This window comes from Telluria sp. RB2R28, from assembly GCF_059685835.1.
The window spans coordinates 1,658,848-1,716,518 of sequence record NZ_JCASIK010000001.1 but is presented as its reverse complement, the minus strand read 5'-3'; the positions used below and the strand labels follow the sequence as shown (position 1 = coordinate 1,716,518).

Sequence of the window (57,671 nt, the reverse complement as noted above, 5' to 3'; positions counted from 1 at the left end):
TCGTTTCCACGAACCGTCACCCTGCGAAGCCCGGCGCCGGATGCCAATCCGACAGCGGCCTCTGCCTCTGTAGACATGTGCCTGCCTGGAAGGCTACTATCGACCCAGGCGTGCGCCGCGCTGGCGCAGCCTGCGCAGTGTCGCTCTGCCTCTGGCCCGCTGTGTTTGCTCATTGCTGACTGGCAAGAGTGTGGCAAAATAGAGGCTCGCCTTACTTCGCCGAATCGTCATGGTCACCCCATCCGTCCAGACCAACGCAGCGCGCAATGCCGCCGCCCAGCAGGCAACGCTTGCCGAGCTGGTCGCCATCGCCTGCCGCCAGGCCGGGACAGACCTGGGCGACGTCGTCCGCCGCATCGTGTCGGTGCTGCTCGACCTTACTGCAGCCGGCCCGGATCCCCGCGTCGTCATGCGTCGGGTCAAATCCGGCAATCTCCTCAAGAGCAACGATTACGCGTTCGTCCACCTGGCCACCAGCGCTCTTGAAACGGCGCTGGAGGCCGAGATCGCATTGCTGGCGCCGGGCGCCTCGGCTGCGCAGGCCGCCCCCGTGGCGCTGAGCCTCGTGCCGCTCGAGCAGATCGACCAGCAGATGGCGCTGGATGCCGTCAGCCGCCCGTTCGACCTGCAGTACTCGGAGCAGCTGGCCACCCTCGGCGTGCGCCTCGGCCTGCTGCTGGGGCGCGACCTCGTGCGCGCTGCCCATAACCCGTTTCGCCCCGCCGTGTTCCTGGGCGCGCTGCACGCGGCGTGGTGCGAGTTCGAGCCCGACCCGGAAGCGCACGGCTTGCTGGCGCCACTGCTGCGCCCGGGCCTGATGATCGATCTTGGCCCGCTCTACGAAGCGTTGACCGAGGCGCTCAAGGCCGCGCGCAAGGGCAGGGGCGACGACACGCGCTTTGCCAAGACCGATGACCGCGCCGCGCGCCGCGCCGAACGTGCACGGCGCGAAGCGTCGCTGTCGGACCAGCTGCGCCAGCTGTTCGACCCGGCGCTGGCCGTGCCGGAGATTCCGAACCTGCCGCAGGGCAGCGGTGGCTGGCGGCCCAGCACCGCGTCGGGCTTTGCGGTCGCGCCACCGGAACGGGGGGCGGATGGGGCGCCGGCAGCGGCCACGCCGGTCAGCACGGAGGCCGGCGCGCAATCCGGTGCCCTAGCCGGTGCACACGCCGGTGTCCATGCTGCCTTCCACCCAGGCGCACCAGGCCACGCCATGGCGACGACCGCCCACGGATTCACCTATGGCGCCGCCAGCGGATCATCTGCGCCCGGCGCGCTGCCACTGATCGACCTGCTCGGCCGCCTCGGCACCGGCGCCGCCATTCCCGGCATGCCGGATCTGCCCCCGTTTCTCGTCAACGCCGGTGCCCCAGGGGCCACCAGCGCGGGGCACGGCAGTAACAGCAGCGTCGCGCACGGTGCCTTCTACCTCCCGCGCCTGCGCGCCAGCCTGCCGCCCGGCGCACTCTCGCGCGGCGACGCCACCACGCTCGATCTGCTGGCGCGCGTGTTCGAAGGCGTGCTGCAGGACGATGGCGTCGCGCCCGAAACACGTGAGCTGCTGGCGTTCCTGCAGGTGCCGGTACTCAAGGCGGCCCTGCGCGACCGCAGCTTCTTCTACGAGGAAGCGCATCCCGCGCGGCGCCTGCTCGACCTGCTCTCGCAGACGGGCTGGGAGCAGCCGGCCGACCAGGACGATCCCGTCTACCGCGCCATGCGCCGCAGCGTCGAGCGGGTGCGCGATGCCGAGCAGCCTGCGTTCGAGGCCGCCGTGGCCGAACTCGAAGCCGGCCTGGCCGCGCGCGAGGCCGCCGAGCAGGCGGCCATTGCCGGTCCGATCGCCAACGCCACGCGTCAGGAAAAGCGGGTCGCCGCCGAGCGCTCAGCGCAGCGCGCGGTAGCCCGGCGCCTGGCCGGCGAGCAGCTCGTGCCGGCCGTGGCGGGCTTTCTCGAACAGCGCTGGAGCGCCGCGCTGGCGCTGGCCTACACGATCGAAGATACCCGTCCCGGCGCGATAGAAAACGCCACGCGCACGATGGAAGACCTGATCTGGAGCGTCAAGCCCAAAGCGACGCAAGAGCAGCGCAAGACCCTGATCGCGCGCCTGCCGGCGCTGCTGGCAAGCCTGAACAAATGGCTCGACGCCACGCGCTGGCAGGACGCCGAGCGGCTGCAGTTCTTTGCCGAGCTGGCCGAATGTCACGCCTCGATCGTACGCGCGCCGATCGAGCTGGCGCCCGAACGCCAGCTCGAACTGGCGGTGGAAGCGGCGCAGCAGGATGCGCTGCGCCGCGTGGCGCAGGAGCAGGCGCAGGCCGACGACGAAGCGCACGCCAGCCAGGGTCCGGAAGCCGATACCCTGGCGGGCCTCGAGCGCGGCATGCGCCTCGAGCTGGCCGAGGGCGATCGCGTCCGCAAGGTCCGCCTGGCCTGGGTCAGTCCGCTGCGCACGCTGTATATCTTCTCCGGCGCCGCGCGCCAGGAAGCGTTCTCGTTGCCGGCCGGGCGCCTGGCGGATCTGCTGCGCGCCGGCGCAATCCGTGTCGTGCTGGCCGAAGGGGTCGTCGGCCGGATCCTTGGCGCCGCCGTCGGCAGCGAGGCAGTCAACGATGCAGGCCCGCCGACAGGCCATCGCGCCGCCGAGTAAGCGCTCGTTTGTCGTCCTCCCGGTCATGGCCTTCGCCATCCCGGCGATGGTATGATGACCGCTTCTTCGCTACCTTCTTCTCCCACGCAACGTGCGCCTCTCTTCCATCAAATTGTCGGGATTCAAATCGTTCGTCGATCCCACCAATTTTCAGGTGCCCGGCCAGCTGGTCGGCGTGGTCGGCCCCAATGGCTGCGGCAAGTCGAACATCATCGACGCCGTACGCTGGGTGCTGGGTGAATCCAAGGCCTCCGAGCTGCGCGGCGAGTCGATGCAGGACGTGATCTTCAACGGCTCCACGCACAGGAAGCCCGCCGGGCGCTCGTCGGTCGAACTGGTGTTCGACAACAATGCCGGCAAGGCTGCCGGCCAGTGGGGCCAGTACGCCGAGATCGCGGTCAAGCGCACGCTTACGCGCGACGGCACCTCAACCTACTACATCAACGGCCAGCCGGTGCGTCGGCGCGACATCCAGGACATCTTTCTGGGCACGGGCCTGGGCCCGCGCGCCTATGCCATCATCGGCCAGGGCATGATTTCGCGGATCATCGAATCGCGCCCCGAAGAACTGCGCGTGTTCCTCGAAGAAGCCGCCGGCGTCTCCAAGTACAAGGAGCGCCGCCGCGAAACTGAAAACCGCCTGTCCGATACGCGCGAGAACCTGCTGCGGGTCGAAGACATCCTGCGCGAACTGAACGCCAACCTGGAGAAGCTGGAAGCTCAGGCGGCCGTCGCGCGGCGCTTCCAGCAGATGCAGTCCGACCAGGAGGAAAAGCAGAAGCTCCTCTGGCTGCTGCGCAAGAACGACGCCAACGCCGAGCAGGTCCGTTTTTTCCGCGAGATCGAAGACGCGCAGACCGGACTCGAAGCCCAGACCGCGCAACTGCGCGGCGTGGAGCTCGACCTCGAGCACCTGCGCCAGGCGCACTTCGCTGCGGGCGACCGCCTGCACACGGCCCAAGGTGCGCTCTATAGCGTGAACGCGGAGATCGGCAGTCTCGAAGCGCAGATCAAGTTCGTCGTCGAATCGCGCACGCGCCTGCAAAACCAGATCGCCACGCTGAGCGCCCAGCGCGACGGCTGGTCGACCCAGGCCGAAGAACACCGCGAAGGCCAGGAAGAAGCAGAGATGCAGCTCGAAGAACTGGCCGCGCGCGCGGAAGGCGCCCAGATCGCGGTCGAAGTGCATGGAGAGCGCCTGCCCGAACTCGAAGCGGCCTGGCGCGCCGGCCAGGATGCGGCCAATGCGGCGCGTGCGCGCATCATGGCGGTCCAGCAGCGTATCGAGCTGGCAGCCGCCCACGGGCGCAACGCCGGCGGTATCCTGGCCAATCTGGTCGTGCGGCGCGAGCGCCTGCAGCAAGAGCGCAACACGCTGAACCTGCCCGACAGCGCCACGCTCGACAACCTGCGTCTGCAGCTCGAAGAAAAGCAGCTGGCGCTTGAAGAACAGACGCAGGCACTGGACGACGCCACCGCGCGCCAGGACACCGTCGAAGCCGACCGCCGCCTGGCCAACGGCGACGTCCAGCGCGAGAGCGCCGCCAACACGCAGCTCGAAGCACGCCTGGCCGCGCTGCGCCAGATGCAGGACCGCGTGCAAACCAAAGGCAAGGTCCAGCCCTGGTTGCAGAAGCACGCGCTGGCCGACTTGCCGCGCCTGTGGCAGCAGCTCGATGTCGAGGCGGGCTGGGAAACGGCGCTCGAAGCCGTGCTGCGCGAACGCGCCGGCGCGCTCGACGTGTCGGACCTCGACGCCACCAAGGTCTTTTTCAACGATCCGCCACCCGCGCGCCTGGCGCTGTACGCGCCGCAGCCGGGTGCTGCGCGTGACCCGGCGCCGGCCGGCCTAACGCCGTTCGCGAGCCTCTTGCGCATCAACGACGCCGGCGTGCGCGGTGTGCTCGATGACTGGCTGCATGGCGTGTATATCGCGCAGGATGCGTCGGAAGCGTTTGACGCGCGCGCCCGCCTGCCGCATGGCGCCAGCTTCGTCACGCGCCAGGGCCACGTGATTACCCGTTCGAGCGTGCGCTTCCATGCGCCCGACGCCGAGCAGGATGGCATGCTGGCGCGCCAGCACGAGATCGACAACACCGACAAGCAGGTGCGCGCGCAGGCGCTGCTGGCGAATGAGGCGCGTGAGCGCGCCGCCCGCGCCGACGCCGCCGTTCTCGATCTGGCGCGCCGTGTGCAGGATGCGCGCGCCCGCGTCGCGACCCTGCAGCGCGAGGTGCACGCGCTGCAGATCGAGGTGCTCAAGCAAAGCGAGATCGAAGCCCGCTTCAACCAGCGCAGTGGCCAGATCGCGGCCGACCTGACCGAGATTGCGGCGCAGGAAGCCGAGCAGCGCCAGGCGCAGGCGGAAGCGGAGCAAACCTTCGAAGAACTCGAGATGCAACTGGCCGAACTGCAGGAAGCGAGCGAAGACGACCAGGCCGCGTTCCAGGACCAGGAGCAGGCGCTGGCCCGCGCGCGCGAACACCTGCGCGACCTGGAGCGCGGCGCGCAGGAAGCGCAGTTCGCCGAGCGCGCCCAGCGCAGCCGCATCGACGAATTGCGCCGCACGATCGCCACCGCCGCCACGCAGGCCGAGCAGGTTGGCGCGAGCCTGGCGCAGGCGCGCCTGGAACTGGCAGCACTCGAAAGCGGCAGCGCCCACGAAGGCCTGCAAGTGCTGCTCGATCAGCGCACGACGCAGGAAGCGGCATTATCAAGCGCCCGCCATGAACTCGACCAGGTCGCGCAGCAGCTGCGCACGGCCGAAGAATCGCGCATGCAGACCGAACGCAGCCTGCAGCCGCAACGTGACCGCATCACCGAGCTGCAACTGAAGGAGCAGGCGGCGCGTCTGAACCAGGAGCAGTTCGCCGAAGCGCTGGCCGCCACCGGCACCGATGAAGCCGAGTTGCAGGCCAAGCTCGTCCCCGACCTCAAGCCGCAATACCTGCAGGGCGAAGTCACGCGCCTGACCAATGCCATTGCCGGCCTGGGCGCTGTCAACCTGGCGGCGGTGGACGAACTGGCGCAGGCGAGCGAGCGCAAGCACTTCCTCGATTCGCAGAACGCCGACCTGAGTGAAGCCATCGCCACGCTGGAAGACGCGATCGGGCGCATCGACCGCGAAACGCGCGACCTGCTGCAGGACACGTTCGACCGCGTGAACGGCCATTTCTCGGAGCTGTTCCCGATCCTGTTCGGCGGCGGCAATGCGCGCCTGGTGATGACGGGCGACGAGATCCTCGACGCCGGCGTGCAGGTGATGGCGCAACCGCCGGGCAAGAAGAACGCCACGATCCACCTGCTGTCGGGTGGCGAGAAAGCCCTGACCGCCACGGCGCTCGTGTTTTCGATGTTCCGCCTGAACCCGGCGCCATTCTGCCTGCTCGACGAAGTCGATGCGCCGCTGGACGACGCCAACACCGAGCGGTTCTGCCGCATGGTCAAGCGCATGTCGGAGCACACGCAGTTCCTGTTCATCTCGCATAACAAGATCGCGATGGAGATGGCCAGCCAGCTGATCGGCGTGACGATGCAGGAGCAGGGCGTCTCGCGCATCGTCGCGGTGGACATGGAAGCGGCCGCGGATCTCGTCGCCGCGTGAGCGTGCGGCCTTCGCGTGCGGCCCGGCCCGTGTCAGAATGCTAATAAATGACATTCACGTGGGGGAGTTGGTATCATTGCATGCCTTCGCGTGGGGACTGCCCGCACACGTGGCATTTCGATTGAATCACCCAGTTCGCGGCAAGACCAGGACCGTGTGTCCGGCGCGACTTTCGCTATTGAGGCACAAGCAGCATGACTGATCTCCAAATGAGCCTGATCGCAGCCGGCGGCGTGTTCGTCGTCGGTGTCGTCACTTACAACAAATGGCAGGAGTACAAGGCCAGGAAAAGCGTCGAGCGCGCGTTCGCATCGGACCACGACGACGTCTTGATGCGCACCGGCGAAGGTGCGCCGGCGGCCGAACGCAGCGAGCCGATGTTCGACCTCGGTGTGCCGTCGGCGACACTGCCAGCTACCCCGCCAGCGGCCCCTGTCCCCGGCGCCGCCGCGCCCGTGAAGGACACCGAATTTACCTACACGCGCGTAAACGAGCCGACGCTCGATGCGGACGCGTTTACGGTCGCCGACACCAAGCCCGAGCCACAGCTCGATGCGCCGGTACTGGGCGACACGCCGACGCCGGCGCCGGTTGCCGCGCCAGCAACTGAAGAAACGCCTGTGCCTGTAAAGACGCCGGCACCTGCACCGGTACCAACGCCGGCTGCACCAGTTGCCCCAACCGCACCAGCCGCACCCGTCGCGCCGCCGTCCTACCGCGCTGCCGGCGCCACCGCCGCGCAGGACGCCGTGGCCGCATCGCTCCCGGGCACGCGCCCTGGCATGCCGCCGGCCGAACTGGCCGAATGCCTGGTCGATCCGCTGATCGACTGCATGATCCCGCTGGCGCTGGAAGCGCCGGTCCGTGGCGACAAGATCCTGCCGACGCTGCACGGCCTGCGCCGTGTGGGCAACAAGCCGATCCACTACATCGGCTTTGCCGTCAGCGGCGAGTGGGAGCCGATCGTGCACGGCGGCGTGTACACCAAGCTGCAGGCGGGTGTGCAGATGGCCACGCGCACCACGGCCCTGAACGAACTCGAATACTCCGAACTCGTCACGCGCCTGCGCGCGGTGGGCGACGACATCGGCGCCGAGCCGCACGTGCCGGACATGATCGAAGTGATGAGCGAAGCACGTACGCTGCACCGTTTTGTCGCCGGTCACGACGCGCAGCTGAGCGTCAACCTGGCCGCCAACGGCGCGCCATGGGCGATGTCCACGCTGATCGGCGCGCTCGAGAACGCGGGCTTCGACGTGCGTCCAGATGGCCGCTTTGCGATGCCGGACCGTGACGGCGCTGGCAACAGCGTGCTGTTTACGCTCTCGACCAACGTCACGCTGGGCGCCGACACCACGTCGCGCCTGACACTGCTGCTGGACGTGCCGTGCGTGTCGCCGGCGCGCGATCCTTTCGGCCGCATGGTCGATACCGCGCGCGCACTCACGCAGCGCCTGGACGCGACCATCGTCGACGATGGCAACCAGCCGCTCGAAGCCGAAGCGCTCGACGACATCAAGGGCCAGGTGGTCGAGTTCTACGCCGAGATGGACGCCGCCGACATCGCCGCCGGCTCGACCCGGGCACTGCGCCTGTTCTGCTGAGGACCGTCCCGTGACCGAGCAACTTGATGCCCCGGCCCGGATGGCCTGGCTGGTCGCGGAACTGAACCGCGCCAGCTACAACTACCACGTGCTCGACGCCCCGACGATTCCGGACGCCGAGTACGATCGCCTGTACCACGAGCTGGCCGCGCTCGAGACGCTGCATCCGCAAGCGATCGCGCCCGATTCGCCGACCCAGCGCGTGGGCGACGCCCCGATCTCCGAATTCAACCAGGTCACGCATGCGGTGCCGATGCTGTCGCTGAATAACGGGTTCGCCGACGACGATGTCGACAACTTCGACCGCCGCGTGCGCGAGGGGCTCGAGACGCGCGAAGTCGCCTACAACGCCGAACTCAAATTCGACGGCCTGGCCATCAGCCTGCGCTACGAAAACGGCCGCTTCGTGCAGGCCGCCACGCGCGGCGATGGCTACACGGGCGAAGACGTCACTGCGAATATCCGCACCGTGCGCGTGATCCCGATGCGCCTGCATGGCGACGCCGTGCCGGCCGTGCTCGAAGTGCGTGGTGAAGTGCTGATGTTCAAGCGCGATTTCGAGAGTCTGAACGAGCGCCAGCGCGCCGCCGGCCACAAGGAATTCGCCAACCCCCGCAACGCCGCCGCCGGCAGCCTGCGCCAGCTGGATGCGCGCATCACCAGTGCGCGCCGGCTGCGCTTTTTCGCCTATGGTGTCGGCCAGCTCGAGGGCGCGCCAGCGGCGCTGCCCGCATCGCATTCGGCCATGCTCGACTGGCTCGATGCGCTCGGCCTGCCGGTGGCGAAGGAGCGCCAGGTGGTCACAGGGCGCGACGGCTTGCTGGGGTTCTACCGCGACATCGGCGAGCGCCGCGCGTCGCTCCCGTACGAGATCGACGGCGTCGTCTACAAGGTCGACCGGCTGGAGGACCAGCGCACGCTGGGCTTCGTCTCGCGCGCGCCGCGGTTCGCGCTGGCGCATAAATTCCCGGCCGAAGAAGCCTTGACCACGGTCCAGGCGATCGAAGTCCAGGTCGGCCGCACCGGCGCCATCACGCCGGTCGCGCGCCTGGTTCCCGTATCGGTTGGCGGCGTGACCGTCACCAACGCCACGCTGCACAACGAAGACGAAGTGCGGCGCAAGGACGTGCGGGTGGGCGACACGGTCATCGTGCGCCGCGCCGGTGACGTCATTCCCGAGGTGCTGGGCGTCGTGCTCGAACGCCGTTTGATGCCTGAACCTCCGGTGTACACCTTGCCGGCGACCTGCCCGGTGTGCGGCTCGCACGTCGTGCGCGAAGAAGGCGAGATCGTCGCGCGCTGCTCCGGCGGCCTGACCTGCGCCGCGCAGCGCAAGGAGGCAATCCGCCACTTCGCGGGCCGCCGCATGATGGACATCGAAGGGCTGGGCGACCGCTATATCGACAGCCTGGTCGAAGCGAACCTGGTCACCGGTGTGGCCGACCTGTACAAGCTGACGCAGGACGACCTGCTCAAGATGAAGCGCCTGGCCGATGAGGCCGAGGCTGCGACACCGGAAACCGTCCGGCAGGGCAAGGTGCCGACCAAGTGGGCCGACAATCTGCTCGCGGCGATTGCCGCCAGCAAGGCGCCGCCGCTCGAACGCCTGCTGTTCGCACTGGGCATCCGCCATGTGGGCGAGTCCACCGCCAAGACACTGGCCGAGTATCTGGGCAGCCTGGCGCTGGTGCGCCGCGCCCCGGCCGCGCTGCTGCGCGTGCTGCCCGATATCGGCGGCACGGTGGCGCAGTCGATCGCCGACTTCTTCGCCGAGGAAAAAAACCAGATTGCGCTCGATGCCTTGCTCGCGGCCGGCGTGGCGCCCAAGGGCGAGCATCCGCCCAAGGCGCAGCTGCGCGAGAAGCTCGACGAGATCAAGCTGCTGGCTGCGCTGGACATCCCGAAACTGACCGAGCCACGTGCGCGCCAGATCATTGCCGCGGGCCAGACGCTCGACGCCATCGCGGCGCGTACCGACTTCGGCATCTTCGGCTTGCCGGCCACGGTGGCGAGCGCACTCGAAGAATGGCTGGCCAACGCGGCCAACCGCGACCTGCTGACGGCGCTGGCGGCCATGCGGCGCGAACTGCTCGATGCGGTGCCCGAAGCAGCGCCAGCGCCGGAAGGCCCATTGACCGGCAAAACGTTCGTGCTGACCGGGACGCTGCCGACGATGAGCCGCGACGCGGCTGGCGCGCTGATCGAAGCGGCCGGCGGCAAGATCGCCGGCTCGGTGTCGAAGAAGACTTCGTACGTGGTGGCCGGTGCCGAGGCAGGCAGCAAGCTGGCCAAGGCCGAAGAACTGGGCGTCGCGATCCTGGACGAAGCGGCGCTGCTGGCGCTGCTCGAACAATCATCCCAACCTGACTGATTACGATGACCCTGATCCGCAAAGCCGTATTTCCTGTCGCCGGTCTTGGCAGCCGCTTCCTGCCCGCGACCAAGGCGCAGCCGAAGGAAATGCTGCCGATCGTCGACAAGCCGCTGATCCAGTACGCGGTCGAAGAGGCAGTCGCCGCCGGCATCACGGAGCTCATCTTCATCACGGGCCGCAACAAGCGCGCGATCGAAGACCATTTCGATACCGCCTACGAACTCGAGGCCGAGCTGGAAGCGGCCGGCAAGCAGAAGCTGCTCGAGACGGTGCGCAATGTCATTCCGAAGAACGTCAACTGCATCTACATCCGCCAGTCCTCGCCTCTGGGCCTGGGCCACGCGGTGCTGTGCGCGCGCCCGGTGGTGGGCAACGATCCGTTCGCCGTCCTGCTGGCCGACGACTTCATGGACACCGCCGAGGGCCACAAGCCGGTGCTGGCGCAGATGACCGACCTCTATACGTATGAGCGCAGCAGCATCCTGGCGGTGCAGGATGTGCCGCGCGAGCAGACGCGCCAGTACGGGATCGTCAGCGCCTCGCCGTACCGCCCGAACCTCGAACTGGTGTCCGGCATCATCGAGAAACCGCAGCCAGCCGATGCGCCGTCGACGCTGGCCGTCGTTGGCCGCTACGTGCTGTCGCCATCGATCTTCGGCTACCTCGAGACGATCGGCAAAGGCGCCGGCGGCGAAATCCAGCTCACCGACGGCATCGCCGCGCTGATGCAGGCCGAGCGCGTGCTGGCCTACCGCTACGCCGGCCAGCGCTACGACTGCGGCTCGAAACTTGGCTACCTGCAGGCGATGACGGCCATGGGCCTGAAACACCCCGAGACCGCCGAAGGCTTTCGCGCGTCGCTGACCGCGCTGCTGGCCGGGGAGGGGGTGCCATGACCGTACGAACCATCCTGCGCATGGGCGACCCGCGCCTGCTGCGCGTTGCCCCGCCGGTCACGCACTTTGATACGCCCGAACTGCACACGCTGGTGGCCGACATGTTCGAGACCATGCATGCGGCCAAGGGCGTGGGCCTGGCCGCGCCGCAGATCGGCATCGACCTGCAACTGGTGGTCTTCGGCTTCGCCAGCAACCAGCGCTATCCGGACGCGCCGCCGGTGCCGGAAACCGTGTTGATCAATCCCGTGCTCACGCCGATTGGCGAGGCGATGGAAGAGGGCGTTGAAGGCTGCCTGTCGATACCCGGCCTGCGCGGCAGCGTGCCGCGCTACACGCGCCTGCATTACGAAGGCTTCGACCAGTTTGGCAAGCGCATTGCCGTCGACGCCGAAGGATTCCATGCGCGCGTGGTGCAGCATGAAGTGGATCACCTGCTGGGCATCCTGTACCCGTCGCGTATTCGCGACTTCAACCGCTTCGGTTTCACCGACGTGATGTTCCCTGACCTTGAGACGAAAGCGAACGCTTGATGCGCACTCTTTATTTGCTGGCGCTCCTGGGCGCGGCGCCGCTGGCGCATGGCGCCGACTTCTTCACGAAGATCGACCCGGCCCCGACAAGCCAATTGTGGATCGACACCGGCTTTTACACGGCCCACTTCGACGGCGACAAGGACCTGAACAACAACAACAAGGGCCTGGCGCTCGAGTACCGCTTCAGCGGCACCCTGGCCGCCACCGGCGGGCGCTTCTACAACAGCGACCGCGCCTGGTCGAACTACGCCGGCGTGATCTGGCAGCCGTATGCAGTCGGGCCGGTGCGCGTGGGTCTGGCTCTGGCGGCGTTCGACGGCTACCCGAAAACGCGTGACGGCGGCTGGTTTCCAGGCGTGATTCCCACGCTGACCTATGAGTACCAGCGCGTGGGCGTGAATGTCGGGATCATCCCGAACTACAAGGACCGCCTGTACGGCGGGATCTCTTTCCAGCTCAAGTTCAAGCTGTTCCAACGTTAAATGCAAAAGCGGGGGTCAGGTCTGACATTCGGACACGATCTCGACAGTCAGGTAGCCGGAACTAGCCGGCACGGGGCGATGCTAGTACCAGGCAAGTCGCTAAACCAAGTGGCTAAGGCCGAGGCCGTGTCTGAATGTCAGACCTGACCCCGGCTGTGCCATTCACGCGTTCAATGCCAGAGCGGTCAGCTTTCCTTCGGATACGGACTCGGTCCGCCATCCGCGATGAACGCGTCGATCCGCTGCTGCAGCACCGGCAGCGGCACCGAGCCCATATGCAGCACGGTGTCGTGGAAGTTGCGGATATCGAACTTCGGCCCCAGCGCCTTTTCGGCACGGGCGCGGGCTTCCTGGATCGCCATCTGGCCCAGGTAGTACGACAGCGCCTGGCCCGGCCACGAGATGTAGCGATCCACTTCGGTCTCGACTTCGTGCTTCGACAGCGCCGTGTTCTCCATCAGGTAGGCCTGCGCCTGTTCGCGCGTCCAGCCCTTGGCGTGCACGCCCGTATCGACCACGAGGCGTGACGCGCGCCAGGCCTGGTAGCTGAGCATCCCGAAGACTTCATATGGTGTCTCGTAGATGCCCATCTCGGCCCCCAGGCGCTCGGTGTACAGTGCCCAGCCTTCGCCGTAGGCCGAGATGTACGCGCGCCGGAACGGCGGCACGCCTTTCTGTTCCTGCGCCAGCGGAATCTGGAATGCGTGGCCGGGTGCCGATTCGTGCAGCGTCAGCGCCGGCAGGCTGTAGAGCGGGCGCGCCGGCAGGTTGTACGTGTTCACCCAGTACATGCCCGGACCGCCGCGGCCGGCGGTCCAGAACGGCGCCTGGTCGTCCGGCACCGGCACGATCGCAAAGCGCCGGCGTGGCAGGTGGCCGAAATACTGGTCGGCCTTGGCGTCGAAGCGCTTGGCGGTCCACGCCGCACTCTTGAGCAGCTCGGCCGGCGTCTTCGCGTAGAACTGCGGATCGGTGCGCAGAAACTGCAGGAAGGCCTGCAGGTCGCCCTTGAAGCCGACCTGCTGCATGATGACGTGCATCTCGGCGCGGATCTTGGCCATCTCGGCCAGACCGATCGCATGGATCTGGTCGGCCGTCAGGCTGGTCGTCGTGAATTCGACGATCTTCGACTGGTAGTAGTCCTCCCCGCCCGGCATGGCCTGGGCGGCCAGCGTGGTGCGGGCTTTTGGGACGTATTCGTCGCGGAAGAAGGCGAGCGTCTTCGCGTGGGCCGGCTGCACCTTGCCGGCGATGATGGCGACGGCCTGGCGGCGCAGCGCTTCCTGCTCGGCAGCGGGCATGGTCGACGGCATCTCTTTGAACGGGCCGTAGAACACGGTGTCCTGCGGCGACTTGGCCTCGGTCACCGACAGCAGCGTGCTTTCGCGGCCGGCCAGCGTGACCTTCGGCGGCGTGAAGCCGCGCGCCAGGCCGGCGCGCATATTGCCGATCTCCTCGTCGAAATAGGCCGGAATGCCTTCAAGCTGGTCCAGGTAATTGCGGTAGGCCTGCGTGGTGGTGAGAGGGCGGCGCGCGCTGTAGGTGACGCCGGTCCAGAATGCGCTGTCGGCATTGACCGGCTGCTCGAACTCGCGAAACACCTGGGCATCGTGCAGCGAGGCGATCTGCGCGCGGTACACGGCGAAGTTGATGCGCTCGGCCGGCGACAGGCTGGCAGGCTTGATCGCATCGAGCTGTTTCAGGATGCCGGCCCAGTACACACGGCGCGCCTCCTGCGCTGGCGCGTCGACCCGGGGGAAGCCGCGGCTGGCGTCCGGCGCGTCCTCATCGCGTTCGAGCTTTTCCGCGACGCGCCACTTCCATTCCCGCGTGTAGATGTTCTTGAAGCGCGCATCGGCTGGCGTTGCCTGCGCAGGCTTGCCCGCTGCAGGCACAGCTGCTATCGCTGCTGCTGGCGCCATGGCCAATCCCATTACCACGAAGGCCGTCGAGATGACGGCGCTGAGCTTCTTCTTTTCCATTGAATCCCAATCCATGAGTGTGCATGATGCTCGGGAGCATGTTCGCCCGGCGCATGCCATCTTAGCGGGGATTGCCGGGAATGCCTACTGCATGTAAACACCTTCTTCATAGCGTACTGACGCCTTGTCGATGGCCTGCAGAGGCATATTTCTGCGCACGATTTACTTCGGCCTTTCAAAAGAAACAGTGAAAAGCCACGATATAATGTTGCCAACCTAATGCCGGGCAAGCGCACGACGCATGCGTACGACGACTCCGCACCGCAGCGTGCATGGACCTTTCATGATAATAACGGCCGCAATTGCTTTTCGATCCAGACATGATGACGAGTAAGGGTGATCCCGGCCGCTCTGTCGAGCACCTGTTACTCATTCAGTCCTGGCGGCGTCTCGCCGACCAGCTGGGGCCACTCATTGGCGACAGCGGTTTCTGCGCGCTGTATGGCCGGGCCCTGCGCCTTGTCGGCCCCGATTACACATGGCTGGCCATGACTGCGCCATGCAAGACCCGCGCCGCCCAGATCGACGCGCTGGACGACATGCTCGCCAGCGTCGCACCCGACCTCGCACAAGTGGCCCATGCGGCCCTGCTCCAGAAATTTACCGACCTGCTGGCGTCGCTGATCGGGCACGCACTTGCGCGGCGCCTGCTCGACGCCGCAGCGGTAGATGGAGAAGAGAAGAAAGTACAGGATCACAACTAATGAGCGACAAAGTATCACTTGGGAAATTGAGCACTGGTGTGCAAGGGCTCGATGTCCTGCTCGGTGGTGGACTGAGCGAGTTTTCGTTCAACCTGATCGCCGGGCCACCGGGTTCAGGCAAGACCACGCTGGCGCACCAGATCATGTTCTCCCTCGCGACCACCGAGCGGCGCGCCCTGTTTTTCACCGTGCTGGGCGAGCCGCCGCTGAAGATGCTGCGCTACCAGCAGCAGTACAGTTTCTTCGACATGCAGAAGGTCGGCACTGCGGTGCGTTACGTGAACCTGGCCGAAGACCTTCGCGCTGGCGACTTCAGCACCGTGCTGGCGCGCATGATGAAAGAGGTCGAGGACTTCGCGCCGAGCCTCGTGTTCGTCGATTCGTTCCGCTCGGTCGCGCAGACGGCGCGCAGCGGCAATGAGGGCGTGGCCGACCTGCAGCACTTCATCCAGGATCTCGGCACGCGCATGACGAGCTGGCAAGCGACCACGTTCCTGATCGGCGAATATGCCAACAGCGATGCCGAGGCCAGTCCGATCATGACGGTGGCCGACGGCATGATCTCGCTGACGCCCGTCCATGACGACAATTCGGTGGTGCGCAAGATGCGCGTGGTGAAGATGCGTGGCCAGGCCCACATGAATGGCTCGCACACTTTCCGCATCACCGACGATGGTATCCGTGTCTATCCGCGCATGCTGCCGCCACTGGCACACGACCACCACGGTGGTGCGCCGACCGACCGCGATCCCCGGCGCATCCCCACCGGCACGACTGATCTGGACGTGCTGCTGTACGGGGGGCTGCCACAGGGGCATTCGCTGCTGGTGACGGGACCGAGCGGTTGCGGCAAGACCATTCTGGCCACGCGCTTCCTGCAAGAGGGTGTGCGCCGTGGCGAAAAGGGCGTGGCCCTGTCGTTCGAGAAAGGCACGTCGCGCCTGCGCAATGCCGAACTGGCCGAAATGGTGGCGTCCGGCGACGTGGAGGTGCTGGAAAGCCGCATGATCGACCTGACGGTCGATGAAGTACTCGAGGCGCTGACCGAGGCGATCGACCGCACCGGCGCGCGCCGGGTGGTGGTCGATTCGCTGTCCGAGCTGTCGCTGTATCTGGCGCCGGAAGGGCGCAACCAGTTGCGCTCCACGGTGTTCCAGATGCTCACGTCACTGGCCAAGCGCAACGTCACGGTACTGGTCACGATGGGGATGGACGACGACTTCACGCATCTGCGCTTTAGCCAGTCCGAAATCGCCTATCTGACCGATGCGGTCGTCCTGATGCGTTTTGGCGAGAGTGCCGGCCAGCTGCGCCGGTTCATTTCGGTGGTCAAGGTGCGCGGCAGCGGCCACAGTCACGACCTGCGCGAGTTCCATATCAACGACGCCGGCATCAACATCGATCCGATCAGCTCCGCCCACGAAGGCGTGCTGCATGGGTTGCCCACCTCGCGCGGCGCGGCCTGAATGACTTCCGTGCCGGCGCTACAGGCCAACGAGCCAGCCACGCGTGACAGCCGCCTCGCGCAGCTCGAAAGCGAGAACGCGCGGCTGCGGCGCGAGCTCGATGCCAGCACGACGCTGGCTCTGAGCCTGCGCGAAGCCAACGAACACCTGGTGCTGGCCGCGGTCGATGCGCAAACATCGCGCGATGACGCCGAAGACACCAACCGGCGCCAGAACGAGTTCCTGGCCATGCTGGCGCACGAACTGCGCAATCCGCTGGTGCCGATCAGTGTGTCGGCCGGCTTGCTCGAACGCGGCCCGGTGGCAACCTTGCCGCTGGCGCGCCTCACGGCCGTGATCCAGCGCCAGGTCGACCACATGGCGCGCCTGCTCGACGACCTGCTCGACGCCGCGCGACTGAGCAGCGGCAAGATCACGCTGGCGATCGAGCCGCTGCGCCTGGCCGAAGTGCTCGAACACGCCGCCGAGACGATCCTGCCGCGCGTGCGCGAGCGCCGTCAGCGCCTGACGATCGCCCACGACCGACGCGATCCCGTCGTCGACGGCGACCGCGTGCGCCTGACGCAGGTCTTCACCAATCTGCTCAACAACGCCTCGAAGTACACGCAGGATGGCGGCCAGGTGACTGTCAGCGTGGGTTGCGACGACGGCATCGCGGTCACGATCGCTGACAACGGCGCCGGCATGTCGGCTGAAACCATCGGGCGCGCGTTCGAGCTGTTCACGCAGGGACCGCGCACGCTGGCACGCTCCGAGGGCGGACTGGGCGTGGGCCTGAACGTCGTGCGCAATCTGGTGAGCATGCATGGCGGCAGCGTGACTGCCGGCAGCGGCGGCCCGGGGCAGGGCAGCACCTTCATCGTGAGGCTGCCGCAATCGTCGCTTGATGCCCCGCGTACCCCCACCGCTGGGCCAGTGCATACGGCCAGTAACATGCGCCGCATCCTGGTCATCGAAGACAATGGCGACGCCGCTGACGTGCTGCGCATGCTGCTCGAACTCGAGGGCCACCAGGTCGAGATCGCGGCCGAGGGGCATGCCGGCCTGGCACTCGCACTCGAAGGACGTTTCGACGCCATCGTCTGCGACATCGGCCTGCCCGGCATCGATGGCCTGGAGCTGATGACGCGCCTGCGCGCCGCACAACCGAACCCACGGCCGCTGACGGTCGCGCTGTCGGGCTATGGCCAACCGAGCGACCGCGCGAGCGCACTGGCCGCCGGATTCGATCGCTACCTGGTCAAGCCGGTGTCTCCGGCCACGCTCGTCGAGGCGCTGGCTGGCGTGTCGGCCGCCTCGGGGTACGTAGCCTAAACCCTCCCTGCGTCACGGCACAAGTCACGTTGGGGTTCCGCACGCTTGACATGTAAAACGATCGTTGTACACTCAGCCCATGGACAAAAAAACTGATATGGCAGCATCCGCAGCGCAGCTGTTTGCGCGCGAAGGCTTGCGCGGCATTGGCGTCGATCACATTGGCGCCAGCGTCGGCGCCTCCACCCGTACGCTGTACAAGCACTTCGGTTCGCGTGACGGGTTGGTCATCGCAGCGCTCGAATCGCGGCATGCGGCGTTCATGGCTGTCTTGCACCGTGACGATGGCGAGGTCGGCACTGTCGAATCGCTGTTCGATACGCTTGAACAATGGTCGGCCGAGTTTGGTGCATCCGGCTGCCTGCTGCTGCGTGCCGGTAGTGAATACCGGGGGGCGAACGATGACATCGTGGCCCTGGTGCGCCGGCAGAAAGAGGTATTCTTCAAGGAGGTCGCCAGGCGCGTCAGTCACGCGCTGGGGCATGACGATCCGTTGTTGTCTTCCCAGATCTGGATCCTGTTCGAAGGTGCCACCGCCATCGCCAGTCTGGATAACACGGCGGTAATCGGCGCTGCCAGGGCTGCTGCCGCCGCCCTGATGGCCCATGCAGGCAAGCGCAGTGAAGCATAACGTCAACCTGTTGGCGGCGGCTTTTGCGCTGACCGCCGTCTCGTACGGACTCGCGCGCTTTGCCTTCGGGTTGCTGCTGCCGGAGATACGCACTGAACTGTCACTCGATATCGGCACCACGGGCTGGATTGGCAGCAGCGCGTTCGTCGCGTATTGCATTGGCGTGTGCATCACCTTCGCATTGAACCGTGCGTGCTCGCCACGGACGATCGCCTTTGCCGCCGGATTGGCGTCGACCATCGGCATGGTCATCATCACGTTGTCCACTACCGGGGTAGTCCTGGGACTGGGCGTCGCGCTGGCCGGCCTGAGTACCGGCCTGACTTCGCCGCCACTGGCGAGGGCGGTGTCATTGCAATTTGACGATGCCCACCGGCCGAAGGCCAACGCCATCGTCAATGCGGGCACCGCAGCGGGCATCGTCTTCTCCGGCCTGGCGAGCCTGCTCGCCTTCGGTGGCTGGCGCGAACTGTATATCCTGTTTTCGGTCATCAGTGGCGCCGTAGCGGTCTGGATATTGTATGCCGTGCCAACGGGGCACGAACGCACCTCAAGCGAGCCATTCTCGTTTGCCATCTTCAGGCGTCCCGGCATGCTGGCGCTCTGCACGGGCAGCTTGTTGATGGGCTTGTCGAGTACGGCAATCTGGACATTCGGCGGCAGCCTGCTGCGCGATGAATTCAACTTCACGCAAACCGATATCGCCTGGATCTGGGTGGCGCTTGGTCTGGCTGGCGTTGCCGGTGCGATGACGGGCGTCTTCGTGCAGCGGTTCGGTCTTGTGTGGATCCATCGTGTTTCCCTGGCCGGGATGGCGGCGGGGATGATTGGCCTGTCCTTCACGTCGGTCTCGGTGGCATTCGCCTTTATCAGCGTGGCGCTGTTCGGGGCTGCGTATATCACGTCGTCCGGCGCGTTTCTGATCCAGGGTATCCGGCTGCTTCCGGATCGTCCCGATCTGGGACTGGGTATCCCGTTCCTGATTATCGCAGCAGGGCAGAGCGCGGGATCGCCATTGTTTGGCACATTGTTGAGCGGCTATGGCGCGTTTGTGGCGTTGGCTGTATTTGCGGGTGTGGCCTTGCTGTCAGCTGGTATTCGTCCACGGCATTCTGCCCATAAGGCATTTGTCGCGCCTTGACGCTCATTCCAGAAACGGGACGGGCGTGCGAATTATGCGCGTTGCCCCTGCCTGCACGCTGTTTCAGTGAGATTCCCAGCTGCTCGATCAGACCGTCGTGGTCCTGGTTTAGCGCCACGAGCACGGTCTCGTTCTCGAACAGAAAATGATAAGGCACCTCACTGATGGGCCTCCTTTTCGAGATGGCATCATACTGACGGTCTTCGATCTTATTGACAAATAGATCCAGCCTGGATTATTCATGACGGGCTGCAGCATATTAAACAAAGCCGGGGTCAGGTCTGACATTTGGACACGGACTCTTCCTTAGTACCTTCATCGGCGCATTCATGCGTAGGCTTTTTGTTGAGTTCGTGTCTGAATGCCAGACCTGACCCTGTTCGCTTTGACCCTGTTCGCTTTGACCCTGTTCGCTTGACCCTGTTCGCTAGACCTGACCCTGTTCGTTGTTAGACCTGTTCGCTGTTCGTGCTGTTCGTGTGTGCGTTTCAATCCAGCGCTCCGTGACATTCTGCGAGTATGTCGGCCATGGCGATCGGCTATGCTGAGCCTACTCGATTGGCAACGAATAAAAAGGCATCGGCAGTATGAAAAGTCATATTGGCATCGCTGTTGTTGGCGTTAATCATTGTCGTAATTGGCCAGTTGGCTGGAAGACGTCGTCGCAAAGGTGAGGCCTATCAATCTCGCGCATTGATGACTGAAAACGAGGTCGAGTTTTTTGGTCGTCTCATCGTCGCACTGCCGGATTGTTATGTCTTCCCATAAGTCGCCATGTCAGCCCTGATCCAGGCAGCCACGACATACAAAAAGCGCGCATACAGCGACCATCTTCGTATTGCGCAGCAGCGGGTGGACTATGTGGTCTGCGATCGTGGCTGCCAGATCATTGCAGTCGTCGAGCTTGATGACAGACCGCATTCCCGCAAAAAGGATGCGGTTCGGGACGGACGTCTGCTGCAAGCTCGCATTCGAACAGTGCGGTTCCAGTCCAAAAGCAAGCCAGCTGCGGAAGCTATACGCGCCACGGTTCTCTCGGCATCCGCCACGCCCGTGCCTGAATCAAAGCGGCCTGATCTGGGCAAGAAATCAGGAATGCTGACTTGACATGATTGAGTAGCGCAGGCATCCGGTTGCGACAGACAGAAACAGTCGACAGGCCGTCCTGCCCGAATACCCCAGATCGGCCACAACCGATGGAATTCTATGTACGCGATTTACTTCAGATGGAAAGTAGCCGCTGGTCGTGAATCAGACTTTGAACACGCCTGGCTTGGACTCACCGAACTGCTACGCGAAGAGCGAGGCGGTTTGGGATCACGTTTGCATCGGTGTGCCGACGGCCAATATTTTGCCTATGCCCAATGGCCGTCCGAAATCTTCTGGGCGATGCAGCCCGAGCCTACTGCACGCATGATCGAGTTACGACATCAGATGCGTCAATGCGCTGAACTTGTCGATGGGCCACACGGGGGTGACGTCGTTGCCGACCTCCTGATATCGTAGCTCCCAGGTTCGGAAACAGGCTGGTCAGTGCAATGTTCGAGCCCGGAACCTGCCAGGCTGACGCGGCTGGCAGAGTTCGGCAAAAGCAGTCGTTCGACGTCATGCACATCAAGATAGTAATGTCTTATTCTGGAGGCAAAGATGACACTGAAAAACCGCGACCGAAAGATCGACAATATTGAATTCGATGTTGCCGACATTGAAAGAAGTAAATTATTTTATGCGAAGGCATTTGATTGGCAACATACGGACTACGGTTCTGCCTACACCGAATTCACAGATGGCCGGCTGACAGGCGGTTTCGTCACGGGCGAAACGCCACGCCCCGGTGGCCCGCTTGTCATCATCTACGCAGACAATTTAGCCGAAACGCAGCGGCGGCTTGAGATTGCCGGTGCCGTGATCACCAAGCCTGTTTTTGAATTTCCCGGTGGCTGTCGGTTCCATTTTCAGGATCTTGATGGCTACGAGTTGGCAGTCTGGTCCGACAAACAAGCCTAGAAATTTTCCAGACCGCTGATCTGCGCCGCTGACTCGCATGGCCAGGTTCGTAAAAAACGGAACAATATTGATAAATAATTTCATCAAACGTCCATGAAGCTGCTTTTTTCGATGTGTTTGATGGTCGCATCGTCCGCAGCTTTTGCGGGCCAGCCTGCTAAATTTTGTGGGAAATTTTCTCCGACCGACCAAGTGTCTACGCCTCGGACCATTGCTGAAATAGAGGGGCAAGAAAAGGCGGCACTTCCGGATATGCTAAAACTGAGATCGGACTATCCGCAAGTGCCATTCGGATTCATCAACGCGGAATGGCGCGCTTTCAAATCGGTGGTTCGACCCGGCGACAAAATTGTCAGGTACAGCACTGGCCGGCATTCTTGGCAACACTTGGCTGGCGAAACCGGCTATGCATTGATCCGGTCGGGATGTGTTGTTGAATTGTTCAAGACGATGTGGAACTGACGGACCTGTGCCGCAGCGAACAATGCCGCCTTGCGCCTGTCACTGCCTGTCGGAACAGGCGGTGCATCATTTAGGCGAGCAACTTGCTGCTTTCACGCGGCGTACCAGTTTCGGCAGCCACGAACCTTGAACCAAGTGCATGGCCCATGAGAATCTCGGGTCTCGCACACCGAGAAAGACGTTGGTTTGTCTGCGCGTGATGATGGCGTCACGCAGCCAATCAATCGCCTGCACGCGACCTGACATTCTTTCGTGCCGGCCAGAGTTTCCCCGGCGCCGTCGGAGCACTTCGCGCTTGTGCGCTTGGTCGCGCATGCTCAGATTGGCACGCACGACCATGCCAGTCACGCAGTTCACCGCGCCAGCTGACGCGCCAGCCGCGCCACCGCTTCCTCGATCCGCTCATACTGCGTCGCATACGAAAAACGCACATGCCGCGCTGGCGCCGCCACGCCGAAGTCATCCCCTGGCACGATCGCCACATGCGCGTCATTGAGCAGCGCCATGCTCAGCGCCGCGCTGTCGCCGCGAAGCGGATGATCGAGCGCTGTGATGTCGGCGTACACGTAGAACGCACCGTCGGGCATCACCGGTACCCCAAACCCGAGCTGGCGCAAGGCAGGCACAAGGTAGTCGCGGCGGCGCTGGAATTCCTGGCGGCGCGCTTCGAAGATCGCCAGCGCTTCGGGCTGGAAGCAGGCCAGCGCCGCATGCTGGGCGATCGTCGGCGCGCAGATGAACAGGTTCTGGGCGAGCTTTTCGAACACCGGCACCAGGCTGTCGGGCACCACGAGCCAGCCCAGGCGCCAGCCGGTCATGTTGAAGTATTTCGAGAAGCTGTTCACGGTGATCACGTCCGGGTCCAGCGCCAGCGCGCTGACCGGCACGTGGTCGTACGACAGGCCCTGGTAGATCTCGTCGACGATGGCGAAGCCGCCGCGTGCGCGCACGGCGGCCAGCATGTCGCGCAGCTGCGCCGGGGTCATCGACGTGCCGGTGGGGTTGGACGGTGAGGCCACCAGCACGCCGCGCGTGCGCGCCGTCCATCGTTCGTGCACGTGGTGCGCGCCGAGCTGGTAGCGGTCCTCGAACGACGACGGCACCAGGATCGGCGTGCCGCCGAAGCTGGTCACGAAATGGCGGTTGCACGGGTACGAAGGATCGGGCATCAGGACCTCGTCGCCCTGGCCAACCAGCGCGGCGCAGGCCAGCAGCAGGCCGGCCGAGGCGCCGGCGGTGATGACGATGCGGCGCGGGTCGATGTCCAGGCCCTGCGTCGCGGCGTAGTGGCCCGAGATGGCGGCGCGCAGTTCCGGGAGGCCGAGCGACTCGGTGTATTGGGTGACGCCGCCACGGATCGCGGCCACGGCTGCATCGGCGACGATGTCGGGCGCCGTGAAATCGGGCTCGCCGACGCTCATGCTGATGATGTCGTGGCCCGCGCGCCGCAGCAGCGCGGCGGCTTTGACCATCTCCATGACGCGAAACGGTTCGATGGCGTGCACGCGCTGTGCGACCTGCAGGTTGGTGTCGAGGGAATTGGAAGACATGATGGCCGGATCGGAAAAGAAGCAATCCGGCCATCTTACAAGAAGCCTAGCGGTGCGTGTGGTGCTCGGCCGTCAGGCGGCGCATCAAAGGCAGTGCGGCCAACGCGATCAGCGTGCAGGCAATGGCGGCCAGCCCCAGCTTGTTGAACAGGCTCGTGTAGATCGGGAGCGTCTGCAGCGGGTTGGTCATCCCTTGCGGCACGCTGGCCATCGTGGCCACCACGCCGCCCAGGTATTGCGAAATACCGACCGCCACGAAGTAGGCGCCCATCATGAAGCCGCCCATCCGCGCCGGCACATAGCGCGCGATCATGGCCAGTCCGAGGCCGCTCACCAGGAGTTCGCCCAGCGAATACAGGCCGTAGCCCGCGATCATGATCCACGACGACGTCAGGCCGTTGACCGCGAAGGCGCCGGCAAAGCCGTACGTGAAGAAGCCCGCCGCGACGACGGCAAAGCCCAGCGCGAACTTGGCGGCGATCGACAAATCGCGGCCTGCGTTGCTGGCGCGCGTGTAGACCCAGGCCAGCACGGGGCTGAGCAGCATGATCCAGATGGCGTTGAGCGCCTGGAACTGCGCCGGCGACCAGGTGAACAGGTGGCTGCCGAACAGGCTGAAGTCCAGGTCGACGTTACGCAGCGCGAACAGCGACAGCGACGTCGACATCTGCTGGTAGAAGATGAAGAAGAAGACCGTCTGCAGCGTCAGCACGAGCGCGGCGACGAGGCCCGAGCGTTCGCTGGCCTGGCTGGTGCGGATCAGGTGGATGAAGATGCCCAGCACGACCAGCCCCGCCAGGTACACGAACAGGCGCGCAAGCCAGCCGTATTCGAGGATGAAGGCCGATGCGATCACGGCCAGCACGCCACCGCCCAGCACCAGCGCAAGCTTGCCCCAGTTGAGCGGCAAGTTATCCGGGGGCGAACCGATATGCCCGATCGTGCGGCGCAACAGGCCCACGGTGATCAGGCCGACCCACAGGCCGACACTGCAGAATGCGAACGCCACGTGCCAGCCCAGTTCACCGGCGTAGTTGGCGTTGACATGGTCCTTGATGGCCGGCGTGGCCAGCATCGAGACCGTCGAGCCGACGTTGACGGCCATGTAGTAGATGGTGAAGGCGCTGTCGATCTTCGAGTCGTTGCCTTCGTAGATCTTGCGCACCAGGTTGGCGGTATTGGGCTTGAACAGGCCATTGCCGACGACGATCACGCCAAGCGCCGAAAACGTCAGCCAGGTGTTGGTCGTCGGGATGCCCATCAGCGCGTAGCCGAGCGAGAGGATGATGGCGCCGATCACCATCGAGCGGCGCGTACCGAGCACCTTGTCGCCGATCCAGCCGCCGATCGCCGGCGCGACGTAGATCAGGGCGGCGGCTGCGCCCCACACCAGCGTGGCGCGGGTGTCGTCGAACCCCAGGCGCTGCACCATGAAGTAGACGATCAGCGCCTGCATGCCGTAGTAGCCGAAGCGCTCCCACAACTCGATCAGCGCGATCGTGGCGAATGAGCGGGTCTGGCTGACCGGGCGCCCAAGTGTCGTGTCCATACAAATCCTCTGCGACTGCGCCCCGGTCAGGCCGGCGCGCAAAATCCGACGATTCTATGCCATCTGGATAAAAGACGCATCGTCGGGCACGCTGCGCGGTGCTTACAGTTTCACGACAGTCGACGGACAATAAACCCGCAAGCGAGCGCCGGTCATTGCCTAGAATCGCGCACTGACAATATCCACAAGATCCGGAAGACTCGCATGATCGACCACACCCGGCCCATGGCCGTCCGCCTCGCCTGCGCATTGCTGCTCGGCGCCCTCGTCACCGCCTGCGGCGGCTCGGACAACCCGGCGGTGCCGGTCCCGCCACCAGTGGCCGTCACGCCGGTCGCAACAAAGCTCGACATCTTGTCGTCGACCGCGCGCGCGATGGACACCGTCGTGTTCCGGGGCGACAGCGCCTACCTGTCGCTGGCCAACAGCGCGACGGAAGGCTCGGCCGTCCTGCGCACATCGCTGCCCCTGACTGCGGCCTCGACCTGGCGCCCCGTGGATCTGGGCGGGTGCGCGATGGCGCCGGTTGGCGACTTCATCGGGCGTTCGCCGAAGATCAAGCTGGTAGGGCAGGACGTGTGGCTGATGCAACCGTGGGCAGATACGCCCGGGACCAGCAATGAGCACTCGACCTGCTCGTTGGGGCCAACTGCGATCAGCTTCGCGCCGCGCGACCAGGATCTGCGCACCTGCAACGACGACTTCTGCGAAACGCTGTCGATGCAGGATGTGAAACTGGCCGGCAACCGGCTATACAGCAACGCGGGCGGCGGCAACAACCTGCTCACCTCAAGCGACGGTGGCACGACCTGGCAAGTGATCCGGGGCTCGAAGGATTCGCAGATGTGCTACGCGACCAAGTTCCACGTGCTGGGCGACCGTGTGCTGGTCGGCGGCGAATGCCCGCTCGACATGGCGTTCGTCGAAGCGTATCGCCTCTCCGCAGACGGCGGCGCGCTGGCGGGCGAGCCCAAGCTGCCATTGACCTTGCCCGAGCTGGAAAACCGCAATGTCCAGTTCATCGAACCGGTGCCGGGCACCGAGATCGTCTACGTCGGTGTCGAAGGCGGCCTGCTGCGCAGCCTGGACAATGGCCGCAGCTTCCGGTTCGTACTGCACGAGCCGCTGACCAGTGCCAAAAGCTATCCGTACATCGGCGCCTTCCTGCCGCTGCGCGACAAGCCGGGGACGCTGGTGATCGGCGGCTTCGACAAACTGCATGGCCGGCCTTATCTGGCCTGGTCGGACGACAGCGGCAACTCGTGGAAGGACATCTCGGCGCTGGTGCCGGGCTTCGACAGGAAGACCGACGATGAATTCTCGACGCCGTCGGTATCGGCGCTGAGCCAGGATCCGCAAGGCCGCATCATCGTCGTGACGAACGAACGCGCCGATGGCCAGGGCCGCCTGATGCTGCTGACGCTCGGTACCCGCCAGGCGGCGAACGGTCTTCAGGTTTCATGTAGAGGGAGGCTGTTGGTGGCGGCCGAATTCTGTCATGCTTCGGCTGCAGCCGCACAACCTGACATAACGACAACCACGCCATGACAACAGCCACGATCGCCCGCCTTGCCCTGTGCATCACCGCACTCCCACTGGCCACCAGCACGTTCGCGTTCGCGCAGAACGCCGAGCGCCAGTTCAAGAGCGTCACGCAGAACGGCAACACGCTCGAGATCGCGACGGCCGACGGGCGCTACCTGATCAAGCCGTATTCGAGCGCGATTGTCGAGACCACCTTCATCCCGAATGGCGAGCAGCTGGACCCGGCCTCGCATGCCGTGATCCTGGCCCCGGTCCAGGCCCCGGCGACCTTCAAGGACGATGGCGCGCGCATCACGTACGCCACCGACGGCATCGCGGTCACGGTCGAGCGCAAACCGTTTCGCATCGCGTACACGTACAAGGGCAAGCCGCTGGTGGCCGAGAAACGTGGCTTTGGCCGCGTCGACGGCATGGACACCATCGAATTCGGTCTCGACGACGGCGAGGCGCTTTACGGCGGCGGAGCGCGTGCCCTTGGCATGAACCGGCGCGGCAACCGCCTGCGCCTGTACAACAAGGCTGATTATGGCTACGCCGAACGCTCCGAACTGCTCAACTTCACGATCCCGGTCGCGCTGTCGTCGAAAAAATACGCCATCCACTTCGACAATCCGCAGGTCGGCTGGCTCGATTTCGACAGCCGCAAGGACGGCACGCTGCGCTATGAAGTCATCGGCGGGCGCAAGACGTACCAGGTCGTTGCGGGCGACACCTGGGACGCCGTCATGGCCGGATACACCGACCTGACGGGCCGCCAGCCGCTGCCACCGCGCTGGGCCTTCGGTAACTTCGCCAGCCGCTTCGGCTACAAGACCGAGGCCGAGACACGCGCCATCGTCGACAAGTTTGCGCAAGAGAAGATTCCGCTCGACGCCGTCGTGCTCGACCTGTACTGGTTCGGCAAGACGGTGCAGGGCACGATGGGCAATATGGACTGGGACCGCGACACGTTCCCGCACGCCGAAAAAATGATGGCCGACTTCAAGGCCAAGGGCGTCAAGACGGTCGTCATCACCGAGCCGTTCGTCCTGACCACGTCCAAGCGCTGGCAGGAAGCGGTCGACAAGAACGTGCTGGCGCTGGACGGCGCCGGCAAGCCGGCCACGTATGACTTCTACTTCGGTAACACGGGCCTGATCGACCTGTACAAACAGGAGGGGCGCGACTGGTGGTGGAACATCTACCGCGACCTGAAAAAGGGCGGAGTCACGGGCTGGTGGGGCGATCTGGGCGAGCCGGAACTGCATCCGTCGAACCTGGTGCACGGCACGGGTACGGCGGATCAGGTCCACAACGTCTATGGCCACGACTGGGCGCGCCTGATCGCCGAAGGCTACCGGCGTGAGTTCCCGGCCGAGCGCCCGTTCATCCTGATGCGCGCCGGTTACTCAGGCTCGCAGCGCTTCGGCATGATCCCGTGGTCGGGTGACGTCAGCCGCAGCTGGGGCGGCCTGCAGTCGCAGATGGAAATCTCGCTGCAGATGGGCATGCAAGGCCTGGCGTACATGCACTCGGACCTGGGCGGCTTTGCCGGCGCGGTGCTCGACGACGAACTGTACGTGCGCTGGTTGCAGTACGGCGTGTTCCAGCCGATCTTCCGCCCGCATGCGCAAGAGGCGGTGGCGTCCGAGCCGGTGCTGCGCTCGGAGCGCACCAAGGTGCTGGCGCGCGAAGCCGTGTGGCTGCGCTACGCGATGCTGCCGTATAACTACACGATCGCCTTCGACAACCAGCAGACCGGTATGCCGTTGATGCGCCCCCTGATGTTCGTCGAGGCCGATCCGGCCCAGCCGGTCGAGCGCTCGTCGACCTATCTGTGGGGCCCGGATTTCCTGGTCACGCCGATCGTCAAGCCGGGCGCCACGCGCGCCGAGGTGTACTTCCCGGCCACGGGCAGCGTGTGGTTCGACTTCCATACGGGCCAGGCGCACAAGGGCGGCATCCTGGAGACCGTGCGGCCGGTCGACGCCAATATCCCCGTCTATGTGCGCGCCGGCGCGTTCGTGCCGATGGCGAAGGTGGTCCAGACGACGCGCGACTACACGGGCCGTCACATCGACCTGCACTACTACCACGATGCCTCGGTCAAGACCTCGAGCGGCAAGCTGTATGACGACGATGGCGAGACGGCGGGCGCTTTCGCGGCGGGCAAGTACGAGATCGTGCGCTTCACCAGCAAGCTGCGTGAAGCCGATGGCAAAACGCGGCTCGAGATCGGCTTTGCCACCGAAACCGGCAAGGCAATGACCGCCGTCCCACGGGGCTTTTCGCTGAAGGTGCACAACGTGGCGGCCAAACCGCGGGCGGTGACCGTCGACGGACGCGCCGTGCGCTTCGTCTTCAACGCCCAGCAGCACCTGCTGGAAGTGCCGGTTGCGGCGAAGGCTGGCCAGGCGGCGCAGGTGGTGGTCACGCTGTAACGGCGCATGGTCGGGACGGTGCTCTGGCGAACATCGCGCATGGGCGAAGTTCGCTACATTGGATGCTTCATTTCAGGAGCCACCAATGACGACCACCGCACCAGCCAATCCCCTCGTGTTTCGCAGCGAGTTCGAACACGTCGGCCTCGACGAATCCGAGACCATCCACGCCCTCCAAACCGTGTTTGCCAATATGGCCAAGAAGGTGGCGGATGCCGAAGGCCACGCCAGCCGCGCCGTCCACGCCAAGGGCCACGCCCTGGTGCGCGGCAAGCTGACCGTGCTGGACAACCTGCCGCCGCAACTGGCCCAGGGCCTGTTCGGCAAGGCCGGTACCTATGACGTGCTGCTGCGATGGTCGTCGCCACCGGCCGAGCAGCTGCCGGATGGCGTCTCGACCCACCGCGCCGTGGCAATGAAGGTGCTGAACGTGCCGGGCGAGCGCTTCGACACGGCCAAGAGCGGCAACTCGCAGGACTTCCTGATGGTGAACGGCCCGGTGTTCTCGGCGCCCGATCCGCAGGGGTTCCTGAAAAGCGTGAAGATGCTGGCAGCGACCACCAACGCATCGGAAACCGGCAAGAAGATCATCTCGGCCGTGCTGCGCACCGCTGAAAATGCACTGGAAGCGGTCGGTGGCGAGAGCGGCATGCTCAAGGCGCTGGGCGGCGAACCGCAGCACCATCCGCTGGGCGAAACCTACTTCAGCCAGACGCCATACCTGTACGGCCAGTACATGGCCAAGCTGTCGCTGGCGCCCGTCGCGCCTGAACTGCTGGCGCTCGATGGCGCATCGATCAAGACCGAAGACGACGCGCAGCGCCACGCGATCGGCTCGCACTTCGCGTCGCAGGGCGGCGAGTGGGAACTGCGCGTGCAGCTGAACGTCGATGTCGAGAAGATGCCGATCGAGGATGCCTCGGTCGAGTGGCCACAGGAACTGAGCCCGTTCATCGCCGTGGCGCGCGTGCGCTTGGCCCCGCAAACCAGCTGGGATGCGTCGCTGGAAAAGCTGGAAGACGAAATCGCCTACGACCAGTGGAACTGCCTCGTCGAACACCGCCCGCTCGGGTCAGTCAACCGCGCGCGGCGCCAGGTGATGGCCACCTCGCGCGAATTCCGCTCGGAGTTCAACCGCTGCCCGATCCACGAGCCGTCGGCATAACGATGCTGTGACTACCGGGCCACGATCAAGCGTAGCCCCAGTCCGATGAACACCGCCCCCGCGATCCGGTCGAGCCACATGCCGGCCGTGGGGGTGCGATTGAGCCAACCGCCGATCGTGCCCGAGAAGTAGCCGAGCAGGCCGAAGATCACGGCCGCCTGCAGCGTGAAGACCAGTCCAAGCACACCGATCTGCAGATTGGCGTCGCCACGCGCCGCGACAACGAATTGCGGCAGGAACGACAGAAAAAACAGCACCACTTTCGGATTGATCGCCGCAGCCACCAGGCCTTTGGCGAACAGGCGCTGCGCCGATTCGTTCGACAATCTCTCACCAGAGACGCGCGCACCGCCACGGCTGCGAATCGCGCCCCAGCCCATCCAGATCAGGTACAGACCACCCGCGACCTTGAGCGCCGTGAACGCCGTCGGTGATGCCGCGATCAACGCACTGACGCCAATGACGGCCAGAAGCGTGTGACTAAGACACCCGAAGGCGCAGCCAAGCCCGAAGGCCACGCCGCGCAGGCGCCCCTTGGCGATGCCGGTGCTGAGCACCATCAGATTGTCGGGCCCGGGAGAGAGCGTGATCAGGATGGCGGCGGCAAGAAAACCGAAGAGCTGTTCGGGCGAAAGCATGGTGGCGGCGAGATGAAGAAAGGGCGAACAGCATAGCGCATGTTCGCCCTTCGTCAAGCATCCCGCAGTGCGGGTTCAAGCGCTCATCACGCCTTCTTGCAGCTCAGTTCCTTGGCGTTCTCGCCCCACTTGATGGTGACCTTGCCATTCTGTTCCTTGAACTGTTCGCCGCGGTTGCCGTAGGCGACGCCGTTGTCGCTTGGCTCGCCGCGCAGCAGCACGTGTTCCTTGTTGCGCGCTGCGACCATCGACGCTGGTGTGGTCTCGAGGAAGAAGGCGGTGATCTTGCTCTTGTCGCTGCAGGTGTACTTCACCGGGCCCTTGGCCTTGGTGACCTTGTAGGCCGTCTGCAGCTGCATCGCGCGGGTGCCGTAAGCATTGTTGATGCAGGTGGTCATGTCCTTGGCATCGGCGCATTGCTTGACGCCGTCCCACCACTTGGTGTGCTGTTCCTGCAGGGTCTTGCCGGCGCCGGCATCGATTTTTTCCAGCGCTGCGCGGTACATCGCGTAGATCAGGCCTTCCGATTCAGCGGAGCCGGGATGGCCGCAGACCTTGGCTTCGGCCGAGCCGATGCCCTTGGCGCAAAAGCCTGGCATCGAGACAGCTTGCGCGCCGATCGGCAGGGCGAGGGCGGCGGCGAGAACGAGAAGTTTTTTCATGAGGATTCCTTATGGTGGTGGTCGCGGCGCATTGATGGGGGGGCGCCGTCGTGAATTGGGTCAGGCGGATTTGTTCGGAATTTTGCTCAGGTCGAGCTCAATCCAGGTCGGCGTGTGGTCGCTGGGCTTTTCGCGTCCGCGCATGAATTTGTCCACGCCGGCCGCCTTGAGTGCCGGCGCAAGTGCAGGGCTCAGCAGCAGGTGGTCGATGCGCAGGCCAGCGTCGCGCCCGAACGCGTTGCGGAAGTAATCCCAGAACGTGTAGATCGTCTCGTCGGGATGCAGCGCGCGCAGGGAATCGAGCCAGCCCTGTTCCATCAGGCGCCCGAAGGCAGCGCAGGTCTCGTCGCGAAACAGCGCGTCGTCGACCCAGCGCTCAGGCTTGTAGACATCGCGCTCGGTCGGGATCACATTGAAGTCGCCGGCCAGCACGGCCGGCACGCCGGCGGCGAGCAGCTCCAGGCCGCGCAGGCGCAGGCGCTCCATCCAGGCCAGCTTGTAGTCGTATTTGGGGCCGGGCGCCGGATTCCCGTTTGGCAGGTACAGGCAGGCGATCAGGATGCCCTGGTAGGCCACCTCGAGGTAGCGGCTTTGCTCGTCGGCGTCGTCGCCCGGCAGGCCGCGCTGCACTTCCTGGGCCGGCTCGCGCGTGACGATTGCGACGCCATTCCAGCTTTTCTGCCCGTGCCACAGCGCGTGATAGCCGGCCGCTTCGATCGCCGCGATCGGGAATTTCTCTTGCGGCGCCTTAAGTTCTTGCAGGCACACGACGTCGGGCTTGCGCTCCTCGAGATAGTGCAAGAGGGCGTCCAGCCTGCTGTTGATACTGTTGACGTTGTAGGTAGCGAGCAGCATGGGATGTTCCGGATTCGTGACGGGTCATTATGACAATATTGCGTCGGATCGGTCGCACGCCTCATCGGGCGGCTATCGGTTCATATATGCGAAACAGTATTATCTTATGGCGAATAATTAGTTTTTCCATATAACTGTTTGTTCTATACTACGATCATCGAATATTGTTGCTGGAGATTTTTGCATGATCAACCGCCGTTCCCTCATCCTGTGCGCCGTTGCGCTGGGTAGTTCGCTCACCATGGGCCTGGCTAAAGCCGACCAGCTGGCCGACATCAAGAAAAAAGGCCAGATCGTGTTCGGGGTGCTTGGCACCGATGAACCGAACAGCTTCATCGACCCGAAGACGCGCCAGCTGGTGGGCTACGAGATCGACGTCGCTACCGCCGTGGCCAAGAAAATCGGCGTCAAGCCGGTGTTCAAGCAGCTGGCCGTGTCGGCCCGCATCCCCGAGCTGCAGCAGGGCCACGTCGACATCCTGGCGGCCACGCTCACGCATAACAAGGAACGTGAAGCGCAGGTCGACTTCGCGCTGACGCATTTCGTCACCGGTTCGAAGGTCATGGTGCGCAAGAACAGCGGCATCACGGCGCTGCCGCAACTGGCGGGCAAGAAGGTTGTCACGGTCCGCGGCGGCACCCAGGAAACCAATATGAAGAAGGCCGTACCGACGGCCAGCATTGTCACCTTCGAGAATACCCAGCAAGCGTTCCAGGCACTGCGCCAGGGCAAGGGCGCGGCCTACGTGAACGACGAGTCGTCGCTGCTGGCCGACTACGGCAAATTGGGCCCGGCCGCGAAAGACTTCGTGATCCTGCCGCAGTCGATCGGCGTCGAGCCGATCGCCCTCGGTCTGCGCAAAGGCGAGGCGGGGCTCAAGACGGTCGTCGACCAGGCGCTGCGCGAGCTCGAAGCCAATGGCGCGGCCGAAAACCTGTTCGTCAAGTGGTATGGCCCCGGCACGCGCGCCAATATCGCCAAGCGGACCTTCAAGATCAGCACTGACAAGATCTGACCTTGGCGCTGTTCGATCCGACCATCCTGCAATCCGGCGAGTACCATGACTGGCTGGTGCAGGGCTTCATCCTGTCGATCCAGCTGACCGTGATCAGCTTTGCCTTCGCGCTGCCGTTCGGCGCGCTGGTGGCGGTGATGCGCACGTCGACGTCCGGGCTGCTGCGCGCGGTCGGCACCACGCTCGTCGAATCGATCCGCAACGTGCCGCTGCTGGCGCACCTGCTGTTCTGGTATTTTGCCTTCCCCGAGCTGCTGCCCGAGGGCCTGCGCGAGATCCTGTACGCGAACAATCCCGAAGTGGTGTGCGCCGTCATCGCGCTCACGCTCTACAGTGGCGTGCACATGGCCGAGGATATCCGCAGCGGGATCCGCGCGGTGCCCGCGACCCAGCTGGAAGCAGCCCGTTCGCTGGGCCTGGGGCGCGCCGCGGCGGTGCGCCTCGTGCTGCTGCCGCAGGCGCTGCGCGCTTCGGTGCCGCCGCTCTTGTCGCAGACGGTCAATCTGTGGAAGGACACCAGCGTGGCCACCGTGATCGGCGCGGCCGAGATGATGTACCAGGCCGCGCGCGTCGAGACGGCGAGCTTTCGCAGCCTGGAAGCGTTCACCTTCGCCACGCTGGCTTACCTGACCGTCTCGTTGATCATCTCGGCGGCGGCCTACCTGTTCCAGCGCCGTTATCCGGTGCGCACGGCGGCTTGACCATGAAAGTGTCCCGATGCTGGAACTGATCGATACCTACTGGCTGTACTTCCTGGTCGGTCAATACCCGGACGGCCCGCTGGGCGGCCTGGTGCTGACCATCCTGCTGTCCGGCGCCGCGCTGGTGCTGGCGATGCCGCTCGGCCTGATGCTCGGCATCGCGCGCGTGAGCCGCCGCCGCGTCGTCAGCCTGCCGGTGGGCGCGTTCGTGCAGCTCGTGCGCGCCGTGCCGCTGCTGCTGGTGCTGTTCTGGGTGTATTTCTTCTTGCCGGCCGTGACCGGCGTGAAGACCTCGCAGGCAATGACGATGCTGATCGTGCTGGTGGTGTTCGACAGCGTGTATCTGGCCGAGATCGTGGCGGCGGGCATCCGCGCGCTGCCGAAAGGGCAGCTCGAAAGCGCCCGCTCGCTGGGCCTGGGCTACGGCCAGGCGCTGCGCCATGTCGTGCTGCCACAGACCTTGCGCCACGGCCTGCCGTCGATCGTGAACCAGCTGGTCTCGACGATCAAGGCGACCTCGCTCGGGTACATCATTGGCCTGTCGGAAGTCTCGTTCATCGCCACCCAGATCAACACGCTCGTGTTCACCCGGTCGGTGGAGGTGTACCTGATCCTGGCGCTGACCTATTTTTTGCTGTGCTTCGGCCTGTCGCGCCTGGCCTTCCTGCTCGAACGGCGCCTGCAGCGGCGGCCGGTCGGTGCCAGCTGAATTCTTGAAAGAAGCGAACGATGATCGTTCTCGATAACGTCAACAAGTATTACGGTGACTATCACGCGCTGGTGGGGATCACCGAGCGCGTCGAAAAAAATGAAGTGCTGGTCGTCTGCGGACCATCGGGGTCGGGCAAGTCGACGCTGATCCGCACGCTCAACCGGCTCGAAGACATCGACGGTGGCCGCATCGCCATCGACGGGCGCGACATCCATGCCAAAGGCTTTGACGTGAACGCGCTGCGCGCCGGCATTGGCTTCGTGTTCCAGCAGTTCAACCTGTTTCCGCACCTGACGGCGCTCGAGAACTGCATGCTGGCGCCGGTGCAGTTAAAGCGCGCCAGCAAGGCCGAGGCCAGGGAACAGGCGATGGCGCTGCTCGACCAGGTGGGCCTGGCCCACAAGGCCGGCGCCTATCCGGACGCGCTGTCCGGCGGCCAGCAGCAGCGCGTGGCGATTGCCCGCGCGCTGGCCATGCGGCCTTCGATCATGCTGTTCGACGAACCGACCAGCGCGCTCGATCCGGAGATGGTGGGCGAGGTGCTGCAAGTGATGCGCTCACTGGCGCAACAAGGAATGACGATGGTCTGCGTGACCCATGAGATGGGGTTTGCGCGCGACGTGGCCGACCGCATCTGGTTCATGGCCGAAGGTAAAATCCTCGAAAAGGGCACGCCCGGCGACTTCTTCGCCAACCCGCAGCATCCCCGCGCCATCCAGTTTCTCGCCGATCGCAACCGCAACTAGCGGCCTCTCAGGCGGGCATGCACAGTTTCGTGGACGCCGTGCACATGCAGGGTAGCGGTTTGGTATTTATAATGGGTAGCCAAAAGGCAGGTCCGGGCCTGCCGATCATGCTTTTCCCTTTGCCTTTCCCTTTGCCGATGCCGGCTTCCTTTTACCGTGCCACTTGAAGCTTTTCCGCGATGACGTCCAATTCCGCCAACTTCGATGAAGATGCACGCCTCGCCGTGCTCGATTCCTTCGGCATCCTCGATACGCCGCCGGAACGCTCGTTCGATGACGTGGTGCGCCTGGTCAGCCAGCTGCTCGACGCGCCGATCGCCGCCGTCAACCTGATTGCGCGCGGGCGCCAGTGGTTCAAGTCGGAGATCGGCCTTGGCACGCGCGAAATGCCGCTCGATAATTCGATCTGCCGCCACGCCCTGCTGGAGCAAGAGCAGATGATCGTGCCCGACACCCAGGACGATCCCCGCTTCAGCTGCAATCCGCTCGTCACGGCCGATGGCGGCCTGCGCTTTTATGCCGGCGCCGTGCTGCGCACGCGCGACGGCGTACCGCTCGGCACCTTGTGCGTGCTCGACAAGAAACCGCGGCCGGAAGGGCTGACCGAGCAGCAGCAGTTCATGCTCACGACGATGGCGCACCAGGTCATGAGCCAGATCGAACTGCGCCGGGCGCTGACGGACCAGGAAGCGCTGAACGAGGCACTGCGCCGCGCTGACCAGCGCAAGGATGAATTCCTCGCGATGCTGGCGCACGAATTGCGCAATCCGCTGGCGCCGATCGTCTCGGCGGCCACGATGCTGTCGAACTTCGAGCTCCAGCCAGGCATGGTGCAGCGCGCCGCCGACATCATCGCGCGCCAGGCCGGCCACATGACGTCCCTGATCGACGACCTGCTCGACGTGTCGCGCGTCACGCGCGGCAAGGTTGAGCTCGAATTCGTCGAACTCGACCTGAAGGATGTTCTGGCCGACGCGGTCGAACAGGTACGGCCGCTGATCGAGAAGCACGGCCATCGGCTGGTGCTCGAGGCGGCGCCGGCGCCGGCGCTGGTCGTGGGCGACCGCAAACGCTTGGTGCAGGTCATGACCAATTTGCTCAGCAATGCGGCCAAGTACACGCTCGAGGGCGGGCGCATCGAGGTGCGCCTGGCCACGCGCGGCGCGCTGCTCGACCTGGCGATCCGCGACGACGGCATCGGCATGTCGCCCGAGTTGATCGCCAGCGCGTTCGACCTGTTCTCGCAGGGCACGCGCGGGCTGGATCGCAGCCAGGGTGGTCTGGGCATCGGCCTGGCGCTCGTGCGCAGCCTGCTCAAGCTGCATGGCGGCGAAGTGACCGCCGCCAGCGACGGGCCGGGCTGCGGCAGCACGTTCCGGGTCACGCTGCCGCTGTCGTCGCGCGCCACCGCCGCCGCGCCGGCTATCGGGACCGACACGCCGCAGGGCAATCCAGCCGCGCTGCGCATCGGCGTGGTCGACGACAATGAAGACGCCGCCGTGACGCTCGCGTTGCTGCTCGAGACGCTGGGCCACACGGTATCGGTTGCCCATTCGGCGCGCGCCGCGCTGGACGTGCTGCCGCTGTTCGAGCCGGACGTGTGCCTGCTCGATATCGGCCTGCCCGAGATGAATGGGTTCGAACTGGCACGGACGCTGCGCGCCAGGCCCGGGACCGACCATGCGATCCTGATCGCGGTCACCGGCTACGCGCAGGAGAAAGACCGCGCCGAAGCACGCGCCGCAGGCTTTCACGACCTGTTCGCCAAGCCGGTCGACCTCGAGGTACTGGGCGCGGCGCTGGTGCAGATCGAACGGCGCCGGCGCTAGCCTGCTGTGCGACGGGGTCCGCGTGCGTCAGGCAGAATTTGTTTCTGATTCACGCACAAAGGACACACCATGACACAGCGCTACCAACCGATCACCCGCCTGGGCCTGGGCGGCACGGGCTTTGGCGACATGTACCACGCCACCAGCGACGAAGGAGCCCAGGCGACCGCCGACGCCGCATGGGACGCCGGCATCCGCTACTTCGATACCGCGCCGCATTACGGCGCCGGCCTGTCCGAACACCGCTTCGGGCATGCACTGCGCCGGCGCCCGCGCGCCGACTACACGCTCTCGACCAAGGTTGGCCGCCTGCTGGCCCCATCCAGCCCGGGCGAAATTGCCGCGCCGTTCGTCGGCGCCTTGCCCTTCAAGCGGGTCATCGACTACACTGCCGATGGCGCGCGCCGCTCGGTGGAAGACAGCCTGCAGCGCATGGCGCTGGCGTCCATCGACATCGTCTATGTGCACGACCTGTCGCCCGACATGTTTGGCGACCAGTTCGACCATTACTACCGGATCGCATCCGGTCCGGGCGGCGCCTTCGAAGGTTTGACGAAGCTGCGCGAAGAGGGCGTCATCAAGGCCTGGGGCCTGGGCGTGAACACGGTCGAACCATGCCTGCGCGCGCTGCGCGACGCCGACCCGGATATCTTCCTGCTGGCCGGGCGCTACACGCTGATGGAAACAACGCCGCTGGCCGAGCTGTTCCCGCTGTGCGCCGAGCGCGGCGCAAAGGTCGTCATCGGCGGGCCATTCAATTCAGGCTTCCTGGCCGGCGGGCCGAATTACGATTACGGCCCGGCCGATGCGGACAAGCTGGCGCAGCGCGACCGCTTGCGCAAAGTAGCGGTCGACCACGGCGTCGACCTGGCTGCCGCCGCGCTGCAGTTCGGCCTGGCCCACCCGGTCGTCGCCGCGACCATCCCGGGCGCGAGCAGCCCCGAACACCTGCGGCGCAATGCGGTGTTGATGGAGATGGCGATCCCGAAGGCATTCTGGGAAGCGCTGCGCACCGAAGGCCTGGTGGCCGAGGACGCGCCGCTACCGTAACGTTCCCTGCAGTAGAAAAGCCGGGGTCAGGTCTGACATTTGGACACGATCTCGGCAGTTGGGCAGCAAAAAGCCGGGGTCAGGTCTGACATTCGGACACGGTCTCGGCAGTCGGGTAGCCGGATTAGTCGGAAGTAGCTGTCACAGTGCAATGCTAGTGTTGGTCAAGACACTATTGGGCGTGACTAAGGCTGAGTTCGTGTCCGAATGTCAGACCTGACCCCAGCTGTGTGACCCCAGCTGTGCACCTGACCCCAGCTGTACACCGGCCGCGCAGCTGTGATCCGGCCGCGCGATATCGGCCAGCATTGCATCGGAAGGCTTAGAACCCTTCTTCCGGCGTCAGATAGCGCCACTGACCAACCGGCAGGTCGCCCAGCTTGACGCGCCCGATCCGCACGCGCTTCAGGCCGAGCACCTTCAGGCCCACCATATCGCACATGCGCCGGATCTGGCGTTTGCGGCCTTCCTTCAGCGTGAAGCTCAGCTGGTCTTCGTTCTGCCAGCGCACCTTGGCTGGCAGCAGCGGTTTGCCATCCATCCACAGGCCGTGTTTCAGCTTCTTGAGTTCACTGTCGGGCAGCGTGCCCGGCTTGGTGTACTCCACGCGCACCAGGTATTCCTTCTCAATTGACGTCGTCTCGCCAATGAGCTGCTTGGCGATGCGGCCGTCCTGCGACAGTACCAGGAGGCCCACCGAGTCGATGTCCAGGCGTCCGCAGGGCACGAGGCTGCGCAGCTGGGTCGGGTGGAACTGCTCCGTCGACGGATCGTCGGCCCAGCGATTTTCGGGCCGGATCAGCGCCACGGCCGGCGTGTAGCCGTCTTCGGCCTGGCCGCTGACGTAGCCGACCGGCTTGTGGATCAGCACCGTGACGCGCTTGGACTGCTCGGCGGCGGCCTGGCGCTCGACCGTGATGCGCTGCGTCGGCAGCACTTTGCTGCCCAGCTCCGACACCACCTGGCCGTCCACCCGCACCCAGCCGCGCGCAATCCATTCATCGGCCTCGCGGCGCGAGCACAGGCCCAGTTCGGACATTCGTTTGGAGAGGCGGAGCGGTTCGGTCATTGTCAAAGCTTTTCGGTGGAGGAGTCAATATCAGATCTTGAGCGCGTCGAGCAGGTCGGTTTCGAGCTGGACCTGGATGCGCGGGTTATTCAGGGCAGGGCCGTCGACGAGGAACACGTCTTCGACGCGCTCACCCAGCGTCATGATCTTGGCGGTGTGCAGGTTGATGCGGTAGCGCGTCAGTACACTCGATACTGCATACAGCAGGCCCATGCGATCGTTCGCAGCAATCGACAGCACGTGGAACTGGCCCCGTTCGTCAGGCCGCACTTCGACCGTCGGGGTAATCGGGAACGTGCGCGACATGCGCGACAGGCGCCCGCGGCACGGCGGCGGCAGCGGTTCCTGCGACACCAGCAGGGCGCTCAGCTCATGCTCGATCAGGTTGATGATGTCGCGGTAGCTGCCGGCGAAGTGTTCGTCGGCCACCATGAAGCTGTCGAGTGCATAGCCGTGGCGCGTCGTGTGGATCTTGGCGTCGAGGATCGAGAAATCCTTGCGGTCGAAGTAGCTGCAGATGCGCGCGAACAGGTCGGGTTGATCCTTGATGTACACGGCCACCTGCAGGCCTTCGCCGATCGGCGCCAGGCGCACCCGCACCACGGGCTTGTCGCTGTCGACCTTGTCGTGCAGCGCGCGCGTCTGCCAGGCGATGTCGGACGCGTCGTGGCGCAAAAAGTACGCGACGTCCAGCTGCTTCCACAACGCTTCGTGCGCATCGACCGGCAAGCCAAACAGGCGCAGCGTGGCCAGCGCCTCTTTCTGGCGCGCGCGCAGCTCGCGGTCGGCCGAATGCGGTTCGCCCCCCAGCACGCGCAGCGTCGTCTTGTACAGGTCCTCCAGCAGCTTGGCCTTCCACGCGTTCCAGACCTTGGGGCTGGTGCCGCGGATGTCGGCCACGGTGAGCAGATACAGCGCCGTCAGGTGGCGTTCGTCCTTGACCACCGCAGCAAACGCCGCGATGACGTCGGGGTCGGACAAGTCCTGCTTTTGCGCGACCTGCGACATCGTCAGGTGCTGCTCGACGAGGAACACCACCAGTTCGGTGTCGGTCTCGGTCATGCCATGGCTGCTGCAGAACTGGCGCGCGTCGTCCATGCCGAGTTTGGAGTGGTCGCCGCCACGGCCCTTGGCGATATCGTGGAACAGCGCGGCCACGTACAGCACCCAGCGATCGCGGAAGTCGGCGATCAGCTGGCTGCAGAACGGGTATTCGTGCGCGTGTTCGGGCATCGTGAAGCGGCGCAGGTTACGCACCACCATCATGATGTGCTGGTCGACCGTGTAAGCGTGGAACAGGTCGTGCTGCATCTGCCCGACGATCTTGCGAAACGCCGGCAGGTACCGGCCCAGGATGCCGAATTCGTTCATGCGGCGCAGCGCATGCACCATGCCACGCGGCGCCTGCAGCACGCGAAGGAACAGCGCCTTGTTGACCGGATCGGCGCGATACGCGTCGTCGATCCGGGTGCGGGCATGCCACAGCGCGCGGGTCGCGCGCGCGGTCATGCCCTTGATGTCGTGGCGCTCGGTCATCACGACGAACAGCTCGAGAATCGCAGTGGGCGTCTGCTCGAACGTGTCGTCCTGCGCGATGTCGATCAGGTTCCCCATCTGCAAAAAGTGGGCGCTGATCGGGAAGGCGACGGCCGGCTGCGGGAACAGCTGGGCCTCGATATTCTGCAGCAGGATCGTGTTGAGCTGCGTGACGGTCTTGGCGGCCCAGTAGTAGCGCTGCATCAGCAGTTCGCTCGGGCGGCGCACGTTCGGCCCATCGTCGGTCTCGACCAGGCCCAGCGTGTTGGCAATCGCCGTCTGCACGTCGAACACCAGGCGGTCTTCGCGCCGCCTGGTGTGCAGGTGCAGGCGGATGCGGATGTCCTTGAAGGCGCTTTCCTTTTCCATCAGCTGGCGCGCTTCCATGCGCGTGATCAGCTCGCGCGTGGCGAGCTGGCCCCAGCTGTCGGCCAGGCCCGCGGCCTTGGCCACCCACATGATCACCTGCAGGTCGCGCAGCGCGCCCGGGCTTTCCTTGACGTTCGGTTCGAGCGCGAACGCCGTGTATTCGTGCTTGGCGTGGCGCAGGCGCATCTCGGCCGTCTTGGCCCGGAAGAACGCCTGCGGGTCGAGCGCCTCGCGGTAGCGCTGCTGCAGCGTGTCGAACAGCGGCTCGTTGCCGGTGACCAGGCGCGCTTCGAGCAGGCTCGTTTGCACGGTGATGTCGGCCGCGGATTCGATCAGGCATTCGTCGACCGTGCGGATGCTGTGGCCGATCTCCAGGCCCAGATCCCACAGCAGCTGGACCAGGCCTTCCAGGCGCGCCTGCGTGATCGCGTCCGGCGGGGCGGCCAGCAGGATCAACAGGTCGACGTCGGAATACGGAAACAGCTCGCCGCGCCCGTAGCCGCCCACGCCCACCAGCGCGGTGCCCGCGGGCAGGCCGGCCGCCTGCCAGGCGTCGATCAGCACCGCATCGACGACCTGGCGCAGGTTGCGCAGCAGTTTTTCGGGCATGCCGTCTTCGTGGAACGCCTGGAACACGAGCTGGCGCTCATTCTTGAGGCGCTGGCGCAGCGTGGTGCGGACAGTGTCCAGGCGTTCGGCGTGACCCATGGCCGGCTCCTTATGCCGCCGCAGCGGCAGGGGCAAACGCGGCGAAATCCGGCCCGAGCAGGGGCAGGGCGATCGCCGGCGGCGGCGGGCTGCCGGCCGACAGCGTCAGTACTTCGACGCCGGTCTCGGTCACCAGCACCGTGTGTTCCCACTGCGCCGACAGGCTGCGGTCTTTCGTCTTGATGGTCCAGCCGTCCGGCATTTCCTTGATGTCGCGCTTGCCGGCATTGATCATCGGCTCGATCGTGAAGATCATGCCGGGTTGCAGGACTTCGAGCGTGCCCGGGCGGCCGTAGTGCAGCACTTGCGGCTCTTCGTGGAACGAGCGGCCCACGCCGTGGCCGCAGAATTCGCGCACGACGCTGTAGCCGTTCTTTTCGGCGTGCTGCTGGATTGCGTAGCCGATGTCGCCCAGGTGCTTGCCCGGCTTGACGGCGGCGATGCCCAGCCACATGCATTCAAAGGTGACTTCGGCCAGGCGGCGCGCCATGATCGACGGTTCGCCGACCAGGTACATGCGGCTGTTGTCGCCGTGGAAGCCTTCCTTGGTGATCGGCGTGATGTCGATGTTCAGTGCGTCGCCGCTCTTGAGCACGCGGTCGCCCGGGATGCCGTGGCAGATCACGTCGTTGAGCGAGGCGCAGATCGAGCCCGGGAACGGCGGGTAGCCGGGCGGGGCGTAGTTGAGCGTGGCCGGAATCGTGCCTTGCACGTTGACCATGTATTCGTAGGCCAGGCGGTCGAGCTCGCCGGTGGTGACGCCGGGCTTGACGAACGGAGTGATATAGTCCAGCACTTCCGAGCCGAGGCGGCAAGCGACGCGCATGCCGTCGATTTCTTCGAGGGTCTTGATGATGGTGGCCATAGGAGAGTCGTATCCTGCGTGGTATCGGGTGAGCGCCCGGCGACCGGGGTGGCAATGGTCGGGGCAGTATGGCCGTCATTATAAGGGATGTCGCGCCGCTGCTGTAAGGCGGCGGGAGGCGCCTGCCTGGCCGGGCTGCGATTGCACGCTTGAATAATGCTGACAATTCCGCTAGAATCTCGGGTTGCTCGGATTCACATCGTGCAACGTTGTAAAAATAAAGTTTTTTAATTGATAGAAATCGCGAATGTGGCCCTAAAAGGGTGCCTGCTTGGTGACTGGCCACATTCAAGACCCAACCCTGGAGAATTACATGTCCGTTACTATGCGCGAAATGCTGGAAGCCGGTATTCACTTCGGCCACCAGACCCGTTTCTGGAATCCAAAGATGGCACCGTTCATCTTCGGTCATCGCAACAAGATCCACATCATCAACCTGGAAAAAACCATGGCGATGTATCAGGATGCGATGAAAACCATCAAGCAGATCTCCGCCAACCGCGGCACGATCCTGATGGTCGGCACCAAGCGTCAGGCTCGCGACATCATCGCAGCTGAAGCGCAACGCGCCGGCGTCCCATACGTCGACCAGCGCTGGCTCGGTGGCATGCTGACCAACTTCAAGACCATCAAGACGTCGATCAAGCGCCTGAAGGAAATGGAAGTCCTGGTCGAAGACGGCTCGGTCGAGAAGATGTCGAAAAAAGAAGCGCTGATGTTCTCGCGCGAAATGATCAAGCTGCAAAAGTCGATCGGCGGCATCAAGGATCTGGGCGGCGTGCCAGACGCGATCTTCGTCGTTGACGTCGGCTACCACAAGGGTACGATCACCGAAGCCGGCAAGCTGGGCATCCCGGTCATCGGCATCGTCGACACCAACCACTCGCCAGAAGGCGTCACCCACATCATCCCGGGTAACGACGACTCGTCGAAAGCCATCAGCCTGTACGCACGCGGCGTTGCCGATGCGATCATCGAAGGCCGCGCCAGCGCGACCAACGAAGTGGCTGACATGGTCAAGGCAGCCGGCGGCGACGACTTCGTCGAAGTTTCCGAGCAGGCATAAGTGATGGCAGGCCATGTGCCTGCTGCCACATAGAAGGGGGCGCCGTACTGTCGAGCCCCCCTTTTTTTAAGCTAAATACTTGCAGAACGCACAATTTGAGCGGACTGCGCCCCTGGATACACATTTAGGAGAACACACTATGGCAGCTATTACTGCAGCAATGGTTGGCGAACTGCGCGCCAAGACCGATGCACCAATGATGGAATGCAAAAAAGCACTGACCGAAGCCGACGGCGACATGGGTCGTGCTGAAGAAATCCTGCGCGTCAAGCTGGGCGGCAAGGCATCGAAGGCATCGGCACGCGTGACCGCTGAAGGCGTTGTTGCTACCTATATTTCGGGCAACGTCGGCGCGCTCGTCGAAGTCAACAGCGAAACCGACTTCGTCGCGAAGAACGATGATTTCCTGGCCATGGTCAACCTGGCAGCACGCCTGGTCGCCGAAAACAACCCGGCTGACGTCGCTGCACTGGCAGCCCTGCCGCACGAAGGCGGTACCTTCGACGACGTCCGTACTGCCCTGATCGGCAAGATCGGCGAGAACATGACCGTGCGTCGTTTCCAGCGTTTCGAAACCACCGGCAAGCTGGCGTCGTACCTGCACGGCACCCGTATCGGCGTCATCGTCGATTTCGAAGGTGCGGACGAGCAAGTCGGCAAGGACCTGGCCATGCACATCGCTGCCATGAAGCCAGTCGCTCTGTCGTCGGAGCAAGTGCCAGCAGAAATGATCGAAAAAGAGCGTTCGGTTGCTGAACTGAAAGCCAAGGAAGATGCCGACAAGGCAGTCGCCGAAGGCAAGCAGCCACAATCGGCTGACATCGTCGCCAAGCGTGTCGACGGTTCGGTGCAGAAGTACCTGAAAGAAGTCTCGCTGCTGAACCAGGCGTTCGTCAAGAACGACAAGCAGTCGATCGAACAGATGATCAAGGCGGCAAACACCACCGTCAAGGGCTTCACCATGTACGTGGTGGGCGAAGGCATCGAGAAGAAGGTCGACGACTTCGCAGCTGAAGTCGCAGCACAGATGGCTGCCAACAAGCAGTAATCAAACAAACGGGCCGTGAGGCCCGTTTTTGTAGGGTGGGTCGGGCCGCGTAGGCCGGGCCGCGCAGGCGGCTACGCCGTCCGCGCGGTGATGGTTGGCAGCACGATGATGGGGCGGCGGTCGGAGCGGGTTTGGTTTGGTATCCGAACGTAAGTTTTGCAGGATGAATATTGCGCCTCCGTTATCATTCCGGATGACCGCGTAGCCAACGATCACCGCGTGGACGGCGCAGCCGCCCACCCTACGTAGCGCGCCCCAAGCCGTACCCGCTTTACAATCCCATCCGTCCCGCAACGGATGAGACCCGCCCACGAGGCGCCGGTCAGCCCCGAATTCGAACCACAGAACCATCCTATAGGAGCCGCTTCATCATGACAAAACCAGCTTACCAACGTGTCCTTCTGAAACTGTCTGGCGAAGCACTGATGGGCGACGATCAGTTCGGCATCAACCGCGCCACCATCGAACGCATGGTGGCCGACGTGGCCGAAGTGGCCAAGCTGGGCGTGCAGATCGCGGTCGTCATTGGCGGTGGCAACATCTTCCGCGGCGTCGCTCCCGGCGCCCAGGGCATGGACCGCGCAACCGCCGACTACATGGGCATGCTGGCCACCGTCATGAATGCGCTGGCACTGGCGGACGCGATGCGTCACGTCGGCATCACCGCCCGCGTCATGTCGGCGATCGCCATCGAGCAGGTCGTCGAACCCTACGTGCGCCCGAAAGCGCTGCAATACCTCGAAGAAGGCAAGGTCGTCGTGTTCGCCGCCGGTACCGGCAATCCGTTCTTCACGACCGATACGGCTGCTGCCCTGCGCGGCGCCGAGATCTCGGCCGAGATCGTCCTGAAAGCCACCAAGGTCGATGGCGTCTACAGCGCCGATCCGAACAAGGATCCAACCGCGACCCGCTACGAAAGCATCACGTTCGACGAAGCAATCTCGAAGCACCTGCAAGTGATGGACGCCACCGCGTTCGCACTGTGCCGCGACCAGAAACTGCCAATCAAGGTGTTTTCCATCGTCAAGCCTGGCGCGCTCACGCGCGTGATCATGGGCGAAGACGAAGGTACACTGGTCCACGTCTAAATTAACTGAACAACAGGAGAGCAGCATGTCCTTAGCTGACGTCAAGAAAAACGCACAAGACCGCATGGTCAAGTCCATCGAAACCCTGCGCGCCGACCTGGCCAAGGTCCGTACCGGCCGCGCCCACACCGGCATTCTGGATCACGTCACGGTCGACTACTACGGTTCGCCAACGGCGCTGCCAATGGTTGCCAACCTGACCCTGGTCGATGCCCGCACGATCGGCGTCCAGCCATTCGAAAAGAAGATGCTGGCAGCCATCGAAAAGGCCATCCGCGATGCCGACCTGGGCCTGAACCCGTCGTCGCAGGGCGAAATGATCCGCGTGCCGACCCCGCCGCTGACCGAAGAGCGCCGCAAGGAAATGGTCAAGCTGACCAAGTCCGAAGGTGAAGACGCGAAAATTGCCGTGCGTAATATCCGTCGCGACGCCAACGAAGCGTTGAAGAAAATGGTCAAGGACAAGACCGCATCGGAAGACGACGAGCGCCGTTCGTCCGACGAAATCCAGAAGCTGACCGACAAGGCCGTGGCCGACATCGACAAGCTGCTGAGCGAAAAAGAAAAAGAAATCCTGACGGTGTAAGCAGGCATTTCATCGGCAAGCCCCCGGGCTTTCCTGCGGACCGGCCCCGGCAACTTGCCGCGGCCGGTCCGCGTGCCTTATGATTGGCCAATTGCGCAATGCCAGGTGCAATTCTGTAGCGCGGTTCTCTGGCGCAGTTTTATGGAAATATGATGTTCAAAAGCTCGACCACCGCCGTTCCCGTCACGTCCGCCGTGCCACGTCATATCGCCATCATCATGGACGGTAACGGCCGCTGGGCAACCAAACGCTTGCTGCCGCGCGTGGCCGGCCACGTCAAGGGCGTCGAAGCCGTGCGCGGCGTGGTCGAAGCCTGCGTCGAGCGCGGCGTCGAGTACCTGACGCTGTTCGCGTTCTCGTCCGAGAACTGGCGCCGTCCGGCCGACGAAGTCTCGCTGCTGATGCGCCTGTTCGTGACGGCGCTCGAGCGTGAAGTCGCCAAGATGCACGCCAATAATATCCGCCTGAAAGTGGTGGGTGACCTGAGCCGCTTCGACGCCAAGCTGCAGGACATGATCGCCAACGCCGAGCGCCGTACGGCCGGCAACACGCGCCTGACGGTTACCGTGTGCGCGAACTATGGCGGGCGCTGGGATATCATGCAGGCAACCGGCAAGATGGTGAAAGCCAACCCCGGCGTCACCGAGTTCAGTGAAGAGATGCTGGCGCCGCACTTGGCGATGGCGTATGCGCCTGAGCCCGACCTGTTCATCCGCACCGGCGGCGAAGAACGCATTTCGAATTTCCTGTTGTGGCAGCTGGCATATGCCGAGCTGCACTTTACCGACACCTTCTGGCCTGACTTCACGCCAAAGGCGCTGGACGAGGCGATTGGCTCCTACCAGGAGCGCGAACGGCGCTTTGGCCAGACCGGCGCCCAAGTAGCGAAGAAGACCAACTAAATGCTCAAGACCCGGATTCTCACCGCACTCGTCCTGCTGGCAGTCCTGCTGCCGGTTTTATACTCCAACAATTACACGGCGTTTGCGGTGGTGGCCTGCGTCTTTTTCGGCGCCGCGATCTGGGAATGTTTTCGCCTGTTTAATCCCGGCGCCCGTAGCGCACTCCTGATCGCCGGCGCCTGGACGCTGGCCTTTGCCTACGCGTTCTTCGTGCGCGAGCAGGGCAACCCGACCTTCTGGTTCGGCATCGGCGTGCTGCTGTGGGCGCTGCGCTTTGCGCCCACGCTCAAGGTCGGCCTGCCGCCGTTGTCCAGCACGCCCAATACCTTGCTGAGCTTGCTGTATGCGATCTCGCTGGTGGCCTGTTTCGTGGCCATCGTCTACCTGTTCAATTATTCGGCCGTGCTGCTGCTGTCGGTGCTGGCGATCGTCTGGGCCGCCGACATCTTTGCCTATGTCTGCGGCAAGACCTTCGGCAAGCGCAAGCTGGCGCCGAGCATCTCGCCGGGCAAATCGTGGGAGGGCGCCATCGGCGGCGGACTCGTCACGCTGGTGCTGGCCGCCTGCACGGTGCTGTTCGGTGGCGAAGCCTTCGCAGGCACGTTCGCCGTGCGCGTGCAGGCTGGCCTGGGCTGGCTCGGCATGTTCGCCGTGATTGCCCTCATCGTGGTTGCCAGCGTCGTTGGCGACCTGTTCGAATCCCAGCTCAAACGCCGCGCCGGCGCCAAGGACAGCAGCAACCTGCTGCCGGGCCACGGCGGCGTGCTGGACCGGATCGATGCACTCGTGCCGGTCCTGCCACTGGCGGCGCTGATCGCCACCTGGCTCTAGAAGGAAGTTCACATGCAACGCATTACCATCCTGGGCGCCACCGGCTCGATCGGCGCCTCGACCCTCGACGTGCTGGCGCGCCATCCGGAGCAATACCAGGTGTACGCGCTGAGCGCCCATACCCGCGTGGAAGAACTGGCCGCCGCCTGCCGCAGCTGCCGCCCCGCGCGCGCCGTGGTCGGTACTGCCGACGCGGCCGCACGCCTGGCGGCGCTGATTGCCGACCTGCCTACCAGCGTCGAATACGGTGAGCAGGCGCTGTGCGATATCGCGTCAAGCGACGACACCGATACCGTGATGGCCGCCATCGTCGGCGCCGCCGGCCTGGCCCCGACGCTGGCCGCAGCGCGCGCCGGCAAGAAGATCCTGCTGGCGAACAAGGAAGCGCTGGTCATGTCCGGCCAGCTGTTCATGGACGCCGTGCGCGAGCACAAGGCGACGCTGCTGCCGATCGACAGCGAACACAATGCCATCTTCCAGTCGCTGCCCGCCGCCTTCGGCCGCGTGCCGGCAGCGGCCGGCGTGGCCAAGATCCTGCTGACCGCCTCGGGCGGCCCGTTCCTGAACCGCGCCGTCGAAACGCTCGGCGACGTGACGCCAGACGAAGCCTGCAAGCACCCGAACTGGGTCATGGGCCGCAAGATCTCGGTGGACTCGGCGACCATGATGAACAAGGGCCTCGAAGTGATCGAAGCCCACTGGCTGTTCGGCGCGCCGGCCGACCAGATCGAGGTCGTGATCCATCCGCAAAGCGTGATCCACTCGATGGTGTCATATGTTGATGGCTCGGTGCTGGCACAACTGGGCAACCCGGATATGCGCACGCCGATCGCGCACGCGCTGGCGTACCCGGACCGGATCGCGTCAGGCGTGGCCCAGCTCGACCTGACGCAGATGGCGGCGCTGCAGTTCTTCCCGCCCGACTTCACGCGCTTCCCGTGCCTGGCGCTCGCGTTCGACGCGCTGCGCGCCGGCGGCACCGCCCCGGCACTGCTCAACGCCGCCAATGAATTGGCGGTGGACGCCTTCCTCGAGCGCCGCATTGGTTTCCGCGATATCGACCGCGTGATCCGCCATGCACTCGACGCCGTCGAACACGGCCCGGCGCCATCGATCGAGGCCGTGCTGGCCCAGGATGCGCGTGCCCGCGAGGCTGCAGCGCATGCAGTCGCCAGCCTGCACTGATTGACGGATACCGCCCAATGACCCTGCTTTACACCGTGCTGGCGTTCGCGCTGGCGCTCGGCCCCCTGATCGTGATCCACGAGCTGGGTCACTACCTGGTGGCGCGTGCCTGCGGCGTCAAGGTGCTGCGCTTTTCGATCGGCATGGGCCGCGTCGTCTGGTCGCGCCGCTTCGGGCGCGACCAGACCGAGTGGGCGGTGTCGCTGCTGCCGCTGGGCGGCTACGTCAAGTTCCTCGACAGCCGCGATCCCGACGCCGGCCCGATCGACAAGAGTGAGCTGGACCGCGAATTCACGCGCCAGAACGTCTGGAAGCGCATCGCCATCGTCGCCGCCGGTCCTCTGTCGAACTTCGCGCTGGCGATCGCCCTGATGGCCGCACTCTTCATGCATGGTGTGGACGAACCGTCGGCGCGCCTGCGCGCCGTGGCCGAATCGTCGGACGCTTACCGCGCCGGCGTGCGCGGCGGCGAGACCGTGGTTGCCGTCAATGGCAGCGCCGTGCGCTCGTGGTCCGAGCTGCGCTGGCAGATCATGCACGCGGCGGTCGACAAGACCGATGCGCGCCTGGACCTGCGCAGCACGGGCGGCGGGGCCTACACCGTGGTGCTGCCGGCGTCCGTCATCGGCAAGCTCGATGTCGACAGCGACGTGATGGCCACGCTGGGCCTGGACCTGTGGCGCCCGCAGCCGCGCATCGACAAGGTCATCGCCGACGGGGCAGGGCAGCGCGCCGGCCTGCAGGCCGGTGACCTCGTGCTGCGCCTGAACGGCGCGCCGGTCGTCGATGGCATCGCCTTCATTGACGCGGTGCGCGCCGCGCCGGGCCGCGCGCTGCAGGTCGAGGTCCAGCGTGCCGGCGTGCCCGTCACGCTGTCGCTCACGCCCGAGGCGGACGCCAACGGCCGCGGCGTGATCAAGGCGATGGTGGCGCAGGCGCCCGAGATGGTGACTGTCTCTTCAGGCCCATTTGACGCCATTGCGCGCGGTGCCGAGCGCACCTGGGAAACGTCCACGATGACGCTGAAAATGATCGGCAAGATGATTACCGGCGAAGCGTCATTGAAAAATGTGACCGGTCCCATCACGATCGCCGATTACGCCGGACAGACCGCCCGTATTGGGCTCGTCAGCTATTTACAGTTTATTGCCTTCATTAGTATCAGCTTAGGCGTCATGAATTTGTTACCAATTCCCGTTCTGGATGGTGGCCATTTACTGTATTATTCGCTGGAAGTTTTGACCGGGCGTCCTGTTTCTGTGCGCGTCGTCGAGTTCGCACAGCGCGCCGGGATCGGCCTGCTGTTCATGCTGATGGCGCTCGCCGTCTTCAACGACCTGGGCCGGCTGCTCTAGCCGCCCGCGGTTCGCTCCCCGAGAGTCCAGTCAAATCACCATGCAATCGTTGTCCAAATGAGTGACCCTTTGATCCAGCCAATGAAATCACAACCAGATCGTTTCGCCTTGCCGTTCATTCGCCGCAGCCTGATCGGCTCCGCCGTCGTGGCGCTGTGCGCCACGCTGTACGCAAATAATGCCATGGCCGTCAACCCGTTCGTCGTCAAGGACATCCGGGTCGAGGGCATCCAGCGTACCGAGGCAGGCACCGTGTTCAGCTACCTGCCGGTGCGCGTGGGCGAGACCTTCGACGACGTCAAGGCGTCGAGCGCGATCAAGGCGTTGTACGCAACCGGCTTCTTCAAGGACATCCGCCTCGAAGAAGAAAACGGCGTGCTGGTCGTGCTGGTCGAAGAGCGTCCGGCGATTTCGTCAGTCGACTTCACGGGCACCAAGGAATTCGAAAAGGACATGCTGGTCAAGGCGCTGTCAGAAATCGGCGTGGCCCAGACCAAGATCTTCGACAAGGCGTCGGTCGACCGCGCCGAGCAGGAACTCAAGCGCCAGTACCTGTCGCATGGCCTGTACGGCGTGAAGATCACCACCACCGTGACCCCGATCGAGCGCAACCGCGTCACGATCATGTTCAACGTGGACGAAGGCGACGTTGCCAAGATCAAGGGCATCAACATCATCGGCAACAAGGCGTTCAGCGACAAAGAGCTGCGCCAGTTGCTCGAACTGCGCCCGTCCGGCTGGTTCACCTGGTACTCCAAGGCCGACCAGTACTCCAAGCAGAAGCTCACCGGCGACCTGGAAAAGATCAAGTCGTGGTACCTCAATCACGGCTACCTCGAAGCCAACGTCGAATCGACGCAAGTGTCGATCACGCCGGACAAGCGCGACATCTACCTGACGCTCAACATCACCGAAGGCGAGCAGTACACCGTCTCGAGCGTCAAGCTCGAAGGCGAAATGTTCGGCCGCGAAGAAGAGCTCAAGCAGCTGATCCTGCTGCAGCCGGGCAAGACCTACGTGGGCGACCTGCAAGAGGGCACCAACAAGCTGATCTCCGATCGCCTGGGCACCTTCGGCTACGCGTTTGCCAACGTCACGGCCAACCCGGAACTGAACCGCGAAAAGCGCGAAGTGGCCTTCACGTTCTTCGTCGATCCGGGCAAGCGCGCTTATGTGCGCCACATGAACATCTCCGGCAACACGGTGACCCGCGATGAAGTCATCCGCCGCGAATTCCGCCAGTTCGAGAGCTCGTGGTACGACGCCAACCGCGTCAAGCTCTCGCGCGACCGCGTCGACCGTCTGGGCTATTTCAAGGACGTGAAAGTTGAAACGCCCGAGTCGCCAGGCACGTCCGACCAGGTCGACGTGAACATCGCCGTCGAAGAAAAACCGACTGGTAACTTCATGATCGGCGGCGCCTTCTCGCAGTCCGAGAAGTTCACGTTCACCGCCTCGATCTCGCAGGCCAACTTCGCCGGTAGCGGCAACACGGTCGGCATCGAACTCAATACCAGCAAGTACAACCGGACGATCGCGTTCTCGCAGACCAATCCGTACTTCACCGACGACGGCATCTCGCGCGCGTTCTCGCTGTACCTGCGTACGTCACGCCCACCGGCGCTGAACATCGGTTCCTACACGGTCAAGCAGACCGGCGGCAACATGACCTTCGGCGTGCCGTTCTCCGAGTCCGACACCGTCTACTTCGGCGCGGGCCTGGAACGCACCGAACTGGAAACCGACGAATCGTCGCCGAGCATCTACCAGACCTTCGTGCGCCAGAACGGCGGCCCGGCCAGCGGTGTCGGTTCGGCCACCACCAACGCGATTCCACTGACAGTGGCGTGGGGCCGCGACACGCGCGACAGCGCCGTGACCCCGAGCCGCGGCCGCTTCCAGCGCGCCAACTTCGAAGTCGATGCGATCGGCGACGCCAAGTACTACCGCCTCGTGTACGAACACCAGTGGTGGAAGCCGGTCACGCGCTGGATGACGCTGGCCCTGCGCGGCGAGTTCGATTACGGCAAGGGCATTGGCGGCAGCGCCTACCCGGTCTTCAAAAACTTCTATGCCGGTGGTATCGGTTCGGTGCGCGGCTACGAAAGCTCGTCGCTGGGCGTGGTCGACCAGCGTTACTACGATGCGATCGGCGGCTCGAAACGCATCATCGTCAACGCCGAACTGCAGTTCCCGTTCCCGGGCAGCGGCACCGACCGCAGCCTGCGCTGGTTCACCTTCGCCGACGGCGGCCAGGTGTTCCAGGAGGACGCGAAGATCCGCTTCGGCGAGTTCCGCTACTCGGCCGGTATCGGTCTGTCCTGGATTTCCCCGGTCGGCCCGCTCAAGTTGAGTTATGCTAAGCCGCTGAATTCGCTGCCAGGTGACCGCCTGGAGCGCTTCCAGTTCCAGATGGGTACCGGTTTCTGACCGGCCCACTGCGTCCTGAAGAACGATTGCGAGAGACTTTATGTTGAAAAATCTGATTGCCTCGCTGCCTGACGGCTTCAAGCCCACCGTGGCGCCAGCCTTGCTGCTGGCCGCGGTGTGCGCGTCGCCGCTGGCGCAGGCGCAGGCGCAGGTGGCGACGGGCCGTATCGGCTTCGTCTACACCGAGCGCCTGATGACCGACTCCAAGATGGCCAAGGCGGCCGACGCCAAGCTGGCGGCCGAATTCTCCAAGCGTCAGAAGGCCGTCGAAGAGATGGTTGGCAAGTTCAAGGGCGCGTCCGAGAAGTTCGACGCCGAAGGCAGCGGTCTGGCCGAGCTGGAACGCACGCGCCGCGCGCGCGAGCTGTTCAACATGCAGAAAGACGTCGAGCGCATGCAGCGCGAGTTCCAGGAAGACCTGCAGCAGCGCAAGAACGAAGAACGCGCTGCGATCGCGCAGAAGGCCTACAAGCTGGTCGAACAGTATGCCGAAGCCGAAAAGCTCGACGCGGTGCTGGTCGAAGCGGCGTGGGTGAATCCGCGCGTGGACATCACCGACAAGATCCTCAAGCTGCTCGACAAGTAACACCTGTCTGCAGTGTTTTCTGCTGTACCGATTTTGACTCACACTGAAAGACCGAGATGGGCATTCGACTAGGCGATTTGGTCGAGCGCTTCGGCGGACAGCTGGTGGGCGACCCGAACCTCGAGGTTACGGCGATTGCTCCCCTGGACACGGCCGGCGCTTCGCACATCAGCTTCCTTTCCAACAGCAAGCTGCGCGCACTGGCGGCGCAAAGCGGGGCCGCGGCCCTGATCCTGTCGCCGCTGGACGACCCGACGGTGGCCGCGACCTATGAAGGCGCGCGCATCGTCACCACCAACCCTTACGCATACTTCGCCCGCGCGGCGCAGTATTTCGCCTCGCTGACCGACCATGTGCCGCCCGCAGGCGTGCACCCGAGCGCCGTCGTTGCCGACAGCGCCATGATCGACCCGAGCGCCCATATCGGGCCGCACGTGACGATCGACGACGGCGCCGTCGTCAAAGCGCAGGCCGTCATCGACGCCGGCTGCTACGTCGGGCGCAACGCCGTCATCGGCGAAGGCACGCACCTGTTCGCGAACGTCACGTTCCACGCCGGCTGCGAGATCGGCAAGCGGGGCATCCTGCATTCGGGCGCCGTGATCGGCACCGACGGCTTCGGCTTTGCCAATGAAGGCGGCGTGTACATCAAGATTCCGCAGACCGGGCGTGTGCTGATCGGCGACGACGTCGACATCGGCGCCAACACGACGATCGACCGCGGGGCACTCGAAGACACGATCATCGAAGACGGCGTCAAGCTCGACAACCAGATCCAGATCGGCCACAACACCCACATCGGCGCGCACACCGCGATGGCCGGCTGCGTCGGCGTGGCTGGCAGCGCCAAGATCGGCAGCCGCTGCACGTTCGGTGGCGCCGCCATGGTGCTGGGCCACCTCGAGATCGCCGATAACGTCCATATCTCTTCGGGCAGCATGGTGTCGCGCTCGGTGCTCCAGCCAGGCCAGTACACGGGCTTTTACCCGCTGGCCAAGAACGCCGAATGGGAACGCAGCGCCGCGATCGTGCGCAACCTGGGCTCGATGCGCGAAAAACTGCGCGCGCTCGAGAAAACCATTAAAACCCTCACAGAACAACAACAATGACCACGCCAGAACTCACCACCCTCGACATCAATCAGATCAAGGAATACCTGCCGCACCGCTATCCGCTGCTGCTGGTCGACCGCGTGCTGGACGTCGAACTGGGCAAGCGCATCGTCGCGATCAAGAACGTCACCATCAACGAAGAATTCTTCAACGGTCACTTCCCGCACAAGCCGGTGATGCCGGGCGTCCTGATGATCGAAGCGATGGCGCAGACTGCCGCGATCCTGTCGTTCATGACGATGGGCGTCAAGCCGGATGAAAACTCGGTCGTGTACTTCGTCGGCATCGACAATGCGCGCTTCAAGCGGCCAGTGGAGCCGGGTGACCAGCTGCGCATGGAAGTGGAAATCGTGCGCGTCTCGCGCGGTATCTGGAAGTACAAGGCCGTCGCCACGGTCGACGGCAAGGTCGCTGTCGAGGGCGACTTGATGTGCACGATCCGGGGCGCCGCCGAAGCGCCGATGAAAGGCGCCGGGGCGGCACCGGCTGCATCCACGCCCGAGTAAGGAGACGTGATGAGCAAGATTCATCCAACCGCGATCATCGATCCGCAGGCGCAGCTCGACAGCTCGGTCGAGGTCGGGGCCTACTCGATCGTCGGCCCGAACGTGCGCATCGATGCCGGTACCGTCATCGGGCCGCACGTCGTCATCGACGGCCACACGACGATCGGCAAGGACAACAAGTTCTTCCAGTTCTGCTCCATTGGCGCCGCGCCACAGGACAAGAAGTGGCAGGGCGAGCCGACCCGGCTGGAAGTGGGCGACCGCAACACGGTGCGTGAATTCGTCAGCTTCAACCTGGGCACGGTGCAGGATGAAGGCGTCACGCGCCTGGGCAACGACAACTGGATTTCGGCCTACGTCCACCTGGCGCACGACTGCCAGGTCGGCAGTAACACGATTTTCTCGAACAACGCGCAACTGGCGGGCCACGTGCACGTGGGCGACTGGGCGATCCTGTCCGGCTTCGTTGGCGTGCATCAGTTCTGCAAGATCGGCGCGCATGCGTTCATCGGCATGTACACGAGCCTGACGCAGGACGTGCCGCCGTACGTGCTGGTGTCGGGCAATCCGGCCGGTGCGCGCGGCGTCAACCTCGAAGGCCTCAAGCGCCGCGGCTTCACGCGCGAGCAGCTCGATGGCATTCGCAGCGCCTACAAGCTGCTGTACCGGAATGGCCTGACGCTCGAAGAATCGAAAGCCGCGCTGCAGGCCGAAGAAGAGCGCCTGCCGGCAGCGGCGAACGACATTCGCCTGTTGCGCGACTTCCTCGGCACCGCGAGCCGTGGCATCGTTCGCTGAAGGCGTGCCGTCCGCCGCGGGCCGCGACGTGTCGCTGGCCCTGGTGGCGGGCGAGGCGTCCGGCGACATGCTGGCGGCGCGCCTGCTGGCCGGCCTGCGGCCGCACCTGCCGTCTGCACGTTTCCACGGCATCGGCGGGCCGCGCATGATCGAGCAGGGCATGGTCAGCGACGTCCCGATGGACCTGCTGACCGTGCGCGGCCTGTTCGAAGTCATCCCCCGCTACCGCGAACTCAAGGGCATCCAGAGCCGCCTGCGCGATCGCCTCATTGCCGAACGGCCGGCTGCCTTCATCGGCGCAGACTACCCTGGCTTCAACCTGGGCCTGGAAGAGCAGCTGCGCGCGGCGGGCATCCCGACGGTGCATTTCATCGGGCCGCAGATCTGGGCCTGGCGCGGTGGCCGCATCAAGAAGATCCAGCGCGCCGTGTCGCACATGCTCGTCATCTTTCCGTTCGAAGAAGCGATCTACCGCGCTGCGGGCGTGCCGGTGACGTATATCGGGCACCCGCTGGCCGAGACGATTCCGCTGGTACCCGACGTGGCGGCTGCGCGCCGTGCACTGGGGTTACCAACAGATGCGCGCGTTGTCACCGTCATGCCGGGCAGCCGCATGGGTGAACTGAAATACCTGGCCGAGCCATTCGTGCGCGCCGTGCAGTTGCTGGCGGCGCGCGATCCGGGCCTGCGCTTTGTCGTGCCGATGGCCGGCGAGCGCCAGCGGGCATATTTCGACCAGATCGTCACCGCAGCCGGCCTGCAGGGCGTGGAACTGATCGTGACTGCCGAAGGCTCGCATACGGCCATTGCCGCTGCCGACGCGGTGCTGGTCGCCTCGGGCACGGCCACGCTCGAAGTAGCGCTCTTCAAGAAGCCGATGGTGATCGCTTACAAGGTCATGCGCGCCTCGTGGGAGATCATGCGGCACATGGGTTACCAGCCGTGGATCGGCCTGCCGAACATATTGGCGCGCGAATTCGTCGTGCCCGAGCTGCTGCAGCATGCGGCAACGCCCGAAGCAATGGCCGACGCCGTCTGGCGCCAGCTGGAAGACTCCGCAGGGCGCGAGCGCCTGGCGCAGCGCTTTCTCGACATGCATCACAGCCTGCTGCGCAACAGCGCCGAAGAGAGCGCGCAGGCGGTGCTGCAGATTATCGGGCGCACGGCGCCCTGAACACCTAGATGACAAAAACCAGAATCAATCTGTATCCCGGCCTGCCCACCAGGGGCCGGCCGTTCACCGCACTGGACATCGTGTGCGGCGTTGACGAAGCCGGGCGCGGCCCGCTGGCAGGGCCCGTGTTTGCGGCCGCCGTCATCCTCGACCCGCGCCGTCCGATCGAC

The 57,671-nt window shown here is 64.6% G+C and carries 49 protein-coding genes and 1 pseudogene (1 of these 50 running past the window's edge); 41 read left to right on the top strand and 9 right to left on the bottom strand.

All coding sequences use genetic code 11. The features are described 5' to 3' along the window. The first annotated feature begins 229 nt into the window (after nt 1-229). The 7 genes from AC56LV_RS07420 (at nt 230) to AC56LV_RS07390 (ending at nt 12,143) form a co-directional block, all read left to right on the top strand. Nucleotides 230-2,647: a DUF1631 family protein gene (locus AC56LV_RS07420; protein ID WP_499556724.1), complete on the top strand. Its 2,418-nt coding sequence runs from the start codon at nt 230-232 to the stop codon at nt 2,645-2,647. A 91-nt stretch (nt 2,648-2,738) separates the two neighbouring features. Then, nucleotides 2,739-6,251: a chromosome segregation protein SMC gene (smc, locus tag AC56LV_RS07415; RefSeq protein ID WP_499556723.1), complete on the top strand. Its 3,513-nt coding sequence runs from the start codon at nt 2,739-2,741 to the stop codon at nt 6,249-6,251. A gap of 194 nt (nt 6,252-6,445) precedes the next feature. Beyond that, entirely contained in the window at nt 6,446-7,855 is a 1,410-nt protein-coding gene (locus AC56LV_RS07410) for a cell division protein ZipA C-terminal FtsZ-binding domain-containing protein (protein WP_499556722.1), read from the top strand. A 40-nt stretch (nt 7,856-7,895) separates the two neighbouring features. Next, complete coding sequence (gene ligA, locus AC56LV_RS07405) at nt 7,896-10,226, top strand: NAD-dependent DNA ligase LigA (protein ID WP_499556789.1); 2,331 nt, start codon at nt 7,896-7,898, stop codon at nt 10,224-10,226. Nucleotides 10,227-10,231: 5 nt separating this feature from the next. Continuing rightward, nucleotides 10,232-11,125: a UTP--glucose-1-phosphate uridylyltransferase GalU gene (gene galU, locus AC56LV_RS07400; RefSeq protein ID WP_499556721.1), complete on the top strand. Its 894-nt coding sequence runs from the start codon at nt 10,232-10,234 to the stop codon at nt 11,123-11,125. Beyond that, the gene (gene def / locus AC56LV_RS07395; protein WP_499556720.1) at nt 11,122-11,658 is read left to right on the top strand and encodes a peptide deformylase; all 537 of its coding nucleotides are present in this window, start codon (nt 11,122-11,124) and stop codon (nt 11,656-11,658) included. Before galU ends, def begins: the two co-directional genes overlap by 4 nt. Next, nucleotides 11,658-12,143 (top strand): hypothetical protein, encoded by a 486-nt coding sequence (locus AC56LV_RS07390; protein ID WP_499556719.1) that lies wholly within the window; start codon nt 11,658-11,660, stop codon nt 12,141-12,143. Before def ends, AC56LV_RS07390 begins: the two co-directional genes overlap by 1 nt. A gap of 185 nt (nt 12,144-12,328) precedes the next feature. On the opposite strand, the gene AC56LV_RS07385 is transcribed toward AC56LV_RS07390, so the two are convergent. Next, nucleotides 12,329-14,125, bottom strand: coding sequence for a DUF885 domain-containing protein (locus AC56LV_RS07385; protein ID WP_499556718.1), 1,797 nt, complete (start codon nt 14,123-14,125; stop codon nt 12,329-12,331). A gap of 320 nt (nt 14,126-14,445) precedes the next feature. On the opposite strand from AC56LV_RS07385, the gene AC56LV_RS07380 reads away from it, so the two are divergent. From AC56LV_RS07380 to AC56LV_RS07335, 10 genes are all read left to right on the top strand, one after another. Beyond that, nucleotides 14,446-14,829, top strand: a complete 384-nt coding sequence (locus tag AC56LV_RS07380) for a hypothetical protein (protein ID WP_499556717.1) — start codon at nt 14,446-14,448, stop codon at nt 14,827-14,829. Continuing rightward, on the top strand, nt 14,829-16,295 hold the full coding sequence (locus AC56LV_RS07375; protein ID WP_499556716.1) for an ATPase domain-containing protein: 1,467 nt from the start codon (nt 14,829-14,831) through the stop codon (nt 16,293-16,295). The genes AC56LV_RS07380 and AC56LV_RS07375 overlap by 1 nt, the downstream gene beginning before the upstream one ends. Further along, on the top strand, nt 16,296-17,609 hold the full coding sequence (locus AC56LV_RS07370) for a hybrid sensor histidine kinase/response regulator (protein WP_499556715.1): 1,314 nt from the start codon (nt 16,296-16,298) through the stop codon (nt 17,607-17,609). 97 nt (nt 17,610-17,706) lie between these two features. After that, entirely contained in the window at nt 17,707-18,240 is a 534-nt protein-coding gene (locus tag AC56LV_RS07365; RefSeq protein WP_499556714.1) for a TetR/AcrR family transcriptional regulator, read from the top strand. Beyond that, entirely contained in the window at nt 18,230-19,381 is a 1,152-nt protein-coding gene (locus AC56LV_RS07360; RefSeq protein WP_499556713.1) for an MFS transporter, read from the top strand. The genes AC56LV_RS07365 and AC56LV_RS07360 overlap by 11 nt, the downstream gene beginning before the upstream one ends. Nucleotides 19,382-19,981: 600 nt before the next feature. Further along, nucleotides 19,982-20,149, top strand: a complete 168-nt coding sequence (locus tag AC56LV_RS07355; RefSeq protein ID WP_499556712.1) for a hypothetical protein — start codon at nt 19,982-19,984, stop codon at nt 20,147-20,149. A gap of 6 nt (nt 20,150-20,155) precedes the next feature. After that, complete coding sequence (locus AC56LV_RS07350; protein ID WP_499556711.1) at nt 20,156-20,488, top strand: DUF2726 domain-containing protein; 333 nt, start codon at nt 20,156-20,158, stop codon at nt 20,486-20,488. 99 nt (nt 20,489-20,587) lie between these two features. Then, nucleotides 20,588-20,887 (top strand): antibiotic biosynthesis monooxygenase family protein, encoded by a 300-nt coding sequence (locus tag AC56LV_RS07345; RefSeq protein WP_499556710.1) that lies wholly within the window; start codon nt 20,588-20,590, stop codon nt 20,885-20,887. A 141-nt stretch (nt 20,888-21,028) separates the two neighbouring features. Next, nucleotides 21,029-21,388: a VOC family protein gene (locus AC56LV_RS07340; RefSeq protein WP_499556709.1), complete on the top strand. Its 360-nt coding sequence runs from the start codon at nt 21,029-21,031 to the stop codon at nt 21,386-21,388. Nucleotides 21,389-21,481: 93 nt separating this feature from the next. Next, nucleotides 21,482-21,850, top strand: a complete 369-nt coding sequence (locus AC56LV_RS07335) for a hypothetical protein (RefSeq protein ID WP_499556708.1) — start codon at nt 21,482-21,484, stop codon at nt 21,848-21,850. A 353-nt stretch (nt 21,851-22,203) separates the two neighbouring features. On the opposite strand, the gene AC56LV_RS07330 is transcribed toward AC56LV_RS07335, so the two are convergent. Continuing rightward, on the bottom strand, nt 22,204-23,400 hold the full coding sequence (locus AC56LV_RS07330; RefSeq protein WP_499556707.1) for a pyridoxal phosphate-dependent aminotransferase: 1,197 nt from the start codon (nt 23,398-23,400) through the stop codon (nt 22,204-22,206). A gap of 46 nt (nt 23,401-23,446) precedes the next feature. Next, nucleotides 23,447-24,949, bottom strand: a complete 1,503-nt coding sequence (locus AC56LV_RS07325) for a peptide MFS transporter (RefSeq protein ID WP_499556706.1) — start codon at nt 24,947-24,949, stop codon at nt 23,447-23,449. A gap of 204 nt (nt 24,950-25,153) precedes the next feature. Here AC56LV_RS07325 and AC56LV_RS07320 point away from each other — a divergent pair, with 204 nt between their 5' ends. The 3 genes from AC56LV_RS07320 to AC56LV_RS07310 all read left to right on the top strand — a co-directional run bounded on the left by AC56LV_RS07320 (nt 25,154) and on the right by AC56LV_RS07310 (nt 30,079). After that, on the top strand, nt 25,154-26,497 hold the full coding sequence (locus AC56LV_RS07320; protein ID WP_499556705.1) for a beta propeller repeat protein: 1,344 nt from the start codon (nt 25,154-25,156) through the stop codon (nt 26,495-26,497). After that, complete coding sequence (locus AC56LV_RS07315; protein ID WP_499556704.1) at nt 26,494-28,914, top strand: glycoside hydrolase family 31 protein; 2,421 nt, start codon at nt 26,494-26,496, stop codon at nt 28,912-28,914. The genes AC56LV_RS07320 and AC56LV_RS07315 overlap by 4 nt, the downstream gene beginning before the upstream one ends. Nucleotides 28,915-28,999: 85 nt before the next feature. Further along, complete coding sequence (locus tag AC56LV_RS07310) at nt 29,000-30,079, top strand: catalase family protein (RefSeq protein ID WP_499556703.1); 1,080 nt, start codon at nt 29,000-29,002, stop codon at nt 30,077-30,079. An 11-nt stretch (nt 30,080-30,090) separates the two neighbouring features. On the opposite strand, the gene AC56LV_RS07305 is transcribed toward AC56LV_RS07310, so the two are convergent. From AC56LV_RS07305 to xth, 3 genes are all read right to left on the bottom strand, one after another. Next, nucleotides 30,091-30,717 carry a LysE family translocator gene (locus AC56LV_RS07305; RefSeq protein ID WP_499556702.1) on the bottom strand — a complete coding sequence of 209 codons (627 nt, stop codon included), beginning with the start codon at nt 30,715-30,717 and terminating at the stop codon, nt 30,091-30,093. A gap of 86 nt (nt 30,718-30,803) precedes the next feature. Further along, a complete protein-coding gene (locus tag AC56LV_RS07300; protein ID WP_183553002.1) occupies nt 30,804-31,379 on the bottom strand; it encodes an MliC family protein in 576 nt (191 codons plus the stop codon). 60 nt (nt 31,380-31,439) lie between these two features. Next, the gene (gene xth, locus AC56LV_RS07295) at nt 31,440-32,234 is read right to left on the bottom strand and encodes an exodeoxyribonuclease III (RefSeq protein WP_499556701.1); all 795 of its coding nucleotides are present in this window, start codon (nt 32,232-32,234) and stop codon (nt 31,440-31,442) included. A 184-nt stretch (nt 32,235-32,418) separates the two neighbouring features. On the opposite strand from xth, the gene AC56LV_RS07290 reads away from it, so the two are divergent. The 6 genes from AC56LV_RS07290 to AC56LV_RS07265 all read left to right on the top strand — a co-directional run bounded on the left by AC56LV_RS07290 (nt 32,419) and on the right by AC56LV_RS07265 (nt 38,287). Then, entirely contained in the window at nt 32,419-33,249 is an 831-nt protein-coding gene (locus AC56LV_RS07290) for a transporter substrate-binding domain-containing protein (RefSeq protein ID WP_499556700.1), read from the top strand. A 2-nt stretch (nt 33,250-33,251) separates the two neighbouring features. After that, the gene (locus AC56LV_RS07285) at nt 33,252-33,950 is read left to right on the top strand and encodes an amino acid ABC transporter permease (protein WP_499556699.1); all 699 of its coding nucleotides are present in this window, start codon (nt 33,252-33,254) and stop codon (nt 33,948-33,950) included. A gap of 16 nt (nt 33,951-33,966) precedes the next feature. Further along, the gene (locus AC56LV_RS07280; protein WP_499556698.1) at nt 33,967-34,659 is read left to right on the top strand and encodes an amino acid ABC transporter permease; all 693 of its coding nucleotides are present in this window, start codon (nt 33,967-33,969) and stop codon (nt 34,657-34,659) included. Nucleotides 34,660-34,679: 20 nt separating this feature from the next. Continuing rightward, a complete protein-coding gene (locus AC56LV_RS07275) occupies nt 34,680-35,408 on the top strand; it encodes an amino acid ABC transporter ATP-binding protein (protein WP_499556697.1) in 729 nt (242 codons plus the stop codon). Between the two features lie 179 nt (nt 35,409-35,587). Beyond that, nucleotides 35,588-37,237: a hybrid sensor histidine kinase/response regulator gene (locus tag AC56LV_RS07270; protein ID WP_499556696.1), complete on the top strand. Its 1,650-nt coding sequence runs from the start codon at nt 35,588-35,590 to the stop codon at nt 37,235-37,237. 69 nt (nt 37,238-37,306) lie between these two features. Further along, complete coding sequence (locus AC56LV_RS07265) at nt 37,307-38,287, top strand: aldo/keto reductase (RefSeq protein WP_499556695.1); 981 nt, start codon at nt 37,307-37,309, stop codon at nt 38,285-38,287. Nucleotides 38,288-38,609: 322 nt separating this feature from the next. On the opposite strand, the gene AC56LV_RS07260 is transcribed toward AC56LV_RS07265, so the two are convergent. The 3 genes and pseudogenes from AC56LV_RS07260 to map form a co-directional block, all read right to left on the bottom strand. Beyond that, nucleotides 38,610-39,356, bottom strand: coding sequence for a pseudouridine synthase (locus AC56LV_RS07260; RefSeq protein ID WP_258834513.1), 747 nt, complete (start codon nt 39,354-39,356; stop codon nt 38,610-38,612). Between the two features lie 30 nt (nt 39,357-39,386). Beyond that, entirely contained in the window at nt 39,387-41,969 is a 2,583-nt protein-coding gene (locus AC56LV_RS07255) for a [protein-PII] uridylyltransferase (protein WP_499556694.1), read from the bottom strand. 10 nt (nt 41,970-41,979) lie between these two features. Next, nucleotides 41,980-42,864, bottom strand: a pseudogene (gene map / locus AC56LV_RS07250) (type I methionyl aminopeptidase); the annotation flags it as partial. A gap of 283 nt (nt 42,865-43,147) precedes the next feature. Here map and rpsB point away from each other — a divergent pair. The 15 genes from rpsB to rnhB form a co-directional block, all read left to right on the top strand. Next, nucleotides 43,148-43,900: a 30S ribosomal protein S2 gene (gene rpsB / locus AC56LV_RS07245; RefSeq protein ID WP_183552980.1), complete on the top strand. Its 753-nt coding sequence runs from the start codon at nt 43,148-43,150 to the stop codon at nt 43,898-43,900. A gap of 139 nt (nt 43,901-44,039) precedes the next feature. Beyond that, nucleotides 44,040-44,948 (top strand): translation elongation factor Ts, encoded by a 909-nt coding sequence (tsf, locus tag AC56LV_RS07240; protein ID WP_183552978.1) that lies wholly within the window; start codon nt 44,040-44,042, stop codon nt 44,946-44,948. A 371-nt stretch (nt 44,949-45,319) separates the two neighbouring features. Next, nucleotides 45,320-46,036, top strand: coding sequence for a UMP kinase (gene pyrH / locus AC56LV_RS07235; RefSeq protein WP_183552976.1), 717 nt, complete (start codon nt 45,320-45,322; stop codon nt 46,034-46,036). 25 nt (nt 46,037-46,061) lie between these two features. Next, entirely contained in the window at nt 46,062-46,622 is a 561-nt protein-coding gene (gene frr / locus AC56LV_RS07230) for a ribosome recycling factor (protein ID WP_258834509.1), read from the top strand. Between the two features lie 149 nt (nt 46,623-46,771). Continuing rightward, nucleotides 46,772-47,524: a polyprenyl diphosphate synthase gene (gene uppS, locus AC56LV_RS07225; RefSeq protein ID WP_332531600.1), complete on the top strand. Its 753-nt coding sequence runs from the start codon at nt 46,772-46,774 to the stop codon at nt 47,522-47,524. After that, nucleotides 47,525-48,355 (top strand): phosphatidate cytidylyltransferase, encoded by an 831-nt coding sequence (locus AC56LV_RS07220; RefSeq protein WP_499556693.1) that lies wholly within the window; start codon nt 47,525-47,527, stop codon nt 48,353-48,355. It begins immediately after the preceding gene. A gap of 12 nt (nt 48,356-48,367) precedes the next feature. Further along, nucleotides 48,368-49,540 carry a 1-deoxy-D-xylulose-5-phosphate reductoisomerase gene (gene ispC / locus AC56LV_RS07215; protein ID WP_499556692.1) on the top strand — a complete coding sequence of 391 codons (1,173 nt, stop codon included), beginning with the start codon at nt 48,368-48,370 and terminating at the stop codon, nt 49,538-49,540. A 17-nt stretch (nt 49,541-49,557) separates the two neighbouring features. Then, the gene (gene rseP, locus AC56LV_RS07210) at nt 49,558-50,895 is read left to right on the top strand and encodes an RIP metalloprotease RseP (protein WP_499556691.1); all 1,338 of its coding nucleotides are present in this window, start codon (nt 49,558-49,560) and stop codon (nt 50,893-50,895) included. 81 nt (nt 50,896-50,976) lie between these two features. Beyond that, entirely contained in the window at nt 50,977-53,325 is a 2,349-nt protein-coding gene (gene bamA / locus AC56LV_RS07205) for an outer membrane protein assembly factor BamA (RefSeq protein WP_499556690.1), read from the top strand. Nucleotides 53,326-53,365: 40 nt separating this feature from the next. Then, nucleotides 53,366-53,911 (top strand): OmpH/Skp family outer membrane protein, encoded by a 546-nt coding sequence (locus AC56LV_RS07200; RefSeq protein WP_499556689.1) that lies wholly within the window; start codon nt 53,366-53,368, stop codon nt 53,909-53,911. Nucleotides 53,912-53,967: 56 nt separating this feature from the next. Next, nucleotides 53,968-55,020, top strand: a complete 1,053-nt coding sequence (gene lpxD / locus AC56LV_RS07195) for a UDP-3-O-(3-hydroxymyristoyl)glucosamine N-acyltransferase (RefSeq protein WP_499556688.1) — start codon at nt 53,968-53,970, stop codon at nt 55,018-55,020. Continuing rightward, the gene (fabZ, locus tag AC56LV_RS07190; RefSeq protein WP_183552960.1) at nt 55,017-55,529 is read left to right on the top strand and encodes a 3-hydroxyacyl-ACP dehydratase FabZ; all 513 of its coding nucleotides are present in this window, start codon (nt 55,017-55,019) and stop codon (nt 55,527-55,529) included. The genes lpxD and fabZ overlap by 4 nt, the downstream gene beginning before the upstream one ends. A gap of 9 nt (nt 55,530-55,538) precedes the next feature. Beyond that, a complete protein-coding gene (lpxA, locus tag AC56LV_RS07185; RefSeq protein ID WP_332531608.1) occupies nt 55,539-56,327 on the top strand; it encodes an acyl-ACP--UDP-N-acetylglucosamine O-acyltransferase in 789 nt (262 codons plus the stop codon). Beyond that, on the top strand, nt 56,311-57,501 hold the full coding sequence (gene lpxB, locus AC56LV_RS07180) for a lipid-A-disaccharide synthase (protein ID WP_499556687.1): 1,191 nt from the start codon (nt 56,311-56,313) through the stop codon (nt 57,499-57,501). The genes lpxA and lpxB overlap by 17 nt, the downstream gene beginning before the upstream one ends. Nucleotides 57,502-57,509: 8 nt before the next feature. Further along, nucleotides 57,510-57,671: the start of a ribonuclease HII gene (gene rnhB, locus AC56LV_RS07175; protein ID WP_499556686.1), read on the top strand. 507 nt of this gene lie beyond the right edge of the window; only the first 162 of its 669 coding nucleotides appear in the window; it begins with the start codon at nt 57,510-57,512; its stop codon lies off the right edge, out of view.

Excerpts from the sequence above, each read along its gene's own strand:
- AC56LV_RS07420 (WP_499556724.1), top strand. The coding sequence starts at position 230 with ATGGTCACCCCATCCGTCCAGACCAACGCAGCGCGCAATGCCGCCGCC.
- AC56LV_RS07410 (WP_499556722.1), top strand. The coding sequence starts at position 6,446 with ATGACTGATCTCCAAATGAGCCTGATCGCAGCCGGCGGCGTGTTCGTC.
- ligA (WP_499556789.1), top strand. The coding sequence starts at position 7,896 with ATGGCCTGGCTGGTCGCGGAACTGAACCGCGCCAGCTACAACTACCAC.
- galU (WP_499556721.1), top strand. The coding sequence starts at position 10,232 with ATGACCCTGATCCGCAAAGCCGTATTTCCTGTCGCCGGTCTTGGCAGC.
- def (WP_499556720.1), top strand. The coding sequence starts at position 11,122 with ATGACCGTACGAACCATCCTGCGCATGGGCGACCCGCGCCTGCTGCGC.
- AC56LV_RS07390 (WP_499556719.1), top strand. The coding sequence starts at position 11,658 with ATGCGCACTCTTTATTTGCTGGCGCTCCTGGGCGCGGCGCCGCTGGCG.
- AC56LV_RS07385 (WP_499556718.1), bottom strand. The coding sequence starts at position 14,125 with ATGGAAAAGAAGAAGCTCAGCGCCGTCATCTCGACGGCCTTCGTGGTA.
- AC56LV_RS07380 (WP_499556717.1), top strand. The coding sequence starts at position 14,446 with ATGATGACGAGTAAGGGTGATCCCGGCCGCTCTGTCGAGCACCTGTTA.
- AC56LV_RS07375 (WP_499556716.1), top strand. The coding sequence starts at position 14,829 with ATGAGCGACAAAGTATCACTTGGGAAATTGAGCACTGGTGTGCAAGGG.
- AC56LV_RS07370 (WP_499556715.1), top strand. The coding sequence starts at position 16,296 with ATGACTTCCGTGCCGGCGCTACAGGCCAACGAGCCAGCCACGCGTGAC.
- AC56LV_RS07365 (WP_499556714.1), top strand. The coding sequence starts at position 17,707 with ATGGCAGCATCCGCAGCGCAGCTGTTTGCGCGCGAAGGCTTGCGCGGC.
- AC56LV_RS07350 (WP_499556711.1), top strand. The coding sequence starts at position 20,156 with ATGTCAGCCCTGATCCAGGCAGCCACGACATACAAAAAGCGCGCATAC.
- AC56LV_RS07345 (WP_499556710.1), top strand. The coding sequence starts at position 20,588 with ATGTACGCGATTTACTTCAGATGGAAAGTAGCCGCTGGTCGTGAATCA.
- AC56LV_RS07340 (WP_499556709.1), top strand. The coding sequence starts at position 21,029 with ATGACACTGAAAAACCGCGACCGAAAGATCGACAATATTGAATTCGAT.
- AC56LV_RS07335 (WP_499556708.1), top strand. The coding sequence starts at position 21,482 with ATGAAGCTGCTTTTTTCGATGTGTTTGATGGTCGCATCGTCCGCAGCT.
- AC56LV_RS07330 (WP_499556707.1), bottom strand. The coding sequence starts at position 23,400 with ATGTCTTCCAATTCCCTCGACACCAACCTGCAGGTCGCACAGCGCGTG.
- AC56LV_RS07325 (WP_499556706.1), bottom strand. The coding sequence starts at position 24,949 with ATGGACACGACACTTGGGCGCCCGGTCAGCCAGACCCGCTCATTCGCC.
- AC56LV_RS07320 (WP_499556705.1), top strand. The coding sequence starts at position 25,154 with ATGATCGACCACACCCGGCCCATGGCCGTCCGCCTCGCCTGCGCATTG.
- AC56LV_RS07315 (WP_499556704.1), top strand. The coding sequence starts at position 26,494 with ATGACAACAGCCACGATCGCCCGCCTTGCCCTGTGCATCACCGCACTC.
- AC56LV_RS07310 (WP_499556703.1), top strand. The coding sequence starts at position 29,000 with ATGACGACCACCGCACCAGCCAATCCCCTCGTGTTTCGCAGCGAGTTC.
- AC56LV_RS07305 (WP_499556702.1), bottom strand. The coding sequence starts at position 30,717 with ATGCTTTCGCCCGAACAGCTCTTCGGTTTTCTTGCCGCCGCCATCCTG.
- AC56LV_RS07300 (WP_183553002.1), bottom strand. The coding sequence starts at position 31,379 with ATGAAAAAACTTCTCGTTCTCGCCGCCGCCCTCGCCCTGCCGATCGGC.
- xth (WP_499556701.1), bottom strand. The coding sequence starts at position 32,234 with ATGCTGCTCGCTACCTACAACGTCAACAGTATCAACAGCAGGCTGGAC.
- AC56LV_RS07290 (WP_499556700.1), top strand. The coding sequence starts at position 32,419 with ATGATCAACCGCCGTTCCCTCATCCTGTGCGCCGTTGCGCTGGGTAGT.
- AC56LV_RS07280 (WP_499556698.1), top strand. The coding sequence starts at position 33,967 with ATGCTGGAACTGATCGATACCTACTGGCTGTACTTCCTGGTCGGTCAA.
- AC56LV_RS07275 (WP_499556697.1), top strand. The coding sequence starts at position 34,680 with ATGATCGTTCTCGATAACGTCAACAAGTATTACGGTGACTATCACGCG.
- AC56LV_RS07270 (WP_499556696.1), top strand. The coding sequence starts at position 35,588 with ATGACGTCCAATTCCGCCAACTTCGATGAAGATGCACGCCTCGCCGTG.
- AC56LV_RS07265 (WP_499556695.1), top strand. The coding sequence starts at position 37,307 with ATGACACAGCGCTACCAACCGATCACCCGCCTGGGCCTGGGCGGCACG.
- AC56LV_RS07260 (WP_258834513.1), bottom strand. The coding sequence starts at position 39,356 with ATGACCGAACCGCTCCGCCTCTCCAAACGAATGTCCGAACTGGGCCTG.
- AC56LV_RS07255 (WP_499556694.1), bottom strand. The coding sequence starts at position 41,969 with ATGGGTCACGCCGAACGCCTGGACACTGTCCGCACCACGCTGCGCCAG.
- rpsB (WP_183552980.1), top strand. The coding sequence starts at position 43,148 with ATGTCCGTTACTATGCGCGAAATGCTGGAAGCCGGTATTCACTTCGGC.
- tsf (WP_183552978.1), top strand. The coding sequence starts at position 44,040 with ATGGCAGCTATTACTGCAGCAATGGTTGGCGAACTGCGCGCCAAGACC.
- pyrH (WP_183552976.1), top strand. The coding sequence starts at position 45,320 with ATGACAAAACCAGCTTACCAACGTGTCCTTCTGAAACTGTCTGGCGAA.
- frr (WP_258834509.1), top strand. The coding sequence starts at position 46,062 with ATGTCCTTAGCTGACGTCAAGAAAAACGCACAAGACCGCATGGTCAAG.
- uppS (WP_332531600.1), top strand. The coding sequence starts at position 46,772 with ATGATGTTCAAAAGCTCGACCACCGCCGTTCCCGTCACGTCCGCCGTG.
- AC56LV_RS07220 (WP_499556693.1), top strand. The coding sequence starts at position 47,525 with ATGCTCAAGACCCGGATTCTCACCGCACTCGTCCTGCTGGCAGTCCTG.
- ispC (WP_499556692.1), top strand. The coding sequence starts at position 48,368 with ATGCAACGCATTACCATCCTGGGCGCCACCGGCTCGATCGGCGCCTCG.
- rseP (WP_499556691.1), top strand. The coding sequence starts at position 49,558 with ATGACCCTGCTTTACACCGTGCTGGCGTTCGCGCTGGCGCTCGGCCCC.
- bamA (WP_499556690.1), top strand. The coding sequence starts at position 50,977 with ATGAAATCACAACCAGATCGTTTCGCCTTGCCGTTCATTCGCCGCAGC.
- AC56LV_RS07200 (WP_499556689.1), top strand. The coding sequence starts at position 53,366 with ATGTTGAAAAATCTGATTGCCTCGCTGCCTGACGGCTTCAAGCCCACC.
- lpxD (WP_499556688.1), top strand. The coding sequence starts at position 53,968 with ATGGGCATTCGACTAGGCGATTTGGTCGAGCGCTTCGGCGGACAGCTG.
- fabZ (WP_183552960.1), top strand. The coding sequence starts at position 55,017 with ATGACCACGCCAGAACTCACCACCCTCGACATCAATCAGATCAAGGAA.
- lpxA (WP_332531608.1), top strand. The coding sequence starts at position 55,539 with ATGAGCAAGATTCATCCAACCGCGATCATCGATCCGCAGGCGCAGCTC.